This window comes from Echinicola arenosa, from assembly GCF_014841125.1.
GTDB classification, from domain to species: Bacteria; Bacteroidota; Bacteroidia; order Cytophagales; family Cyclobacteriaceae; genus Echinicola; species Echinicola arenosa.
In genome coordinates, this window is record NZ_JACYTQ010000003.1 from 461,372 (window position 1) to 519,042 (window position 57,671).

Annotated in this window: 48 protein-coding genes and 3 tRNA genes (2 of these 51 running past the window's edge); 11 read left to right on the top strand and 40 right to left on the bottom strand. The window is 38.3% G+C overall.

Features of this window, described 5'->3' with window-relative positions; all coding sequences use genetic code 11:
- From IFO69_RS11160 to IFO69_RS11185, 6 genes are all read right to left on the bottom strand, one after another.
- Nucleotides 1–463 carry the 5' portion of a sialate O-acetylesterase gene (locus IFO69_RS11160; RefSeq protein ID WP_192010184.1) on the bottom strand. The gene continues 365 nt to the left of window position 1, outside the view, so only the first 463 of its 828 coding nucleotides appear in the window; it begins with the start codon at nt 461–463; its stop codon lies beyond the left edge, outside the window.
- A 69-nt stretch (nt 464–532) separates the two neighbouring features.
- Nucleotides 533–2,287 carry a hypothetical protein gene (locus tag IFO69_RS11165; protein WP_192010185.1) on the bottom strand — a complete coding sequence of 585 codons (1,755 nt, stop codon included), beginning with the start codon at nt 2,285–2,287 and terminating at the stop codon, nt 533–535.
- 552 nt (nt 2,288–2,839) lie between these two features.
- The gene (locus IFO69_RS11170; RefSeq protein ID WP_192010186.1) at nt 2,840–4,252 is read right to left on the bottom strand and encodes a hypothetical protein; all 1,413 of its coding nucleotides are present in this window, start codon (nt 4,250–4,252) and stop codon (nt 2,840–2,842) included.
- A 410-nt stretch (nt 4,253–4,662) separates the two neighbouring features.
- Entirely contained in the window at nt 4,663–5,637 is a 975-nt protein-coding gene (locus IFO69_RS11175; protein ID WP_192010187.1) for a catalase family protein, read from the bottom strand.
- Nucleotides 5,634–7,094: a Dyp-type peroxidase gene (locus IFO69_RS11180; protein WP_225444100.1), complete on the bottom strand. Its 1,461-nt coding sequence runs from the start codon at nt 7,092–7,094 to the stop codon at nt 5,634–5,636. Before IFO69_RS11180 ends, IFO69_RS11175 begins: the two co-directional genes overlap by 4 nt.
- On the bottom strand, nt 7,076–8,407 hold the full coding sequence (locus tag IFO69_RS11185) for a peroxidase (protein ID WP_192010188.1): 1,332 nt from the start codon (nt 8,405–8,407) through the stop codon (nt 7,076–7,078). Before IFO69_RS11185 ends, IFO69_RS11180 begins: the two co-directional genes overlap by 19 nt.
- 363 nt (nt 8,408–8,770) lie before the next feature.
- On the opposite strand from IFO69_RS11185, the gene IFO69_RS11190 reads away from it, so the two are divergent.
- Nucleotides 8,771–9,034, top strand: coding sequence for a hypothetical protein (locus IFO69_RS11190; protein ID WP_192010189.1), 264 nt, complete (start codon nt 8,771–8,773; stop codon nt 9,032–9,034).
- 17 nt (nt 9,035–9,051) lie between these two features.
- Here IFO69_RS11190 and IFO69_RS11195 read toward each other — a convergent pair whose 3' ends face one another.
- On the bottom strand, nt 9,052–9,318 hold the full coding sequence (locus IFO69_RS11195; RefSeq protein ID WP_192010190.1) for a hypothetical protein: 267 nt from the start codon (nt 9,316–9,318) through the stop codon (nt 9,052–9,054).
- 228 nt (nt 9,319–9,546) lie between these two features.
- Between IFO69_RS11195 and IFO69_RS11200 the strand changes: the two genes are divergently transcribed.
- Entirely contained in the window at nt 9,547–9,885 is a 339-nt protein-coding gene (locus IFO69_RS11200; protein WP_192010191.1) for a zinc ribbon domain-containing protein YjdM, read from the top strand.
- A 178-nt stretch (nt 9,886–10,063) separates the two neighbouring features.
- On the opposite strand, the gene IFO69_RS21870 is transcribed toward IFO69_RS11200, so the two are convergent.
- The 6 genes from IFO69_RS21870 to IFO69_RS11230 form a co-directional block, all read right to left on the bottom strand.
- A complete protein-coding gene (locus tag IFO69_RS21870) occupies nt 10,064–10,270 on the bottom strand; it encodes a GIY-YIG nuclease family protein (RefSeq protein WP_192010192.1) in 207 nt (68 codons plus the stop codon).
- 138 nt (nt 10,271–10,408) lie between these two features.
- Nucleotides 10,409–10,702, bottom strand: a complete 294-nt coding sequence (locus tag IFO69_RS11210) for a GIY-YIG nuclease family protein (protein WP_192010193.1) — start codon at nt 10,700–10,702, stop codon at nt 10,409–10,411.
- A 37-nt stretch (nt 10,703–10,739) separates the two neighbouring features.
- A tRNA-Thr gene (locus tag IFO69_RS11215) sits at nt 10,740–10,812 on the bottom strand.
- Nucleotides 10,813–10,909: 97 nt separating this feature from the next.
- Nucleotides 10,910–10,982 (bottom strand) — tRNA-Thr (locus IFO69_RS11220).
- Between the two features lie 211 nt (nt 10,983–11,193).
- Nucleotides 11,194–13,053 carry a DUF349 domain-containing protein gene (locus IFO69_RS11225; protein WP_192010194.1) on the bottom strand — a complete coding sequence of 620 codons (1,860 nt, stop codon included), beginning with the start codon at nt 13,051–13,053 and terminating at the stop codon, nt 11,194–11,196.
- A gap of 54 nt (nt 13,054–13,107) precedes the next feature.
- Nucleotides 13,108–13,677, bottom strand: coding sequence for a YqgE/AlgH family protein (locus tag IFO69_RS11230; protein WP_192010195.1), 570 nt, complete (start codon nt 13,675–13,677; stop codon nt 13,108–13,110).
- A 96-nt stretch (nt 13,678–13,773) separates the two neighbouring features.
- Between IFO69_RS11230 and pdxH the strand changes: the two genes are divergently transcribed.
- Complete coding sequence (gene pdxH, locus IFO69_RS11235) at nt 13,774–14,409, top strand: pyridoxamine 5'-phosphate oxidase (protein WP_192010196.1); 636 nt, start codon at nt 13,774–13,776, stop codon at nt 14,407–14,409.
- Between the two features lie 33 nt (nt 14,410–14,442).
- Here the strand turns inward: pdxH and bshB1 are convergent, their stop codons facing one another.
- The 8 genes from bshB1 to IFO69_RS11275 all read right to left on the bottom strand — a co-directional run bounded on the left by bshB1 (nt 14,443) and on the right by IFO69_RS11275 (nt 23,261).
- On the bottom strand, nt 14,443–15,159 hold the full coding sequence (bshB1, locus tag IFO69_RS11240; RefSeq protein WP_192010197.1) for a bacillithiol biosynthesis deacetylase BshB1: 717 nt from the start codon (nt 15,157–15,159) through the stop codon (nt 14,443–14,445).
- Nucleotides 15,160–15,223: 64 nt separating this feature from the next.
- A complete protein-coding gene (locus IFO69_RS11245) occupies nt 15,224–16,258 on the bottom strand; it encodes a M23 family metallopeptidase (RefSeq protein WP_192010198.1) in 1,035 nt (344 codons plus the stop codon).
- Between the two features lie 9 nt (nt 16,259–16,267).
- On the bottom strand, nt 16,268–17,212 hold the full coding sequence (trxB, locus tag IFO69_RS11250) for a thioredoxin-disulfide reductase (RefSeq protein ID WP_192010199.1): 945 nt from the start codon (nt 17,210–17,212) through the stop codon (nt 16,268–16,270).
- A 195-nt stretch (nt 17,213–17,407) separates the two neighbouring features.
- On the bottom strand, nt 17,408–18,271 hold the full coding sequence (locus tag IFO69_RS11255) for a sigma-70 family RNA polymerase sigma factor (RefSeq protein WP_015267200.1): 864 nt from the start codon (nt 18,269–18,271) through the stop codon (nt 17,408–17,410).
- 85 nt (nt 18,272–18,356) lie between these two features.
- Nucleotides 18,357–20,498: a polyribonucleotide nucleotidyltransferase gene (gene pnp / locus IFO69_RS11260; protein ID WP_192010200.1), complete on the bottom strand. Its 2,142-nt coding sequence runs from the start codon at nt 20,496–20,498 to the stop codon at nt 18,357–18,359.
- 108 nt (nt 20,499–20,606) lie between these two features.
- Nucleotides 20,607–20,882: a 30S ribosomal protein S15 gene (gene rpsO / locus IFO69_RS11265; RefSeq protein WP_192010201.1), complete on the bottom strand. Its 276-nt coding sequence runs from the start codon at nt 20,880–20,882 to the stop codon at nt 20,607–20,609.
- An 81-nt stretch (nt 20,883–20,963) separates the two neighbouring features.
- Nucleotides 20,964–22,772 (bottom strand): LptF/LptG family permease, encoded by a 1,809-nt coding sequence (locus tag IFO69_RS11270; RefSeq protein ID WP_192010202.1) that lies wholly within the window; start codon nt 22,770–22,772, stop codon nt 20,964–20,966.
- A gap of 93 nt (nt 22,773–22,865) precedes the next feature.
- Nucleotides 22,866–23,261, bottom strand: a complete 396-nt coding sequence (locus tag IFO69_RS11275) for an START-like domain-containing protein (RefSeq protein ID WP_192010203.1) — start codon at nt 23,259–23,261, stop codon at nt 22,866–22,868.
- A gap of 165 nt (nt 23,262–23,426) precedes the next feature.
- On the opposite strand from IFO69_RS11275, the gene IFO69_RS11280 reads away from it, so the two are divergent.
- Together IFO69_RS11280 and IFO69_RS11285 are read left to right on the top strand one after the other, a co-directional pair.
- Nucleotides 23,427–23,500 (top strand) — tRNA-Met (locus IFO69_RS11280).
- A gap of 53 nt (nt 23,501–23,553) precedes the next feature.
- Entirely contained in the window at nt 23,554–23,823 is a 270-nt protein-coding gene (locus tag IFO69_RS11285) for a GIY-YIG nuclease family protein (RefSeq protein ID WP_192010204.1), read from the top strand.
- 533 nt (nt 23,824–24,356) lie between these two features.
- Here the strand turns inward: IFO69_RS11285 and rplT are convergent.
- From rplT to thrS, 4 genes are all read right to left on the bottom strand, one after another.
- On the bottom strand, nt 24,357–24,701 hold the full coding sequence (gene rplT, locus IFO69_RS11290; protein ID WP_186757920.1) for a 50S ribosomal protein L20: 345 nt from the start codon (nt 24,699–24,701) through the stop codon (nt 24,357–24,359).
- A 104-nt stretch (nt 24,702–24,805) separates the two neighbouring features.
- Entirely contained in the window at nt 24,806–25,000 is a 195-nt protein-coding gene (gene rpmI, locus IFO69_RS11295; RefSeq protein WP_192010205.1) for a 50S ribosomal protein L35, read from the bottom strand.
- 22 nt (nt 25,001–25,022) lie between these two features.
- Nucleotides 25,023–25,574: a translation initiation factor IF-3 gene (gene infC / locus IFO69_RS11300; RefSeq protein ID WP_192010206.1), complete on the bottom strand. Its 552-nt coding sequence runs from the start codon at nt 25,572–25,574 to the stop codon at nt 25,023–25,025.
- Between the two features lie 89 nt (nt 25,575–25,663).
- Nucleotides 25,664–27,613 (bottom strand): threonine--tRNA ligase, encoded by a 1,950-nt coding sequence (thrS, locus tag IFO69_RS11305; RefSeq protein WP_192010207.1) that lies wholly within the window; start codon nt 27,611–27,613, stop codon nt 25,664–25,666.
- Nucleotides 27,614–28,392: 779 nt separating this feature from the next.
- Here thrS and IFO69_RS11310 point away from each other — a divergent pair.
- Both IFO69_RS11310 and IFO69_RS11315 read left to right on the top strand, forming a co-directional pair.
- The gene (locus IFO69_RS11310) at nt 28,393–28,641 is read left to right on the top strand and encodes a DUF7218 family protein (RefSeq protein ID WP_192010208.1); all 249 of its coding nucleotides are present in this window, start codon (nt 28,393–28,395) and stop codon (nt 28,639–28,641) included.
- Nucleotides 28,642–28,738: 97 nt separating this feature from the next.
- The gene (locus tag IFO69_RS11315) at nt 28,739–28,945 is read left to right on the top strand and encodes a CsbD family protein (protein ID WP_192010209.1); all 207 of its coding nucleotides are present in this window, start codon (nt 28,739–28,741) and stop codon (nt 28,943–28,945) included.
- A gap of 59 nt (nt 28,946–29,004) precedes the next feature.
- Here the strand turns inward: IFO69_RS11315 and IFO69_RS11320 are convergent, their stop codons facing one another.
- The 3 genes from IFO69_RS11320 to IFO69_RS11330 all read right to left on the bottom strand — a co-directional run bounded on the left by IFO69_RS11320 (nt 29,005) and on the right by IFO69_RS11330 (nt 34,317).
- Complete coding sequence (locus IFO69_RS11320; protein WP_192010210.1) at nt 29,005–30,831, bottom strand: hypothetical protein; 1,827 nt, start codon at nt 30,829–30,831, stop codon at nt 29,005–29,007.
- Nucleotides 30,832–30,924: 93 nt separating this feature from the next.
- Nucleotides 30,925–32,805, bottom strand: a complete 1,881-nt coding sequence (locus IFO69_RS11325) for a tetratricopeptide repeat-containing sensor histidine kinase (RefSeq protein ID WP_192010211.1) — start codon at nt 32,803–32,805, stop codon at nt 30,925–30,927.
- A gap of 285 nt (nt 32,806–33,090) precedes the next feature.
- Nucleotides 33,091–34,317: a glycoside hydrolase family protein gene (locus IFO69_RS11330; protein WP_192010212.1), complete on the bottom strand. Its 1,227-nt coding sequence runs from the start codon at nt 34,315–34,317 to the stop codon at nt 33,091–33,093.
- Between the two features lie 131 nt (nt 34,318–34,448).
- On the opposite strand from IFO69_RS11330, the gene IFO69_RS11335 reads away from it, so the two are divergent.
- Entirely contained in the window at nt 34,449–37,241 is a 2,793-nt protein-coding gene (locus tag IFO69_RS11335) for a glycoside hydrolase family 2 TIM barrel-domain containing protein (RefSeq protein WP_192010213.1), read from the top strand.
- Between the two features lie 59 nt (nt 37,242–37,300).
- Nucleotides 37,301–39,688, top strand: coding sequence for a GAF domain-containing protein (locus tag IFO69_RS11340; protein ID WP_192010214.1), 2,388 nt, complete (start codon nt 37,301–37,303; stop codon nt 39,686–39,688).
- Here IFO69_RS11340 and IFO69_RS11345 read toward each other — a convergent pair.
- Together IFO69_RS11345 and IFO69_RS11350 are read right to left on the bottom strand one after the other, a co-directional pair.
- Entirely contained in the window at nt 39,666–43,313 is a 3,648-nt protein-coding gene (locus IFO69_RS11345; RefSeq protein WP_192010215.1) for a BamA/TamA family outer membrane protein, read from the bottom strand. The genes IFO69_RS11340 and IFO69_RS11345 overlap by 23 nt on opposite strands.
- On the bottom strand, nt 43,310–44,173 hold the full coding sequence (locus IFO69_RS11350; protein ID WP_192010216.1) for an SdiA-regulated domain-containing protein: 864 nt from the start codon (nt 44,171–44,173) through the stop codon (nt 43,310–43,312). The genes IFO69_RS11345 and IFO69_RS11350 overlap by 4 nt, the downstream gene beginning before the upstream one ends.
- Before the next feature lie 53 nt (nt 44,174–44,226).
- Between IFO69_RS11350 and IFO69_RS11355 the strand changes: the two genes are divergently transcribed.
- Entirely contained in the window at nt 44,227–45,417 is a 1,191-nt protein-coding gene (locus IFO69_RS11355; protein ID WP_192010217.1) for a Pycsar system effector family protein, read from the top strand.
- On the opposite strand, the gene IFO69_RS11360 is transcribed toward IFO69_RS11355, so the two are convergent.
- The 6 genes from IFO69_RS11360 to IFO69_RS11385 form a co-directional block, all read right to left on the bottom strand.
- Nucleotides 45,418–46,191 (bottom strand): 3-keto-disaccharide hydrolase, encoded by a 774-nt coding sequence (locus IFO69_RS11360; RefSeq protein ID WP_394354466.1) that lies wholly within the window; start codon nt 46,189–46,191, stop codon nt 45,418–45,420. It lies immediately after the preceding gene.
- Between the two features lie 121 nt (nt 46,192–46,312).
- The gene (locus tag IFO69_RS11365; protein ID WP_225444101.1) at nt 46,313–46,729 is read right to left on the bottom strand and encodes a Fur family transcriptional regulator; all 417 of its coding nucleotides are present in this window, start codon (nt 46,727–46,729) and stop codon (nt 46,313–46,315) included.
- A 1-nt stretch (nt 46,730) separates the two neighbouring features.
- Complete coding sequence (locus tag IFO69_RS11370) at nt 46,731–47,906, bottom strand: efflux RND transporter periplasmic adaptor subunit (RefSeq protein ID WP_192010219.1); 1,176 nt, start codon at nt 47,904–47,906, stop codon at nt 46,731–46,733.
- On the bottom strand, nt 47,899–52,254 hold the full coding sequence (locus IFO69_RS11375) for a CusA/CzcA family heavy metal efflux RND transporter (protein WP_192010220.1): 4,356 nt from the start codon (nt 52,252–52,254) through the stop codon (nt 47,899–47,901). Before IFO69_RS11375 ends, IFO69_RS11370 begins: the two co-directional genes overlap by 8 nt.
- A 162-nt stretch (nt 52,255–52,416) precedes the next feature.
- Complete coding sequence (locus IFO69_RS11380; protein ID WP_192010221.1) at nt 52,417–52,731, bottom strand: DUF6660 family protein; 315 nt, start codon at nt 52,729–52,731, stop codon at nt 52,417–52,419.
- A gap of 103 nt (nt 52,732–52,834) precedes the next feature.
- Entirely contained in the window at nt 52,835–53,200 is a 366-nt protein-coding gene (locus IFO69_RS11385) for a response regulator (protein ID WP_192010222.1), read from the bottom strand.
- Nucleotides 53,201–53,652: 452 nt separating this feature from the next.
- Here IFO69_RS11385 and IFO69_RS11390 point away from each other — a divergent pair, with 452 nt between their 5' ends.
- The gene (locus IFO69_RS11390; RefSeq protein WP_192010223.1) at nt 53,653–54,438 is read left to right on the top strand and encodes a glycerophosphodiester phosphodiesterase; all 786 of its coding nucleotides are present in this window, start codon (nt 53,653–53,655) and stop codon (nt 54,436–54,438) included.
- A gap of 11 nt (nt 54,439–54,449) precedes the next feature.
- On the opposite strand, the gene IFO69_RS11395 is transcribed toward IFO69_RS11390, so the two are convergent.
- The 4 genes in view from IFO69_RS11395 to IFO69_RS11410 are tightly spaced (at most 43 nt apart) and all read right to left on the bottom strand, a layout consistent with a single transcriptional unit that may run on beyond the window.
- The gene (locus tag IFO69_RS11395) at nt 54,450–55,061 is read right to left on the bottom strand and encodes a nucleotidyltransferase family protein (RefSeq protein ID WP_192010224.1); all 612 of its coding nucleotides are present in this window, start codon (nt 55,059–55,061) and stop codon (nt 54,450–54,452) included.
- 6 nt (nt 55,062–55,067) lie between these two features.
- Complete coding sequence (locus IFO69_RS11400; protein WP_192010225.1) at nt 55,068–56,207, bottom strand: XdhC family protein; 1,140 nt, start codon at nt 56,205–56,207, stop codon at nt 55,068–55,070.
- Between the two features lies 1 nt (nt 56,208).
- Complete coding sequence (locus tag IFO69_RS11405; protein WP_192010226.1) at nt 56,209–57,363, bottom strand: cysteine desulfurase family protein; 1,155 nt, start codon at nt 57,361–57,363, stop codon at nt 56,209–56,211.
- A 43-nt stretch (nt 57,364–57,406) separates the two neighbouring features.
- Nucleotides 57,407–57,671 carry the 3' portion of a xanthine dehydrogenase family protein molybdopterin-binding subunit gene (locus tag IFO69_RS11410; RefSeq protein ID WP_192010227.1) on the bottom strand. Its footprint extends 1,871 nt past the window's final position, so 265 of the gene's 2,136 nt are visible here — the last part of the coding sequence; the start codon falls outside the window, past its right edge; its stop codon occupies nt 57,407–57,409.

A 57,671-nucleotide genomic window follows, 5' to 3' on the forward strand; every position in this document is an offset into this window, starting at 1 on the left:
CTTTTTCTTTCGCGTAGTGGACCTTTTCCTTAAAGTTGCTCAAAAGTTTAACCATTCGATGTTCACGGTCATCTATCCATTGAAAAATCGAACTTCCCCCAACAGCGCAGGGTACCATGGCTATAGTGACGGAGTCTGGTACCACTTTGAGCATTTCCCGTGCAAAGCTCAAACCGCAATCCAGCCCACTGTTTTTAGGTTCATAAAAGTGCAATGGCTCTCTGGCTACCATCCAGTTGTTCAATGAGTCCATGGTTATGATCCGGCTATTTTTTATCGTGTCGGGCGCTTCAACAGTCCCCCTACCAGCCATATTTGACTGCCCTGCCATCAGAAAAACCCATGTATTTGCTTTGGATAAAGTAGGTGAATTGACTTTAGCGTGGTTAGTGGAAATGCTACTGGTCTTACATGCCACTGCTCCCAGTAAAAAAATAATAATTAAAAACAGTTGTCTTTTCATAGAGAAATCAGGTTGATGTAATTGGTGAAATATTATAGAAACCCATGTGCTAGTTAGTTATATGTTTCTTTAATAATGGGTATGATTTACCACTTTGTGTTTAAGGTAGGCCAAATCCTCTTTTTTATCCTTACCTGTCTGATGTTCCTTAGCACCAAAAACTCGGATTGTTCTCCCGTCCAGTGTGATAACCTCTTCTGCTCCGTCCCCCGTAAAGTCAAACATATGGAATACAGGATCAGGAAAATACAACTCCCCTGCCCCTTGATCATTAATTAAAAATTTGAACCAGAACAATTGATCTTTACCATCCCCCTTCCAGTCTCCTTTTACAAAATCGGGATTACCATTGATGGGCTTCCAGGGCCACTTGAAAAGCAATTCCCCTTGGTTGGAAAACCAATAGAGTTGGCTCCATAGGTATTGCTCCCCAGCTTGGCGGTTCCCATAGGTCCGAGCTCCAACCACTACTTGTGGTTCATTCCTATTTTTTAGAAAATTTCCCACTTCTATCTGCTGGGAATGTTCCGCGATATTTTGCCAGATAATTTCACCTGTCATGGCCTCATACATAAAGACACCAGTTTCACTGTTGGCAGTAACAATATCTCTTTTCCCATCTCCATTGATATCAGCGAATTTGTAGTTGTCAGCATGGTCGTGATTGTCATCCAGAAGGTCAAACCGGTTCCAAATTTCCTTTCCATCAGCATCCAGTAAAAGTGAGCCCACCAATACCTCATCGACTCCATCATCGTCAAGATCGACCGGGTATACGTAGTGGCCAAGGTTGTCCTTTTTCCTGTTTTCTGTATGGTTCCACAGATGTGTAAGGTCGCTGGCATAAGCATCCACGCTGATGGTGCCTCCCATATCAGTGAAAGCCACAATTTCATTGGGACTGCCTGAGGTAAGTTTTCCGATAGCCAGGCGAAAGTTATTGTAAACATGCGGCAAAGCTTTGGTCGGCCATGCTGTCTGCCTGATTACTTCCCCTGTTTGACCATCAGCTATGACCAACCATTCTTGCTCACCAGACATCCGCCAGTGGACAATCTCAGCCTTTCCATCCTGGTCAAAATCCCAAAGCACACCCGGAGCCTCAAATTCAGAGCGTTCACGTCGGTAAACCTCAGGTGACTCCCAAGACCATAGTTCCGTCCCGCTATTGTCAAATGCATGCGCCGAATAGTCTCTTGTAAATACCACAAAGTCTGTTAAATCATCGCCATTTAAATCTCCAAATTTCACGGCATTGGAGGCGGGAATCTGATATTCCTGAAGGAGTTCTACTTCCTCATTTAGTTCATGCTGTTTGATGTACTCTTCATCCAAATTGGAAGACTTGGTGAAGGCCAATACATCAAATGCCGCCCCTCTGTTAATCCGAGTGATTTTGACCACATTTTCCCCAGCCTTTAGCTCAATGCTACCTCCAGGCTTCCAAGTCATCAGCGAATCATTGCCGAAAATAGTTTCAGTGACCTGATCATTGACGGCCACTTTAAATGAGCTGTTCGGACTACCCTTACTTCTTACAAAAAGCTGGTATTCACCATCAGCCGAAACGGTAACATGGGTCATAAGATTGCTCAGTGATTTCAACACAATCGCCGTGTTATTGAATATCCATGCTTCTCTCAAAGACCAAGAACTGGCCAAGATATCCCCTTTGGGAAGTTCATAAACAAAATCAGAAGCCGGAACGATAATGGTCTCTGGAACTGAACCATGGTCGGATGACTGCATTTGATCCTGTGAACCGTCTTTACATTGAGTAAATAAAATAACCGTGATTAGGAATAAGTAGAATAGCTTGGTCATGAGGGTTCTTAAATGGCTCGAGAAAGAAAATATAAAATTAGCAGGATTCCATATCCATGTATCCTGTTAATCGCAAAGGTACCTGTAAGGATTAAAACACTACCTGAGCTGAATCTAAATTAAACTAAACCAAGCTATTTTGAAATTAAAATTGAATTAATTAAACCATTCGTGTAGCTGAAACCAAGTAGGATTCGTGCGACTGTGAGATATGTTGAAATAGTGAATTCGAAACACAGGAATTTAAAAAAAATCGTTTCAGACTGTAACTCAATTCACCTTACAAAAAAAGGAGACGTTTTCGCCTCCTTTACCACTTGTTAAATTATTTTCTAAATACTAAGACAAGGCTTCTTTTAGAGCTTTGGCGGCAGCGGCAGGATCTTCTGCGCCATAAATGGCAGCTCCGGCCACGGCAACTACGGCTCCTGAATGCTTGACTCCCTCAATGCTGTTTAGGTTGACACCCCCTACAATGGAGCTTAAAAATGAAAAACCTAAAAGTCCCCGTTGGAAACGGGGAATGGAATATCTTTGACATTATGATGTCTCCTATTGCTCAAGATAGGCCTTTATCCCGGTGGTATCCACGTTCCCCTGAATAGACCAGGCAAAGTCCAATAATAATTGTCCTTCAAAAAGTGAATCTGATCGGCTGATATAGGCATTGCCCACATAGGGTGTTTTGGAATTGGACGAGGTAGACAGTCCTTCTGGATTAATTGTGGCCATTCTATGACAACTCATACAGTTGGTCCTTACCCCTGCATAGGTGTCAATTTTCCCCTCTTCTGTATCGACAAAGCTGATGGCATCATCAAATACTTTTGGTCCAAAACCTGCCTCAAGGTATGGGTTAAAGGCATAATTGGGACTGCCTGTGATATTTTCTCCCTCATAGGGTTCATTAGGGTTCACCATATAATAAGCCACTGCCATGGCATAATGACGTGCTGCTCCTTTCAGTTCATCTGGTCTGCTGTCCGCTATGGCTTTTGAGCTGGGTGCAGCGGGATTGTCCGGATCAGCTGTCCACCAGAAAGTTTGCCAGGTCCAATTGGTGATCTCCCTTGAGGTCACATGCATCCCCACTAAAATAGCTACATCTCCCGGTTTGGCATTGAACTGGTTCCCAGTATTCTCCGAAAACTCTTGATTAAGAAAATAAGCATCTTCATCATTAAGCTTGAAATGGATAAAATCATCTAAGGAGAAGGTATTATTGGTGCCATCACCCTGACCACTCACATCTACTGTAACATAATTGTTCCATTCTTTTTCGGGAAAGGCAGCCAGTGAATCTATGGTACCTGGCCAAGTGGCGATATCAAACTGGGTTTGACCTCCAGAGGTGGGCAACAACTTAAATACAGGCTTGATCGTAATCGCATTTGTAGGAAAAAAAGGAATTTCCTCCCTGTTTTGATTTTTAGCCATGTCATATAAAGTGGTGGCCATAAAAATCTTATTTTGGATGGCATAATCAGAGGCTCCCGGACTGTAGGAAACTGACTCAAAGATGCTGTCATTCACTGTTTTTTGTTTGGAAGCAAAATGGGTGAACTGATTTGGAACTTTTAAGTTGGCCCGATTGGATCTTTGGATCGGCTGGTTCTTGATAGAATCAATCATTTCTTCCGGAGTCATCCAAGTCTCAAAAACACGCAAATTTCTGGGATCTCCAGGGATCTTTTGAGATGTCAAAGAAGTAAGGCCCGTCCAGATACCCCATCCATGCAAATAGATGTTACTGGTATCCATTTCGTGAATCCATTGATTTAGAATGGTAGAGTCCTCTGGGAAATTAAAGCCCGGGATATCCATTGCTGGAAAATCGGCTGGCTTGACTTTGTCATAGGTAAAATGCCTCAAACCATTGGCTGAAGTATCCTCTTTCGCCTCCTTGCAAGAGAAAAGGATTAACAACAGCACAGCAAATAATTGGTAATTGAATTTGTGGTTCATAATCGTTGTATTTGGTGAAAAAAAATTGTGTTAACTCGTTAGATTTATCTTTACATTCTATCCCTTAAGAATGCCGGAAAAGAATAGATATGATACGCGTACCTAAAAATGTACCCTCATTCAGACTAATAATTTGTACCTGAATCAAATCTATATTGATTGGCACAAATGGATTTTCAAACTATCCAAAAACTATAAGCTCTTAGATAAAAATATTTGAGCACACCAATCTGTCAATCAACAAGTTTAAGGTACAACGGTTCAACAATAATGATAAAGCTAGTTATTTTGCAGCATATTTTTATTAAGCCAATAGATTTTTATTACCTAAATCCGGAATTTTATTCACGAAAACAGTTAGTTTATCTTTATCTATAACAACTAAGCATTTCCGATCGAGACTTTCCAAATCAAGGTTCCACCCCATTTCTTTGCTTTCTAAAATCAGCCAAGATACCATAGACTGCCTTACGAGCCCTATTGATACCTCCAAGGGGCCGGTGGCTTTTGAGGGCATGCCAAGGGTTGAACTGGAGGTTTTCACCCAAGGTGATCCTTTCCTGTGAACTGAATTCCTGTTTGGGGATACAAATTGTGGCCACGGTATGAAATGTTGTCTTCCATTGTCGTGAAGTGTCTTCAATGGGTTCAGAAGCCGGGTCTTCTTGAAACTGCACCATAAAGTCAAAATAGGCATCTTCCATGGCCAAATCCTCCATCAAACGTTGCTGCAAAAAAAAGTCAGTGGCATTCTGAGGCTTACCGGAGGTCTTGGACTTGTGCGGTTTGACTGCACATTTTACAGCAGCCCCTTCTCCAAATAGCATAGGGGCACCAGAGAAATACATTTGTTCCAAGACATTGTAAAATCGCTTCCGATATTTCAGCGTCAATGTGATCCTTCGCCAGTTACTTGGATCCAATACATAAAAAATCGTATGTGGTAAGCCATAAATCAGCATTTTCATGGCCCTGCGGTAGTTGGCGACATGTCCAGGGGATAATACAGGACTGGTGGTCATCAAGAAATCCTGTACCATTTCAGCATTGGGTTCAATGAAGTCTCCATCCACGCCCATTACTTTGATGGCCATTCCCAATCCTGATGGTTTCTTGTCTGAAGCTTCCTTGGGAGGTGCACTGGAAAATCTCACCCAAGCATCATAGGTATTGGGCTTACTGAACAGTCCTTTCTTCAAGTGACTGGGCAAATCTTCCTTGACTTCAAAAGTGGCTTTGAGACAGCCATGCATTTTGGGATGAAAATGCCGCTTGGTTTTGCCTGGAGCATAAGTCCGCTCAAGAAAACCCTGCATGTCCTGAACAATCTCATCAATATGCACATCTTCATGGAGAGGTATTTCTTCTTTTCCTAACTCTTTCATGGCCTGGACAGGTAGGTTAAGGCCTTGATACCCGGAAAAAAGAAATAAGCTCCACCTTTAACAGCAGTAAACTGGGGCATATTTTTATAACGCTTTCTTACTGGTTCCTCAGGAACTGTAAATGTATCGGTTACATGGCCGTCCTTTTGATAATGGGTACCTATCAGCGGATCGGAATCTTCATATAGCCCTCCGAATTTATGGAACTTGACCCAGGCATTTTGGATAAATTCAAACTGTCTGATCAAATCTCCCACAAAACAGATAAAATGCAGGCCCCTCTCCTTTCCATCATCTTCTGCATTCATCAAATCATCGGTTTTCATACTTTCGGCAAGCGGAGTTCCGTAGGTTCTTCCCCTTCTCAATATCCGATGTTTGAGCACCATTTCCTTGGATTCTAAATCGGTCTTTTCTGTTAATAAGGAATCCCTAGGATTGGTCCGTCTTATATGTGCACCGATGGGGCATTTAAGTCCATTGAAATCCTCTTTCCAGTAATTGAAGTCATTGTGGTTGGCATATTGTACATCATCTGCATGAGGAGCCTTCACCAATGGCGCACCGCTGGGCCACCTGCCCACCATTTTACTGGCTAGTTTCACTGCTTCCTTTTGAGTGTGACTTGCCGCTGGGGCCTGCTCTTTCATGTATTTCCAAAAGCAATAAACATCTTGACTTAATTGCCTGAAAACCAAATAACTTCCATTCATTCCAAAATCCTTTACTTTAAGGTTATTGGGATAACTGGGAAGTAAGTCATCAGCATCACTTTCAGTTTCCATAATCGGACTATCAGGGTACTGGCCATACCAGTTTTTATAGCCCAAAACGAACTCACCCGGTGGCAGAATATCTTCATTTTCACCAGGCTGCTTATTGCTGAATCCCCCCACATAGGGTTGGGAAACACCATCCCTAAAACCAAAATGTTCTTTAAGGTCGGGCAAAGTATCTGTGGCCAGCATCCTTACTTCTTCAATATGATGATGGCCAAATAAAGTATGGTGTTGTGATTGAACTGCTTCCAAGGTGCTTTTGTCCTTGGTATAGAGCATAAGAAGTGCATGCACAGGTGGATTGTTGGGCCCACCCCATTCCCAAAGTTCAGGTGCATTGGCATGCTCATCTCCGAGTACAAAACTACGGTGCTTTTCCGTCATGCCTTCCTTAAACTGTCGCAAAAAGGATTGCAATGTTATTTCTGGCAGCGAAAGATATTTTAATCCATCATAAGTAAAGGCGAGATGTACTGCCATGTCATCGGGAGAAGTGGACGCCTTTGTTACCTGTGTTATACTCTCATGGAGATAGGACTTTGCATCCTTTAGATCATTAAAGCGAAGGAGGTGATATGAGGCATAGGGAAGCTTGGAGTAGCCTCTAACCAAAAGTCCTTGAATATCTTCCTTTTCCAATGTAGTATTTGAATCCCATTTCATAGTCTGAGCAGCCATTGTTTAATTTCTTTTTCGTCCAAATTGCCAAACAATCCTTTATGAATGGCTTTATTGTTTTCTAGATTCAAAACGCTAAGTTCGGGAAAGGTGCTGTACCAAAAGCCAGTGATTTTCTGATGGGTCCTTACTCCGGTGATATAGCCTTTACGGTCCTTTCCTCCGCCTCCAACAGCCCACTTGGTGGCTGGAAAACCCGATGCATGACCAAAAATCAGGTTAAGGTTTCTGGTTCTTTTGGTAGAATCCACAAAGTCATGGGCATAGCCTTCCGAGGTATTGTCATAATAGGCAATAAAGACCAAGCGCCTCCCTCCGTCAGTCTGAAGCCATCTGGCAGTGTGAACGGTAGGAATATAAGAAAAGGCCCTGACTATCGGGACAATGCGCAAAGTGAAAGCCAGAAAAAACCTGCGGATAAAGCCCCTTTTTAATGGTGAAATCACACTCATTTCATTCTTGACAGGGTGGATTTCTCTTGATGTAATGTCATAGATCCTTTCGTCCGAAACTTCCTCCAAAGGTTCATAGGGTATATTTTCATCCATTCTCAACAGTACCAATAAAATTCCTATTAGTCCAATGAAAGCGCAGAAGATGATCAATCCAACCAGCATCAAGGGATGGTGAAAAAACGGATAAAGAATACCCAAAACCAATGAGCCACCCAAAATAAACAACCAAAAGATCAAAGCTCCATATAGGTTTAAAAAATCCCCAAATGATCTTTTATAAGGTTTTAGTGCCCATGAAAGGTCCGGAATGGTCCGAACATGATCTTGGATTCTTTTTCTTACCTGACCAGGAGTCAACCCTTCCAACCCCGCTCTAAAAACATCAGAATCCAAGTATTCCTGAATAGCATAGCGAAGTTGGTTTTGCTTATAGACTAGGTCTTTGGTCACATACTGAAAGCCCGTATAAAAGGTGTTTTTAATGGACGATTTCCTTAAGAAGTTTAGCATATTTTCCACACTTGGCTTTTCGGAATAGTGGTACTCCTCACAATGCTTATAAACCTCATGCAGACCAGATAGCCCCACCTCTGCCAACTCCCTAAGGTGTTCTCTTTTGGAACCCGTATAGCTGGTCATAAGCAATAAACGGGCAGGTAAGGTTCTGCCATTGGGTGCAACTTCTTTAGGAATGATTACCCAAGTGATAAAATGGGTAGTTTCCAGTTTTTTAGGGGAAAAGGATGGGTGGGCATACTTAAAGTCATCTTGAAGTGCCTCTAGAACATCCTTCAGCGCATCCATCCCTTCTTGCCGAATTCGGTTGGAAGCTGTAAATCCATCATGAATAGTGCCCATATTTCCAATTGTTTTGCTGGCCTTACTAAAAGAAAATCAGAATTCATTTTCTTATTGATGCCCTTGGTAATTGGTCAGCTTGTTAAAAATAGAAAAGTTAATTCGATTGATGATATACTCGGGTTGGCTTAAAATATTAACAAATCGGTGGCAGTACGTTATAGAATAAAGATAATAAAAACTGGATGTATTTCTATACCATAACAGGAGTATTTACAATGGTGTCAGACCTTGAAAACCCAAAGTTCAAAACTATCTTTCTATTCCCCGCATTCTGAACGAAGAATCCATAAGGTTACATCTTTACTCCCAAACTTAAGCTGAACGATGTTGAATCAGGGTTTAAACCAAAAGACTTATTAATTGTATATATTAAAACAAATCTATACTACCACTTATGATATTGAGTTACTTACTTTTCTTCAATTCAATATTAGAAGTTTTGGCTTTTTCCAAAAAAAATTCCCTTACAATTCCAAGGCATATTCAATCATGGTGGATGATTTAGAGCGGACTTATTTACTTAAACCAACTCAAGACCAACCTGAATCAGCCTCCCTATCAATTGTATTGCTTGGTGGCTTTGGAAGTGGAAACCAGGCCCAAGATAGTTATCAGTTAGTCTAAGGTCTGATGTCTAAAATCTAATGTCTATTTTCCAATATTATCCTGGACTCTGAATACAAATCATAAATAGCGACCAAGCCCTCTTGACCTGTATTGTTCGGGTACCATTCTAGTCCTTTTAGCTCTTCCCTACTTTCTGCATAAACAGGCTTATAAGCTCCATCTATCACATTCCAGATGATCATGAGGAAATTGTAGGGAATCTTCTTTTCGCGGCCTTTCTCTAACCAAGTTTCAAAAAGTGCTTCATCAAGAGGTTTAGGGTAATCAGAGCTGTCAAACATAGCTAGTATAAAATATTCTGTAATTTTCCGAAAGGTAGTAATCAGATTTTCTTCTAACAAGTAAAAGGAATAATGTGTCCATTCCTCTTGGGTTATGAAGAGTTTGTGTTGATTAGGAAATTTTATGAGCGGGATTGGGTAGAACTGCTCCCAAATACCCACTCCCAGCTTTCCACAATAAAAATCTGAGTTTTCCGTATCTTTGTATCTTATTAAATCGACTAAAAAATGTCTGAAATTATACCATGCCCAAAATGTGGCTCCGAATACACTTATCCCATGGGTGCATTGATGGTTTGTCCTGAATGTGCGCATGAATGGAACCCTGAAGAAGTAATTGAAGAGGAAATTGCCTTGGTAGTCAAAGACTCTAATGGAAATGTGCTGCAAGATGGAGACGCTGTGGTGGTCATCAAAAACCTACCTGTAAAAGGAGCTCCATCCCCTATCAAAGCGGGAACAAAAGTAAAAAATATCCGATTGGTTGAAGGTGATCACAATATCGACTGTAAGATCGATGGATTTGGGAACATGGCCCTCAAGTCGGAATTTGTAAAAAAGGCATGATTTAGCAGTGAGTAGCCAACATTGGATATTAAGAAAGTGAAATTTAAAATTTAAAATTGAGCTCTAAGATCAAATACTTTGAACCCCATACTTGATTCACCTTACTTTAGCTTCTTTTATTGTAGAAAATCAACAGTCATCGCATAACTTATTAGATCCAAAATATACAATAGAAAATCTATTGCAACTCTATTGGATAAGCCTGTCCTTTTGATTTACAACCGAGACTAAAATAAACTTCCCAATCAGAAGCCCTATGTGTAAAACTACCTGAAAATACATGTTCATTATGTTGGGAAAGGCGATGAATCAAGTCCTCTGTATAGCCAATATAAAAAGTATCAATCGAATGAGAGTACAATATGTAAACGTAAAAATTTGGCATAATCAAAAAAGGGTAACTAATGAGGTTACCCTTAATGAGCCTCCTGTCGGGATCGTCCCGATAGCTATCGAGGACAACGACCTACGGATTACAAGTCAGTTGCTCTATCTTCACGATGGCTATCGGGGTAAGAAGACCCTAATCGGCATATTTAGACAGTAGTTTTTCTCTTATGGCTGGAAAATGTTTTAGGTTCTCAAGATACTTTCGCGATTTATTCCTCTTAATATGGCGTTCTATTTGATGAGCCTGTCCTTTTGATTTACAACCGAGACTAAAATAAACTTCCCAATCAGAAGCCCTATGTGTAAAACTACCTGAAAATACATGTTCATTATGTTGGGAAAGGCGATGAATCAAGTCCTCTGTATAGCCAATATAAAAAGTATCAATCGAATGAGAGTACAATATGTAAACGTAAAAATTTGGCATAATCAAAAAAGGGTAACCTCATTAGTTACCCTTAATGAGCCTCCTGTCGGGATCGAACCAACGACCTACTGATTACAAGTCAGTTGCTCTACCAGCTGAGCTAAGGAGGCTTTTCACTTTCAAAATATTTCTGAAATTGAAAGTTTTTTAAAATACCAAAAGCAACGCTTTCAATACTTCAAATTATTAAAATAAAACTTAAACTTGAGCCTCCTGTCGGGATCGAACCAACGACCTACTGATTACAAGTCAGTTGCTCTACCAGCTGAGCTAAGGAGGCATTTTGCTCTATCATTCCGATGGTTATCGGAATAAGGAGGCTTTTTAAGTGATTTACTATAACATTAAATAAATCTACTTGTCATGATAAGTTTAAATGCTATGGGCTTTTCCCTTATTGCGAGTGCAAATATATATGGATCCTTATATCATCCCAAACGATTTCATAAAAAAAATAGGGAGATATTGATATCTCCCTAGGTATTAGAAACTTAAAATTCCCTCAATATCGATAACTTTTTCTTAAGCTTTTCTATTTCCTCCTCCGCTTTTTCTATTTTCTGATCAAATTGATCTTTTAACTTATCAGCAGTCTTGGATGAAGCAAAAAATTCAAGGTTATTTTTCCACAAGGTAATGTTGTTCTCCAAATCAGCAATTTGCTTACGGATACCATGTTCTTTCTTGTTGAAGACCCTATCACTGTTTGGATCACTTTGAATCTTGTTCAAATTAAGACGGAAAAGGAATTCTTCACGGTTTTCACCATCTGTATCCATCACGTCAACACAAGCTTCCACAGCTTCATTGAACTTTGCTGCGATATCTTTTATATTTTTCCTCGGAACAAACCCAATGGCATTGAACTCACCTATCAATTTTTCAAGATGTTCTACAGTCAAATCCTCTGAACCTGAAAGTGCCTTGATTTTGGCACAGACTTCCTCTTTGGACTCAAGGTTCTTTTCAAACTCTTTATTGATATCCTTATTGGCCTGTCTCCTATTGTCAAAGAAAGTATCACAGGCTGCTTTAAACCTCTTATATAAATCGTCTCTTACCTTCTCTGGTGTTGGCCCTAACTTTTTCCACTCTTGCTGTAACTTAATTAAGGCATTGGAAGTGTTTTGCCAATCTGTGCTCTCCTTTAGTGACTCTGCTTGTTTAATCAGCTCCTCGGCCTTTTCCTTGTTCACTCTCCGAATTTCGTCAAGCTCTTTGAAGAAAAGGTTTTTATTATGGAAGAACTGCTTAAAGAATCCCCAAAAGGATCTATTGATCTCACGACCACACTCTCTTGGAACTGGACCAATCGCTTCCCACTCTTTTTGGATTTCAAGAATTTCCTTGGTCTTTGCATTCCATTCTTTGATACGGTTAGCTTTGAAATCCTTAAACTCTCCGAGCTTGGCAATAAGTGCTTCTTTCTTGGTTTGATTTTCTTTGAAAACCTCTTTTTGACTCTCGTAATAAGCTTTCCTTTTGGCATAAACTGCGTCAGAAGCAGTTTTAAACCTCTGCCAAATCTTTTCCTGTTCATCCCTTGGTACTGGACCTATATGCTTGAACTCTTCATGCAACTCATTCAAGGTTTTAATAGCATTTCTTAGATCTTCTTCTTGATCTAACGCCTCTGCTTTTTCAATCAATTCAATCTTGCCTTCTAGGTTCTTTTTACGATCAAGTTCCTTTAACTCAAAATAGATACTTCTGTTGTCATAGAAGCGGTCCATTAATGCATTATAAGAAGCCCAAAGGCTTTTATTCTGAGCTCCTGGTACAGGACCAATTTCTTTCCACTCAGTTTGAATGTCCTTGATCGTACTAATACTATGTGTGGTCTCTTCACCATCTACCAACTCTCTTAACCTCTCGAGAATCTGGTTTTTGGCATAAAGATTCTTTTCCTTTGCTTTTTCAAGGTCTTTGATTTGATCGCTTCTGCGGTTTTTAAAGTCGCCATAGAGCGCAAAAAATATTTTATCGTCCTCACTTTGCTTGTAATAGAAGTCATCTTCTTCTCCACCATCCTTGATGAAGCTTTTTAATGCAGCTTCCTTTTCTTTATTGAAATGATCCTCTTCAAAGTGAGTTTTAATGTCATTTGCAACGTGATCGGCCTTAACATAGTTTCCCTTCTCAATCAGCTCTTTCAATGCAGCTATCAGCTGCTTTTTGCCGAAATTCCCATAATCAACATGATGATCGTCCTCGTGATGATCTTCTTCATGATGATCTTCTTCTTCATTTTCCATGTCCTTTTCCGGTTCATGCTGATTACTCTCCACAGTGTTATCTACCTGCTCTTGAGTCACCTTGTTTTCTTCTGATATTTCCTTATCGTTCTCCATAAATCTTATGAGTACTTCTTACCAAATATGCTTTAAACAAAAGTAATAAATAATTTAATTTAATCTTGGGTCAATGGGATAATTTGCCAAAACCTGAAAATCACCTCCCATATTCCTCAAAGCCACCCTCCAAAGATCATCGGGAGACGCTTCAAATATGGCCTGAGAATCCACCCTTTCACACACTATCCAAGTATTTTCTGTCAATTCACTTTCCAACTGCCCTTCAGACCAACCGGAATAGCCAATAAAAAAACGAAAGTTGTTCAGGTCAATTTGACCCGTTTTATATTTCATGACCAGCTCATCAAAATCCCCTCCCCAATACAAATCTTTTGCCAATTCAATACTTCCTTCTATCATAGGACTACCTTTATATATAAAATGAAGCGTGTTTTGTTCCACCGGTCCCCCGACAAAAACTTCAATATCCAAAAAATCAAGTTCATCCAACAAATCCCTAATCTTCAGAATGGAAAGTTTGTTCAAAACAAGACCAAACGCTCCCTTTTCATTGCTTTCACAAAGGAGTACAACAGACCTAACAAAATTTTCATCTTGTAGAAATGGCTCTGAAATCAATAAATGACCGGATTTGGGAGTGATTTTATTGTTTTTATCCATCAAATTCTGTTTGATTTTTATTCTTTAATATAGGTCAAAATTTCATAAATGCAATTAACAATGGTACTTTTATGGTTATAAAAATCTTATTTGATTATGGATATTGCAGCACTTCGAACAGAATATTCTCTTAAGTCTCTAAATGTCAAAATGCTGGACAAATCGCCTATAAAGCAGTTTGAATCTTGGTTAGATGAAGCTATCAAGACAAATGTCAACGAGCCAAACGCCATGAATTTGGCTACTGTAAGTAAAGATCACAGGCCTAGCTCTAGAATTGTTCTGTTGAAAGGTATTGACCACGGCTTTGTTTTTTACACCAATTACGATAGTAAAAAAGGTCAGGAACTTAATCATTTCCCTTTTGCTGCAATTACCTTTTTCTGGCCTGAATTACAGCGACAGGTAAGAATAGAAGGAAAAATAGAAAAAGTAGCCCCTTCCCTTTCAGACCAATATTTCCTTTCCCGCCCAAAGGGTAGCCAAATTGGAGCATGGGCATCTCCGCAAAGCCAGATCATTCCAGATAGAACTTTTTTGGAAAAAAGAGAAGCAGAAATAATTGAGAAATTTAAGCTTGAAGAAATCCAAAGACCAGCTCATTGGGGTGGCTTTCGACTTGTTCCTGATTTGGTGGAATTTTGGCAAGGAAGAACTTCAAGACTGCACGACAGGATCCAGTACCGACTTAAAGATAAAAATACCTGGACTACTAATAGGCTAGCTCCTTAAATATAGAAAAGGAAGGTTTTGAACCTTCCTTTTCTATATTAACTGGAATAAGTCATCTACACCAACCATTCGTTCCACCGTAAAACCTTCTCCGTATTTTACATTTATCCTGTGGCCAAACTCTTTGGCCCTTGCTTCGGTAAAATCAAAAAACTCCTTACTACTGATAAAACTTTCAGGCTCTTGATTAGAAGGGTCATAAAACTGAGATTTAAAGGCTTTGATGCTTTCAAGCTTCACATCCCAATACTCACTGATGTCAAATACAAAATCTGGTTCTATATAATTGTTTTGGATATAATGGTAAACAAATTTTGGTCTCCATGCCTCTTGCTTTACTCCGACAAGCTCAGTCTCCACTTTAATCAAACCACTTACAAAACACGCATTGGTAACTAAAGAAGCTCCCTTGCCATGATCTGGGTGCCTATCGGTTACCGCATTGGCTAAGATGATTTCCGGTCGGTATTTTCTGATAATTTTAACTAATTCCAGATGATGTTCTTCATCATCTTTAAAAAACACATCCTTAAAACCTAAATTTTCCCTTGCAGAAAGTTTAAGGATTTTGGAAGATGCTGCTGCTTCTTCCAAACGTAATTTAGGAGTTCCTCTGGTGCCCATTTCTCCTTGGGTAAGATCAACTACTCCTACTTTATACCCTTTGTCTGCATGAGCTGCAAGTGTTCCAGAACAAGATAGCTCAGCATCATCTGGATGGGCTGCAATAGCCAGAATATCTAATTTCATTATTGAAGTATCGTTTACTTTAATTTTTCAAACAAAATTGAAACATTAAAATACACCTAAAAGTTTATCTGATTCTTAATCTTTGCCCTACTCTTAAGACAGAACTAGAAGAGATATTGTTCTTTCTGGTGATATTTCTCACTGTAGTTCCATATTTTCGAGCTATTACACTTAAGTTTTCACCACTTCTTACCCGGTGATACACTGCCTGCTGCATCTTGATAACATGGTCAAAACTATTTGCAGTAACCGCGTAAACACTGCTTCTCAGCCTTCCAACAGAAAAATCGAACAATTCTGTTGGGTTAATTGACAGTCCTTGATAACGCACTTCAAAATGCAAATGAGGACCAGTACTCCTTCCAGTGCTTCCTCCATAACCAATTACTTCCCCAGCTTTTACTTCTTGCCCGACCACGGCATTGAATTTCGACAAATGTCCATATAAAGTCTCTAGACCATTTTTATGTCTTACCACCAAATAATAGCCGTAGCCATAGCGGTCATATGATCTCATTCTCACAATTCCATCAAAAGCACTGTACACTGGATCTCCTCTATTTAGGTCAAGATCTGTCCCATGATGCCATCGATACCTTCTAAAACCAAACTCTGAGTTTATTTTGGTTTGATCCAATGGATTGCTCCAATTGGTCCCATAAAATGGATCATACAGTTTTACGTAAACTGTATCCTTAAAGTCTTTAGGGTTGAAATCATAACTGTCAATACGCTGGCTGTCCCATGAGGAATAGTATTCAAAGGCAGTAACCCAAACGCTATCAATTTGGATTTTATCAGTTACTTGAACCAACTGATGAGTGGGGAGCCATACAAGCGAAAGGGTGTCTTCACTTACAGCAGTTAATCTTCTTCTTAAATCTACGCGGTCTTTGAACAGTAAGGAATCTGTTCCACGCTGTAGGTTTTGTAAATATTCCTGAACATCAAAAGTCTCTATTTTTCGGACATCAGGTACTTTGACTGGCTGAGTCTTGTCCTTCTTTACTATTTTAGGAAATACCTGTGCATAAGCTTCTGAAAAGCTTACACACAGGAAAGTAATGACAATAAAGCTAATGAATGATTTGATGCTCATTGGGTTTTATTATGACAACTCTTGTTCAGCGAGAAAACGCTCCGCATCCAGAGCTGACATACATCCGGTACCTGCAGCTGTTACAGCTTGCCTGTAAACATGGTCTTGTGCGTCACCACAAGCAAAAACACCTTCAATATTGGTTTTAGTACTTCCTGGCCTGGTAATAATATACCCAGATTCATTCATATCCAACATCCCTTCAAAGATCTGGGTGTTAGGTTGGTGACCTATGGCCACGAAAAATCCTGTTACCGCTAGTTCTTGAGTTTCTCCAGACAATGTATTTTTGATTCTTACTCCACTTACTTCTTCTTCACCAAGAATCTCTTCAGTTTCTGTATTCCAAAGAATCTCAATCTTTGGATTATTTTTTACTCGTTGTTGCATAATTTGAGATGCTCTCATTTCATCTCTACGCACCAACATATATACTTTTTCACAAATATTAGCCAAATAAGATGCTTCTTCACAAGCGGTATCCCCAGCACCAACAATGGCTACATGCTGATTTCTAAAGAAGAAACCATCACAAACGGCACATGCAGATACTCCTTTACCGTTCAATTTATTTTCACTTTCAAGTCCAAGCCACTTAGCTGAAGCTCCAGTGGAAATAATAACTGTTTCTGCCAAAATTTCACTTTGATCGTCCACAGTGACTTTATGAGGTCTTGAACTGAAGTCAACAGCAGTTACCATTCCGTACCTTACATCCGTACCAAATCTCTCTGCTTGCTTTTTAAAATCCTCCATCATTTGTGGCCCCATGACACCATCAGGATATCCCGGGTAGTTTTCCACATCATTGGTGATAGTAAGTTGTCCACCTGGCTGTCCGCCAGTATAAAGTAATGGATTGAGGCCTGCTCTAGAGGCATAAATTGCCGCAGTATATCCTGCTGGACCCGAACCGATGATTAATACTTTAACCTTTTCTGCTTCTTTGTTCATTGACCAAGATTTTTTTGGTTGGCAAATTTTAAAATTTTAATGTTTTTAACAAAATAACATCTTGTTAAAATTCCCTAAATAATAGATTTAAATTTTTATTGACCCTACAGTGGATAGGTTGAAACTGATACCTAAACAAATACATGTACAAAAAAAGGGGCATGAGCCCCTTTTACTATTTGTTGACTTTTATATCTACCCCAAATAAGGTTTCAATGTCTTACTTCTAGAAGTATGTCTCAATCTTCTGATTGCTTTTTCTTTGATCTGTCTTACACGCTCTCTGGTCAAATTAAATTTCTCACCAATTTCTTCAAGCGTCATGGCATGTTCGCCATTCAAACCAAAATACAAGGTAATCACATCAGCTTCCCTCTGGGTAAGTGTTGACAAAGCTCTCTGAACCTCTTTTCTCAAAGAATCATTCATCAAACCATCATCAGGTTTTTCCTCACCATCATTTTCCAAAACATCCAAAAGGCTGTTTTCCTCTCCTTGTACGAAAGGAGCATCCATGGACACATGACGGCCAGAAATCTTCATGGTATCAACCACTTCACCAGCGGTTACCTCCAATACTTCTGCAAGTTCTTCTGGAGACGGTTCTCTCTCAAAACGTTGCTCAAGTTCACTGAAAGTCTTGCTGATTTTGTTCAAAGACCCTACACGGTTAAGCGGAAGTCTTACAATCCTGGACTGCTCAGCCAAAGCCTGCAGAATAGATTGTCTGATCCACCAAACAGCGTATGAAATAAATTTAAAGCCCCTGGTCTCATCAAATCGCTGTGCGGCTTTGATAAGTCCCAAGTTTCCCTCATTGATAAGATCACCCAAAGAAAGGCCTTGGTTTTGGTACTGCTTTGCAACAGAAACCACGAACCTAAGGTTTGCTTTGGTTAATTTTTCAAGAGCTAGCTGATCACCTTCCCGGATTCTTTTGGCAAGTACCACTTCTTCATCTGCAGTAAGAAGATCTACTTTACCAATTTCTTGTAAATACTTATCGAGAGACTGACTCTCCCGGTTAGTGATCTGTTTGCTAATTTTAAGCTGCCTCATTCAGGAATATCTTTATTTTAGTTAGGACTTACTTATAACAGATTTAAATCTTAAATAAGTTCAATATACTAATTGACTAGATAATTTAATCTTTTTTTCCAGACTTTTCAGGCTTCGGCAAAAGAACCTTTCTTGAAAGCTTGAATTTTCCAGTCTTTTTATCAACATCAATTAATTTAACCACAATTTCTTCGCCTGGCTCCAATACACCATCCATGTTTTCAAGTCTTTCCCACTTGATTTCAGAGATATGCAATAGGCCATCTTTGCCTGGCATGAACTCAATAAACGCACCAAATGGCATAATGTTTTTCACAATACCCGTATAAGTCTCTCCTATTTCAGGTTGTGCAACAATATTTTTGATACGTTGTATCGCTGAATCCATGGACTCTTGGTTGTTGGAGAAGATATTGATTTTACCTTGGTTATCTACTTCTTCAATAACGATTGTCGCTCCGGTATCTTTTTGGATTTCTTGGATTACTTTACCGCCTGGTCCAATAACTGCACCAATCAACTCTTTAGGAATGGTCATATTGTAAGACCTTGGAGTATGAGGTTTAAGTTCTGCTTTAGGTGCAGCCAAAGTCTTGGAAATCTCATCCAAAATATGAAGTCTACCTTCTTTGGCTTGATAAAGTGCTTCTTTCAACACACTATAATCCAAACCCTCTACTTTAAGATCCATCTGACAAGCAGTGATACCTTGAGCAGTTCCTGTAACTTTGAAATCCATATCTCCCAAGTGATCTTCATCACCTAAAATATCTGATAAGATAGAATAATTACCAGTTTCAGCATCGGAGATCATACCCATTGCTATACCCGTTACAGGTGCCTTGATTTGAATACCTGCATCCATCATTGCCAAAGAACCCGCACATACTGTTGCCATAGAAGAAGAGCCATTAGACTCCAATATATCTGAAACGACACGTATTGTGTAAGGGTTTTGATCTACACTAGGAAGAACTTTTTTCAAAGCTCTCATCGCTAAATTGCCATGCCCCACTTCTCTACGTCCTGGTCCTCTGTTTGGTCTAACTTCTCCTGTTGAAAATCCAGGGAAGTTGTAATGTAGGAAGAACTTATTGTATCCGGAGATCACTGCTCCATCAATCATTTGCTCATCCAGTTTGGTACCCAAAGTACAAGTTGTTACTGATTGGGTTTCACCTCTAGTAAATACTGCAGAACCATGAGCTGAAGGAAGGTAATCTACCACAGACCAAATAGGTCTTACTTCATTGAGCTTACGTCCATCCAAACGTTTCTTTTCGTTTAGTGTTAGATTTCTAGCTGCTTCTTTATGAATTTTCTTGAAATATGGTCCGATCAAATCAGCTTCATATTCATGCTCCTCACCTAGGCTTTCTACAAACTCATCTTTAATAGCACTGATCAAGTCGCTTCTTTCAGATTTATTAGCGATTTGTTTGCTCACTACTTCATAACATTTGTCATAAAGCTCTCCCTTCATTTTTTCATAAAGAGCCAAATCTTCTTTTTCGTGAGAGTATTCTCTTTTCTCTTCTTTACCTACCAATTTGGTAAGTTCGATTTGGGCCTGACAATGTTTTTTAATTTCCTCGTGGGCAAATTGAATAGCTTCCACCATTTCATCTTCTGAGATTTCATTAGCTTCACCTTCTACCATCAAGATGAAATCCAACGATCCAGCCACGATAAATTCCAAAGTAGCCTCTTCAAGCTTAGTTGGGGTTGGGTTTATCACCAACTCACCATCAATCTTGGCTACTCTTACTTCTGAAATAGGTCCATTGAATGGAATATCTGAAACTGCCAATGCCGCAGAAGCTGCCAATCCCGCCAAGCAGTCAGGCAATACTTCATCATCAGAAGACATTAGGGTGATCATGATCTGGGTATCTGCATGATAGTCTTCTGGAAAAATAGGACGGATAGCCCTATCTACAATTCGGCTGATCAAAATTTCATAATCTGATAGCCTTCCTTCTCTTTTTAAGAAGCCCCCTGGAATTTTACCTGATGCGGCAAATTTTTCCTGATAATCTACTGACATCGGAAGGAAGTCTACCCCTTCTCCTGCCTCTTTTTTTGAAACAACGGTTGCCAGGAGCATAGCATTGCCCATTTTAACCACAACAGCACCATCTGCTTGCTTGGCCAATGCACCGGTTTCAATGATGATTTCTCTACCATCCTCGAGGGTGATAGTTTTTGAAATTACATTTGGTAACATACGATTTCTTTAAGAATAAATCTTCTGACTAGTTTTAAAAGTAAGGTTTAAATATATGGGGGAAAGAAAAAAAGTAAGGTTCCCGCTACGGGGAACCTTACAAACAAATTATTTACGTAGTCCTAAGTCTGCTAATACTGCTCTATATCTTTCAATGTCGTTTTTGTAAAGATAGTTCAAAAGAGCTCTGCGCTTACCTACTAATTTCAAAAGACCCAATCTTGAAGAGTGATCTTTTTTGTTGGTTTTCAAGTGATCGGTTAGGTGCTTGATTCTGAATGTGAAAAGCGCAATCTGAGATTCAGGAGATCCTGTGTCTTTATCAGATTTTAACCTACCATGATTCTTGAACAACTCTGACTTTTTCTCTGAAGTTAAATACATGCTTAGTTAAAATTAATTATTATGTTTATTTAAAGCAGCTACAAAGGTATGACTATTATTTTTAATAGTAAAATCCCCATATCATTTTTTACCTTTTTTTATATTCAGCCGTTGTTTTATCTTTTGAAAAGCAGCAGCATATACATCCGCTTCAAAAACCCTGGCATCCCTCCTAGCTTGTCTTAAAAAGACCAAACCAATAGGAATCAAAGCCAAATTAGAAAACCAAGTACCAAATAACGGATCAGCCATTCCCTCCTTGGCCCATTTTTCACCTGTTATGGTCAACATATAAAAAATGATGAAGAAGATGATTGAAAACAACACGGGCATTCCCAACCCACCTTTTTTAATGATAGCACCCAAAGGAGCTCCTATCATAAACATCACAATACAGGCAAATGCTTGGGTATACTTCTGGTACCAACTGATTTCGAAACGCCTTTTCTCACGAGCTAAATTTTCCACATTTCCCATATTACTGCTGAAATTGTTTTTCAAAGTCCTCGCACTTTGCAAACCAATGGTAGCAGCTCTTGATCTATAATTCCCATTTTCAAGGATAGAGTCAATTTTAGCAATTTGAATATCCGAGAATTTAAGGTAGGCTTTTTTCACATCCTCCTCTTTTTGCCGCTTTTCAGCTACCAACTTTTTAGCTTTGTTGACAGCTGCTGTGTCTACCTCTTTTGGGGATTGGGTTATTTGCTCCCTCTCATCATCTACTATCTCCAGGTCCTGTTCTACTTCCTCAGGACTTTCTTCATTGATTACAATTTCTCTTTCAATTAGTGGACTTCTCTTTCCAGAGGCACTATTTTCTTCTATGTCTCTAACCTCTTGGTCATCGTTTATGTTTCTTCTTTCCAAGGAATCGCCCCTATGCAAAGCTTCCTCTTCCCTCCTCTTTTTTTCCCATTCAAGGTTTTTAAGAGAGTCTACCATAGCTTTTTTTGCCTGAAGATCCTTGGGTATTTCTATTTCTCTTTGTTTTGTGAAAAAGGAATAGGCTGACTTTAATTGTGCATAATTATAATACTGATAATTCACCAGTTGATTGGACATGGAGTCCACATCGGCTTGAATCTCACTTATATTCTTGATAGACCTATTGGAAGACCATAGGTTCTCTGGAGTACGATCCATCTCAAATGCATCGAGGCTGAATACAATCTCATTTTTATCGAATTTTGTTCTCGTAAATGGAACAGGCTTTCCTCTGATCCCCCGCTTGGCATCCTCTTCATTATAACTATAACCACTATAAAGCGTCAACTTCATAAAGCGGTCATTAAAAAAAGGCTCCATCCTACCAGAATCCGCCAAAATAACGCCCAAATTACCTTTTCCCCCAGAGTGGTCATAAATGATAACATCCTTTAGCCTGATATCATCAAGTTTTTGGTTTACTTTTATACTATAATTTGGTATGCCATTGTAAAATATTCCTTCTTTAATGTCCAATGCTGGTGACTTCATTCGAATATCATAAAGCAAGCTGAAAGTCTTGAGATTGACTTTTGGCACCAGGTAATTGTTGGAAAAGAAAGCCGCTATGGAAAGAAACAATACAAATACACCAATGGGCAAAAGAGCCCGCAACAAGGATATTCCAGAACTCTTGATAGCCGTCAATTCAAAATGCTCTCCTAGATTCCCAAAAGTCATCAAAGCAGAAAGCAACACGGCCAAAGGCAAAGCCATGGGGGAAATGGAGATTACAAAATAACCTATGAGTTCCATATAAACTCCAAACCCCAAACCTTTACCAAAGATCTCGTCAAAGTATTTAAGCATATTTACCGTCAGCAGAATAAAATCTACCACGATAAAAGTCAATAAAAATGGTCCAATGAAGGACCCTAGAATCAATTTGTCTAATTTTTTCATGAGGCGTACACACACCAATTATTCACGTAATATGATGTCGCTAAGTTCATCATATTAAATGAAAAATTATAACGATAGTTTTATTAATACGCCTTACCCTCCAATTATTTCCTTCAAAGTAGTGATCAAGCCGTCCCAAATTTCTTCTTGTTCTTCATCATCATAAGAATCACTGTAGTCGATCACTTTTAAAAACAAAGTTTGGGTCAATTCATTTTCCTCCAATCTAAACTCCACATAAGAGTGGTCTTCTTCATCGGGTAATGAGGGGTCAAAAAACTCAAATTTCACTCCATGATTAGACCGAATAGCAGTCACTCTAGCATAATGGTCTATCCCATCGTAAACAAAATTGAAATTCTTATCAGAATCTATGGTTACATCATCTGCAAACCATTCAGAAAGTCCACTAGCAGTACTTAAATAGGGGAAAATAATCTTTTTGGAAGTATTCACCTGATAGTCAGCAACAAACTTATTCTTTACCATAACTTTATAATTTTATTCCATAAAAAGTTAACATTTTTCCCTGCTTAGGCTTGCATTTAACCTGATAACCCTACATATTTGCATTCCCATTCAGCAAGGAGTTGGCAGTTAACCAAAGCCGACATTTATCCTGATGACTTGGAGACTCTCAAGAGTCAATTACTTGGCGAGGTAGCTCAGTTGGTTAGAGCGCAGGATTCATAACCCTGAGGTCACGGGTTCAACTCCCGTCCTCGCTACTTTCAGGCTTCCAATTTTGGGAGCCTTTTTTTGTTTGTTCTTTTTTTCAATCATGGAAGATATTTTTACTGTTTATGTTTTGTTCTCTAAATCTTCTGGTAAAACTTATACCGGAATGACCTCCGACCTAATCAATAGGTTCCATTCACACAACACTTTTGCCAAAAAAGGCTTTACTGTTAAGTATAGACCGTGGATAGTTATACATACTGAAATTTTCAACTCCAAATCTAAAGCACTTCAAAGAGAAAAAGAGCTCAAAACCGGTAAAGGAAGAGAATGGATCAAATCTAATATCTTACCTTACCATAATAACCACTAGTTCCTCTTTCGCCCAAGGATTCATATCCGCCACGGCGGACAGTGGTTCAACTCATCCCGATAACTATCGGGACTACTTTCAGGCTTCCAATTTTGGGAGCCTTTTTTTGTTTGTTCTTTTTTCAATCATGGAAGATATTTTTACTGTTTATGTTTTGTTCTCTAAATCTTCTGGTAAAACTTATGCCGGAATGACCTCGGACGTGACTGGCATATACCATTCTGGCAGTTTAGTTAGTATTATAAAGATCTAACACGCATTATTCATAATAAATTAGTCGCTCATCAAACATATATACCTGAGCCCAAACTACATATCATCTTTGAATTACATTAGCGGAAGTAACTGAATAGTGGCCTTGTACCTTTCTTTTAACAAAAACATTCAATAAGCTAGTTAAGGCTAAATATTTTGTACAGCTCTAATTGTAATATAGTGAAAATTGGGAAATTGACATGCTATAAATAAAAAATATTACCAAACAAAAAGCCCCTCATTTGAGGGGCTTTTAATATAGAGTAAGTTAGTGCTCCTTACTTTACTTTTTCAACAACAGCTTTAAATGCCTCTGGATGATTCATAGCAAGGTCAGCCAAAACTTTTCTGTTTAGCTCAACTTCTGCTTTCTTGAGCAGACCCATGAATTGTGAATAAGAAATACCATGCTCTCTGGCACCGGCATTGATACGCTGAATCCAAAGCTTTCTGAATTCTCTCTTCTTGGCTTTTCTATCTCTGTAAGCGTATTGTAAACCTTTTTCGTATTTGTTTTTAGCTACTGTCCATACGTTGCTACCTCTTCCGAAATAACCTCTAGTAGCTTTTAATACTTTTTTTCTTCTTGCTCTTGACGCTACCGCGTTTACTGATCTTGGCATAATTAAATGATTTTTTGACTCTTGGTGTCTTCAGGCATTAGCCTTAGGAACTTTACTGACCAAGTATCTGGTGAATAAATAACCTTAAATTGTTTTGTCGAAAATTAGATTCTCAACATGTCTTTTACTCTGTTCACATCTGACTCATGAACCTCTCCCATTTTAGTAAGATTTCTCTTTCTTTTGGTCTCTTTCTTGGTCAGGATGTGGCTTTTGTAAGCATGTTTCCTTCTGATTTTTCCAGATCCAGTTAATTTGAATCTCTTCTTTGCACTTGATTTAGTTTTTACTTTAGGCATAACACTGTATTATTTGTTGAAATTATTTCTTACTGGTTTTGGGAGCAACGAACATATTCATTCTTTTACCTTCCATTTTGGGAAGTTGCTCCACATGACCGTATTCTTCCAACGCCTGTGCGAATTTCAATAATAACATCTCTCCTCTTTCCTTAAAGACAATGGACCTACCGACGAAATGTACATAAGCTTTCACCTTTGCCCCATCCTTAAGGAAGTTGATGGCATGCTTTAATTTAAATGCAAAATCATGATCATCCGTGTTAGGGCCGAACCTGATTTCTTTTAGAACAGTTTTAGCTGCATTGGCTTTTATTTCCTTCTGCTTCTTCTTCTGTTCATATTTGAACTTCGCATAATCAATCACCTTACAAACTGGTGGATTAGCGTTAGGAGAAATTTCTACGAGATCAAGATCCTGTTCTTGTGCGATTTTGATAGCGGCCTCTGTAGAAAGAACGGCATTGCCCCCTTCCACAAAATCTCCAACTACCCTCACTTCACGGGCTCGGATCTTTGAGTTTACTTTATAAGGTTCTTCTTGTCTCGGTCTAAACGGTTTTCTTCCTCTCAAAATAGTTATAGTTGATTAAATGAATTTGACTGCAAATATCGGATAATTTTTTAATTATTAAAATACCGAATCTTTTTTAGCTTTTATTTTTATTTACTCAGTGATTCCAAAATAATATTTTTGAAGTACTCCACGAAGGCTTCAGGTGTGAAACTTCCCAAGTCGCCTTCCCCGTGCTTACGCACAGAGACTTTGCCTTCGGCCTGTTCTTTTTCCCCTACAATCAGCATGAAGGGCACTTTTTTCACTTCAGAGTCCCTGATCTTACGTCCAATTTTCTCATCTCTGTTGTCAATAGAACCAACGATATCGTTCTCTTCCAGTAGTTGATGAACAGTATTAGCGTATTCAATAAATTTTTCTGAAATAGGCAAAATATTAATTTGCTCAGGCGATAACCACAAAGGAAAATTCCCCGCGCAATGCTCAATGAGTACGGCAACAAACCTTTCCAATGAACCAAACGGTGCTCTGTGAATCATCACCGGACGGTGCTTTTGGTTATCAGAACCCACATATTCCAATTGGAATCTATCCGGTAACTGATAATCTACTTGGATGGTTCCCAGCTGCCAGCTTCTTCCCAAGGCATCCTTCACCATAAAGTCCAACTTAGGACCATAGAAGGCTGCTTCTCCAAGTTCTGTTATTGTCTCCAAGCCTTTTTCCTGAGCGGCTTCAACAATAGCTGACTCCGCTTTGTTCCATGCATAATCTCCGCCAATGTACTTTTCTTTGTTTTCAGGATCTCTCAAAGAGATTTGCGCAGTATAGTCATCAAAGCCTAGGGCTTTGAATACATACAATACCAAATCAATAACTTTGATGAATTCCTCTTTCACCTGATCTGGACGGCAGAAAATGTGTGCATCATCTTGAGTAAAACCTCTTACTCTGGTCAAACCATGCAATTCACCACTTTGCTCATATCGATACACTGTACCAAATTCAGCATATCGTATCGGCAAATCCTTGTAAGATCTTGGCTTATGTTTATAAATCTCACAGTGGTGAGGACAGTTCATTGGTTTTAACAAGAATTCCTCTCCTTCATGAGGTGTAGCTATCGGCTGGAAAGAATCCTTACCATACTTCTCATAGTGACCTGACGTTTCATAGAGCGCCTTATGGCCAATGTGAGGCGTTACCACTTGTTGGTACCCTGATTTATCTTGCGCCTTTTTCAAAAAGTTTACTAAACGCTCTCTTAGTAAAGTCCCCTTAGGCAACCAAAGCGGTAAACCCATACCAACCTTTTCAGAGAAGGTGAACAATTCCAGTTCTCTTCCTAATTTTCTATGGTCACGCTTTTTGGCTTCCTCAAGCATTTGCAAATACTCAGTAAGCTCCTTTGCTTTAGGGAAGGAAACTCCATAAATCCTGGTGAGCATTTTATTGTTCTCATCCCCTCTCCAGTAAGCTCCAGCTACATTTAGCAATTTAACTGCTTTGATGAAGCCAGTATTGGGGACGTGAGGTCCACGACAAAGGTCTACAAAATTACCTTGCTCATAAAAAGTAATTTTACCATCTTCAAGGCCATCTATGAGGTCCAATTTATATTCATCGCCTTTATCTTTGAAATAGGCAATTGCATCGCTTTTAGAAATATCCTTTCGAATGTATTCATTCTTTTGACGAGCAAGTTCCAGCATTTTCTTCTCAATGGCCTCCAATTCCGTTCCATCAACTTGCCTATCACCAAAATCCACGTCATAGTAAAAGCCCGTCTCAATGGAAGGACCAATCCCAAATTTTACTCCTGGATAAAGTACCTCCAGTGCTTCCGCTAAAAGGTGGGCTGAAGAATGCCAAAAAGTTGACTTTCCATCTTTGTCATTCCAGGTCAATAACTGGACTTCTGAATCTTTCAAAATGGGCCTTGTTGCATCCCAAACTTCACCATTTACTTTGGCTGCAAGAACGTTCCGAGCTAATCCCTCACTGATACTAAGCGCAATTTGTAAGCTGGTAGTTCCTTTTTCGTACTGTCTCACCGACCCATCGGGCAGTGTAATGTTAATTAATTCGTTAGACATCTAAACTTTAGAAAATTGTATTGAACAAAACACCTTTACAAACAGGTGCATTAAGTATGCAAATATGCAAATTCACACACGTATTGAAAAGTTTTAAGCTTAAAGAATTACAGGGAAGCGATAACTGAAATTTGAAGACTCAGTTCTGATGTCTAAAATGGCTGGGCACATTTCCAAGGTGATTATTAAATGCCAATGTAAAATATTGCGGATTTTTGTAGTCATTTTCATTGGCTATTTCGGAAATGAACTGTTGGCTATCCAAAATCAGGCTTCTTACATTGAGGTTTCTCTTGGATGTAGATAATCGTTTTCATTCTAAAACTTAGCCCCATAGGTTTTTAAGTATAGGGTTGACAATTCGCTTTCCTTAAATTGTGGTGGAAGAAGTCAATATTATGGACGGAAATTTTATTGTGGATCAATACAAAGCTGCGGTAATGATGGTATCAAAACATTCAAAAATCAGTTTAATTGATTTTAAAAAACGCTCAAAAAAAGAGACAATAAAATATATCTGGAGAATCTTTAGTGCATTAGTTGGGACAATATTCTGAAAAAATGCACAATTTCGAAGACTCTTCAATATTCTTTGAGACAAATAAAGAATATTATCCCATTAGTAAGCATGTGCAGCATTGCTTTTCTAGATTAATTTTAAAACACAATCAACAGCATTAAACTAAATTGCTTTCTGCTTTTTCATTAGTAGTATCATCAATAAATAGGTGATTTCTGGAATGCTATTTGTTATTAAAATATATCAAAAATAATTTATTATGGCGAAAAATCATGGATCAAATATAAAAAATGATGAGCAGTATGAAGCCTTGCGTGATAAAGGAATGAGCAAGACAAAAGCAGCCAGAATAGCCAACTCTCCTGATTCTGGCAAAAAAGGAGGTCAGGCTAAACCTTATGAGGAATGGACAAAAGATAATTTATATGACAAAGCCAAAGAAGTTGGCATTGAGGGTAGAAGTAAAATGAGCAAAGATGAGTTGATCAAAGCCTTGAGAAATTCATAATTTGAAATTATTTAATAATCCTTCCACCTTGGAACGGCCTTTGCAGTGTTTACATTAATAACTACAAATAAGTTTTTCAACCAAAACCAAAGAACCAATGTCTAACAACTTGCAATTAAAAGGAAATTGGAATGAGCTTAAAGGTAAGCTTAAATCTAAATATGGTGAATTAACAGATGATGATTTGATGTATGCTGAAGGTCAAGAAGACCAACTCTTAGGTAGGATTCAGAAAAAAACGGGAGAATCAATTGATGACCTCAAACAGTTTCTGTTTACCGAATCTGAGGATGAAAAAGCTTAATTTAATCACATCATAAGGATGGCCAGTGGATAAATCCACTGGCCATTTTCTATTTATGCTCAATCCAAATCTATGTTAATCCGTTTCAAAAATAAAAGTGCGTTATCCAATTCATTTTGAGTAGCTTGAACAAGGTCCTTTGGTTTTTCAATAACTTCACTAAAAAGTCCTTTATAATAAATTATACTAGTTTCTAGATTCGACTTAAAACTTTGGAGATTCTTTTGCCACTTACGGTCTGGGGCTAACTTGAATTGTTGGATTTCTTTTTTTAAATGATCCATATACAATTGCAACTCCTTGATCAAAAAATAAGGCCTATTGACTTCCTGATGCAAGGAGGTTTTACCATAAATATGATCTATCATTTCCCGCAAACTATAAACACCTTTGAAATAAGCCAAATTTGGTCCAGGGCAAATAGTAACTGCTTCTAAATTTCTATCTGGCCTTACACCATTTGCCAATAGAACCGGAGCACTTAATCCTTCACACAAACAATCTTTCTCTAATATGATAGAAGCTTCATGCTCAAAATTATCACTACCCGTTTTTTTTAACTGCTTTAACTTTAAGTGTTGATATTGTCGGGAGGAGGTACAAATGGGTATTTTAGTAAATTCAGTATCGAATGAAAGTGTTTTTTTGTAACAAGGGCTTCCTGGTCTGTTTTTTTTAATCCTTTCCTTCCTTTGGTCTTCTCCCGAGCTAATTCTAAGGTTGTTGAATGGAACTCCCAATGGTGATGCATGGCTTAGGAAAAAATCAGATTCTTTAGCTTCCAAAATCCTATTCAAAGTGTCCTTGTCAACACTTGTAGCCTCTGGAACCAATAGAAATGGACTGCCCCATCCTGTCCCATCCAGTTGATAATGATTTAGTAATAGTTGATCTTCTTCAAAGTTTCCAATTCCGCCTTGAGCCGTTATTCTTACTTTACTGTTTTTATCTAGTAAATTCCTGTTTTTGTCAGATAAGGCTGTTTGACATATTTTAAAAAGTTCAGCCTCTAATTCAGTTCTTTTACTCTTAAATTCTTCCAAAATTGGCCCCATCAAATTTCCCTCGGTGGCAAAAGCATGACCACCACAATTAAGTCCAGACTCGATTCTAAATTCCCTGATCCACAATCCTTTATTCGCCAAAAATTTTCCTTGGATAAGTGCTGATCTAAAATCACTTACTTTTAGAATTACACCTTTTTTTATTTTCCCGTTTTCATCTGGAAAGAAATCATCAAATTGTTCCAGATAAGTAAAAAGAGCAGGATTCATCCCCGCTGAAAACACAACTGAAGAACAGAGGTCAGACATTGCATAACCTCTTAATGCAGACAAAGCGTCTGAAAACTCCCTAGGAAGAGCTTGTCCCTTTTCATTATAATTTAACTTATCGACCTTGGTCATGATGTTAACATCTATTCTTCCAGGTCTGATTCCTTGTCTTAGCACCTCTTGCAATTCGATCCTGGCTTGATGTTTGGCATTTCTCATGACCTCATACAATCGTGCGAAAGGTTGGCTGATAGGAAGCATTTCAAAGTACTTGGTTATATTAGAACCTGCATCTTCAAAAGATTCAGCCTTGAGTTGAGTGATTTGATCGTTTACTATTTTGTGAAGCAAATTAAGGTAAGCAGTTATTCTCTTGGCTCGGGCATCTTCAGATTTAGTATCTATTGTCAAATAAGGTTCCATAAATTTCCTGCAGAGTACCTTCCTCATTGACTCTATTAACCCATCTTCCATGATGGAAACACAACTGTCTATTCCAAATCTTGCCACCTTAATTGGGCTGTCTATGGTATAACCTAAACCCATAACAGGAAGGTGAAAACTATGAATATTTGGCGTTGATTTAGAGTGGTTAATATCTATTATACTCATGATGTTGACTTTTTCTTGGTCAACAAAGCTAATAGGAAGGCCAGCTTAAAAAGTTTTTATTGGTCAGGCCTCAAACTGATAAAAGTCATCTCTTCATTTCAAAAATGACAAACTAACCTCTGTTCCTTCACCAGGATGGCTTTTTATATCCAAGAGGCCTTTATTGTAAGCTACCAATTGCTTTACTAAAAGAAGGCCTAAGCCTGATCCGGTTTCCTGGTCAGTACCTTTTTTTGATATAATAGCTGTATTGCCACTTTGTAGAGCGTTCAAGTCAACATCATCAATACCTACCCCCGAATCAATAATCCTTAATTTTACATACTGGTCATTTTCACTATACCGAATCTCAATTGTTCCACCCCTAGGAGTAAATTTGATGGCATTATTCAAAAGATTTTGGAATATTATACCCAAGTGATTTTTATCCACTAAAGCAGATGGCACAGAAGTTTTCTTGTGATAAAGTGATATTTCCTTCAACAATAATTGAGTGTCAAAATTTGTAAGCTTACTTTCCACAAATTGGGGAAGGTTGATACTTACAATTTGGGCCTCTGCTCCTTCTAATTGGCTTTTTGCCCACTTCAAAAGGCTATCAAGCATGGCATCTGTTTTGGTAACTTGTAACCTCAATAGATTGATGACTTCACTTTTATCATTTTCCTCAAAATATCCTGTCTGCTCCATTTCCAATATTTGCTTGATCGAATTTATAGGAGATTTTAAATCATGGGAAAGAATGGAAAACAACTCATTTTTAGAGTTGTTGATGTTATTTAATAACTTGTTTTGATGTGCTAACTGAATTTTCTGTTGTTTAATTTTCGCGTGATTGACCTCTAGTTTTTTTAAAAACCTATTTTTAATTATAAGGTGACGAATAAACATCCACAATAACAAAATAAGAAAGACTACCAAAATCAACAAAGAGATATTCCATACCTTATTAGAGCGAGATTTCTCCAGTATCAAAGCCTTTTCGTGAGCCAATTGTTGATTTTTGACTTCTGCCAATTTTAAATTGGACTGATTGATTTCTCTGGTCTTTTCTAAATTATAAAGGCTATCATTGTTGGCCTTGTTGATCAATGCATAATGCAAGGCCTTTTTAAAATCATTCAATGAATCGTAAGCAGTCATCAATAGCTTAGAAGAGCGTTCCAAGTCCCAAAAGGCATGACTCATATTGGCATACAAAAAACCCTTTTCCGCAAGTTTTACAGCTGATTGGAAATCCTTCCTTTTAAATGCGATTTTGCCTAATCCAGTATAAGTAAACGACTTCTCCCAATTATTAAGGTGACTTGAATCTGCCAGAACGCTTTGAAAATAATTAGTAGCAGAATCCAAATCTCCAATGGCAAAAAACAAATCTGCAATCCTGTTGGGAACCATTTTATCCAAAAATGGATCTGGTTTTTTTTCCAATAGTTTTTTTGCCATAAACAGACTTTCCAAGGCTTCATCTATTTTGCCTAAACCTTTTTGAGCCACACCGATATTAAAATAATTGCGGGCAAGTGAAACAGTATCCCCAATTTTCAAATTTAGGCTTTTACTTCTCTCCCACATGTGGATAGCCATCTCATAATCAAGTAAGCCCAAAAGCACCAATCCTCGACCATTCCAAGCTGCAGCTAACTCTTCTGGATTATCTACTTCATCATTGAAAATGCCAAATGCCTCCTTGTAAGCATCCATACTTTTGTCATACCTTCCCGATGAGTAATAGATTGCACCTAGTTGATTGGCAGCTTTGCCTATCAAAAGTCTGTTATTATATTTTTCTGCTACATTTTTGGCTTGATTTGCAAACTTTAATGAGGAATCCAATTCATTGTATTTATAAAAATTAGATAACTCAATCAATGAATCAAATTGCTCAAACTCTCCCTGCGAAAAAGCATCCATTTGCTGCAAAAACAACAAAGGAAATATCACATATAAAATAGGTGAAAAATAGCTTGTCATCGGGTTGTTAGGTGATAGGATTAGTATAAGATCTAAACAATTTATACTAAAAATCAATTGTTTAGAACAACAAAAATAAAATTTAGTTGCATAAAAACTATACCTATTAGGATAAAAAGTAATGACCTACTAATTTTTTAAAAGTCCTTCCTGTTAAGTTTTAATTAAAAAAAACATACTTATTCCACTGGATCAATAACCTCAAACTTTTGTCAAAATCGGAAAAAAATACAAGCAGTTACCCTTGCCCCAGAAAATTCCTGAAATCAAAATAACCTAAATAAATCAATAACTACTTATTAATGGTATTTGAATATTAAAGGAACTACCATCTTTTTTATCATTCAATGGGTCAATCGAACAAGCAGCATAGAGAACCTTAGGAAGCCCATCATCACCTATTAAAAATTGTGGTCTTTCCAATCTATTCACAAGGACTTCCTCTCCGTTTTCCAATTGGATTTTTAAAGGCATAAACATGGCATTGTCCATTTTTTCCCAATCCATACCATCCTCAGAACACATGATAGCCAAGCCAGGATCCTCTCCTGTAATTTTTCCAGTAAAATCCTTAAATACAGTATAGAACCGTTTTGAACCATCATGGTACCAAACATACGGGTCTTCTGCTGAAGCCAGCTTCCCCTCTTCATCCCTTACATCAAAAACAAATTTATCTTGAGGAATAAATGGACCACCTGGAGTATCACTAATGGCTACACCGTGAACACCTCGCCAAGAAGGAGCATATAAATTTCCTTTAAAAAACAATAAATATTTGCCATCACTTGGTCGCTGAACTACCGCAGGATTGACCACTATAAGGTTATCGGGCAAGGCATCTGTTCCTTTTGGTGAAGGATTGAGAACATCTTTATCTTTCACACGGGTCCTGGGACTAAGCAAAGGCTTGTCTGATCTAACAATATTTCCAGCCACAAGATCTTCAATGCTATCAAACGTAACTACTCCTAATTGTTGGCTTTGCTGAATCAAATTCCTCTTACTTAAAGAAGCTCCTGGTGTACCTGGTTCTTGAGCTCCTGGATATTTTGACCCTGTATGGTATAAGTAATACTTTCCTTCGAACTTTTGGATATGGGGATTATGAACAGACTGACCATTCCAAGCATCAGGCATACCTTCATGGTGGCGTCCCTGCAAAACAACTTTTACAAATTTAAAATCATGGTCAGGATAATCTGATACGGCATAGGCAATTTCAGAATTAATTAGCCAGCCATCACCAAACCTATCATGGTTCTCACCTGATGGCCATCTCGAATAAAACATATGATATCGCCCATCTTCACCTTTCACCACACTTCCACCCCAAACAAAATAACCTTCATTATTCAAAATAGCAGCCCCTTTTAAAATTGGACTCTCTCCAACCTTGTCCAAATGCGCATTGACTTTTTGTGGCTCTAACTTAATTTGAGCTTTCACACAACCTTCAGAAAGCACTACAAAACAAAGTATAGTCGCAAGCCTTAACATTATCTTTTTCATAATTAACCTTCCTAATTTATCTCTCTAAATTAACATAATTAGTCCATTTACCCTAAAACCGATCTTCTTTTTTAACTTCCAGTTTTCTATTATCTTGAGAATCAAAACCTATTGCAAATTTACTTTGACCAATGAAAATAACCCTACTTTTCCTCTTATTCACATTATTATCCCTCTCATTTTCCTATTCCCAAAATGATTCTGATTATTCAAGAATTTATCTATCAGGTATAGATGCTGGCAGTCCTGTTGATTGGGAGTTTATGGTATCTGAAGGAAGAAAATCAGGCCAATGGCTGACCATTCCCGTCCCTTCAAACTGGGAGCAGCATGGGTTTGGAAATTATAACTATGGCCACGATCATAGGGAAAAAGACAGAAAATTGGGCCAAGAAACGGGCTTTTACAAGCATACTTTTAATGTCCCTCCTAACTGGAAAGGAAAAAGTATCCAAATTGTATTTGCAGGATCAATGACTGATACCAAGGTCAAAATCAATGGAAAAAGTGCAGGTCCGATGCATCAAGGAGCCTTTTATGAATTTAAATATGATATTACTCACTTACTTCAGTATGGGAATGAAAATTTACTTGAGGTAGAAGTAGCTAAGCACTCCGATAACGAATCCATAAACAGAGCCGAAAGACAGGCGGACTTCTGGATTTTTGGAGGGATTTTTAGACCAGTATATCTTGAAGTATTTCCTGCCACTAACTTTAAGCGTATCGCTATTGATGCTAAAGCTTCTGGAGAATTCAATGTGCTCATTAAGACGAACAAACCCATCAAAAAAGGGGAAGTACATATTGAAATTACTGATTTGAATACCGGTCAAACTATAGGCAATTTTAAACACGTCTTAGAGCAATCAGAACCCAATTTCAAAGATCAGGTTAAAAATATTATTCCTTGGAACCCGGAACGACCCAACTTATATAATGCCAAATTCACCCTTATCCAAAACGGGAAACCATTGTATACCCAAACAGAGCGGATAGGTTTCAGAACAGTTGATTTGAGAGAAAATGATGGTCTGTACGTTAACGGAACCAAGGTAATGCTAAAAGGAGTGAACCGACATTCTTTTCACCCCAAAACAGGCCGTGCATTAAGCGAAGCCAATCATAAAGAAGACATCAGCTTAATGAAAGAGATGAACATGAATGCTGTTCGGATGAGCCATTACCCTCCTGATGAGCGTTTTCTGGCTCTTTGCGACTCTTTAGGCCTCTTTGTTCTGAACGAAGTGACAGGTTGGCAAGATGGTTATGATACCATAGTTGGTCCAAAATTAATCAAAGAAACGGTGCTAAGAGATGAGAACCATCCATCAGTGATCATATGGGATCATGGTAATGAAGGTGGTTGGGACTTTGCCAATGAAAAATGGTTTCATGTCTATGATATCCAAAAACGACCTGTAATTTATCCTTGGCTAAATAAGAATGGTATGGACGCTTTTCATTATCCAAAATTCAAAGCCGGGGTCAACAGACTTTCCAATGGAAATGAAGTGTTTATGCCTACCGAAATGCTTCATGGCCTATATGATGGTGGACACGGTGCAGGATTAGAGGATTATTGGACTGACTACCTTAAAAACCCTAGAGCCGCTGGAGGTTTTCTTTGGGTATTTTCTGATGAGGCCATTGAGAGAACCGACCGAGCAGATAGCTTAGATGCGGATAGAAATCATGCACCTGACGGAATCGTTGGCCCATACCGAGAAAAAGAAGGAAGTTTCTATACAATCAAAGACATTTGGTCTCCCGTCCAAATCAGTAAAAAATTGATTTCTGAGAATTTTGATGGCAAGATAATTATTGAAAATCATCATCATTATACAAGCCTAAAAGGCTTTAAAGTTGAATGGCAACTTTATGCTATTCAGCAGTGGCAAGAACATCCACTACAATCAGGTAACTTGACTCTAGGAGATATTTTACCAGGAGAAGCTAAACAAATCCAATTACCATTAACAACCGATCTATCGATGGCTGATTGGTTAGAAGTCAAAATAAAAGATGAAACTGGGAATATGGTCAATAATTGGTCCTGGCCTATCCAGCAGCCCAAAGAATTCATCCAAGACCAACTCACGAACAAAGATGAAAACTCATCTTCTAATCCAAGCATGGTCACAAGTAATGAAGATTTTTGGCTTATAACAGCAGCAGGGCTAGAGTATGGTATCAACAAAAAAAATGGACAGTTGGAAAGCTTGAAAAAAAACGGTGTTTCAATTGCTTTCACTGGCCCAATACAAACTGCAGAATTCAAAGTTATTGATGTAACTCAAAGCAATGATGCAGATGGTAATATTGTAATCACAGGCAAATACGAAAGTTATCCTAAGGAAATTCAATGGACATTCTATGGTAACGGTTTGGTAAAATTCGAAGCTGCAGCAGCTTTTTCCAGAATGAACGAAGTCGAATATTTGGGTATCCATTTTTCTTTTCCTGAGGAAGCAGTCAAAAGCATTAAATGGATCGGAAATGGGCCTTACAGAGTCTGGCAAAACAGAATGAGAGGCCCTAAATTTGGCTTTTGGGAAAAGGGATACAACAATACCATTACTGGTTTCAGTCAAAAAGGAAAGCTGAGATACCCTGAGTTCAAAGGATATCACTCTAACCTTTATGCTTATGAGCTATCCTACTCCAATGGTTCGTTTAAGGTTTATAATGAAACACCTGGCTTGTTCTTCAGGTTATTTACTCCTGAAGACTCTCCCTTTACCAATCAAAATTTAACTGTTCCTTTTCCTGAGGGAGATCTATCATTTCTATATAAAATCCCTGCTATTGGAACCAAGTTTCATGATGCCAAAGACCTCGGACCACAATCACAAAAAGGAAGCAGTGTCGGCCATGGCGGAGATGTCAATGATCCTATCATACTTTGGTTTGACTTTAGATAGATTCCTAAATTGAACCTTTTTTCACAAAAAACAGTATATTCTGAATAACGCCTAGCAATATGGATTTAAAATCTCTTTGGAAAAATACAGAATATACTTTTGGTCTAAGTAATGATCTTTCCTTTCAGCCATTGATTAATTGGTGGGAGCAAAAAGTAAAAGAAGGAGATCTATATACTCCGCAGGTTCAAAGGTTTTTGGAGGACATCAAAAAGTATCCCATCCTAAATCAGGATAAAATTGATGTAAAAGCGCTTCAAGAAGATAAAGAAGCTTATGCTTTCATCGTACAATGTATATTTCCAGTATCACTTAATTTGTCCAGACAACTGTTTTTGATGTCGAAGCCTTTTGAGTTTGATATTATTTATAGTTCCCGACTATTTCAGGAAATGTTTTCAAGCCTTAGGGACAGCCCTGCCTGCTTTATTGAAGCGAAGCAAACAGAAATGTACTACTCAAAGCTTTTCCATGCTTATCAAGTTATTCTAAAGAAGTTTTACAGTATTGAAATAGAAGAGTCTAATTCATTGATCTATAAAATGATCAATATCAACGGAATAGATAAGTACTATTATTTGGAAATCAATGTCGACTTTGTTGATGCTGAGGCCTTAATGGAACTTCCATCCAAGGAAACCATCATGAATTCTTGTTCAGGGACTACTCCATGTATGAATGATTTCAATAGACTACAGCAAGTTTTACCTCTTGATAAGTTTAAGTTTAATGGCTTTTCAATTGGTTTTTTGAAAGATTTCACCGAAACTGAAAGCATTGCTGAACTGAACACGGCTTTGTTAAATGATCATGATTTTGCCTCTCCAAAGTTTTTGGAAACCATTGAAAGAAGTGTGAAGAGCTTATTGGGAAATGCTAAAATCAAAGTGGGAATTGCCGCATTCCAAAAATTTCAGGACAAATTCCTAATATCGGAAAAACGCTTGGCCAACAGTTACTTAATTAGGCAGATTTGCCAGATGGATTGTGACAAAAATTATGAAAGTGCCATAAATTTTCTATCCACTATCAGCGCACCAATTTTCCTCAATGAATTTGACGAATGTCCTGAGGCTAATAGTTCCTACAAAACCATTAAACAGTTGGGCATTGAGGAAATAATTATTTTACCCTTGCAGTATGGGGATAGCCCTGTTGGGGTTTTGGAGATCTGTTCTGAGGAAAAGGGAATTTTAAACAACATGATGCTGTCCAAACTGAAAAACATCAATCAGCCCTTGGCAATGGCACTTCAAAAAAACAGCAAACAGTTTGAGTATGAAGTGCAGAAAGTCATCAGAAAAAACTATACCGCTATCCAACCATCCATCGAGTGGAAATTTCTTGATGTGGCTGTCCAAAATATTTTGGATCAGGAAAATGGAAAAAACTCCAAACTCCAACCTGTTATATTTGACGATGTTTACCCGCTTTATGCTGCTGTGGATATTCGAAATTCATCCGCCACACGTGTAGAGTCCATCCAAAAAGACTTGCAACAACAGCTGAAATTAGGTTCAGATATTATATCCCAAGCACTTGAAAGCCACTATTTGCCCGTATTGGAAAAAATGAAATTCAAAATTGGGCAGATGCTTCAAGATATCCAGTTGATCTTGATTTCTGAAGATGAATCAAAAATCAACCAATTTCTATTGGATGAATTGGAGCCTCTTTTCAAACACCTGAAAAAAGTTCAGCCTGAGCTAGAGCCTTTGGTCAATGATTACTTCTCCACCATGGATGCTGAGTTGGGAATACTTTATGAGAATAGAAAGGCATTTGAAGATAGCCTTTCCATAATCAATCAAGCCATTGGGCAGCATATAGAGCAAGCTCAGGTTCAGGCCCAGAAAATGTTTCCGCATTATTTCGAGAAATACAAAACGGATGGTATTGATTATAATATCTACATTGGCCAGTCCTTGGTAAAAGATCGGATGTTCGATCCTATTTATCTTAAAAACCTCAAACTTTGGCAACTCACCACACTATGTGAAAGTGCGTTTTTAAGCCAATCTCTGAAGTCAAAACTCCCTATTCCACTTGAAACCACCCAGTTACTCCTAGTACACAGTGCACCACTGTCTATTAGTTTTAGGATGGATGAAAGGAAATTTGATGTAGAAGGAGCTTATAATATTCGCTACGAGATCATGAAAAAGCGAATAGACAAGGCCTTGATTTTAAACAGCAAAGAAAGGCTGACCCAACCAGGTACTATTGCCATCATCTATACCCAACCTAAAGAAGCAGAAGAATACTTGGATTACATCTATTATCTTCAAAACAAAGGACTTCTAGGAGATAAAGTAGAACAACTAGACCTGGAAGATTTGCAGGGTGTAAATGGTTTGAAAGCCTTGAGGATCAATTTGGCTGATATTCCATATTCTGATTATCCAAATAAGCAAAAAGACAAAATCAAAACTGATAACCAAAAGTAAAGGTAGGCAATACCCCTTCTTTGCTAATGGCCACTGTGCCGGAAAGCACCATCAAATTCAAAGGTGCCAACCAAACTCCAGCTCCAAAGCTATTGTGCCATTTGGAGCTGTTTTCATCTTTGTACCACACTCTTCCTATGTCATGGAAAATAGTAACTCCAACTGTGGCTGGAAAGAGATAGGTTGTAAAATCACTTAACCTGATGCGGGCTTCTGTATTGTTATAAATCATCGCATCTCCAGCAAACCTACTTCTTCGATATCCTCTCAAATTGTCCATTCCTCCCAGTGTTTGGGCTTGGAAAAATTCATATTGACCCCAATTGACACCTCCTCCAAATTGGGTGGCCCAAGTGATAATTGATGGAATCTGTCTGCTCCAATAAAGTGTCAAAGCTGTATTCATCTGTGTTAAGTCACCACTGTATTCATTGATTCCTTGCAGATGGCTAAACTGTTGTACAAATTTCACCCCACGATTGGGCATCTTGGGGTGATCTGTATCATCAACTACCAACTGAGCATTCAACCCTGCATATAGTTTGGCATTTTCCAAATCCTGTACATCCACATCTGTCTGATCTGGTGAATAGATATACTTGCCAAAATTATCATCTTCATCCATCCGGGTCCGCTGTAACAGTGGCCCAACCCTGAAAAGAACATTTTTAGTAAGATCCTTTCTCAACCAAGTGTTGAGATTGATTTGGTTGTAGCGTACACGATAATATTTGTAGCCATATTTGTCCTTGTCAAACTCTGCCCTCTCGTTTCCGTATCCAAAAAAGTTATTGACATAATTGGGTGCCTTGATTGTAGCATCCCATTCCACGTCCCAATCCTTAAGTACATCCACTGCCCTGCCCTGATAGTATAAATTAACAGCCAAAGTCTTGATGGCTATATTAGCTTTAATACTTTGTTGCATCGCAAAAGGCTCTTTCCTAAACCCTTGAGTAGTCCATTGTACCCCACCTCCAAGAAATATACCATCGTCTACATTGTACTCTAAAGATACGAGCGGAAATAACATGTCATACTTAAAAGCTTTACGGTCATATTCATAAACAGAAGGTTTTTTGGAAGATATCAACTTAGATGATTCTCCTAACAACAATGTATCCTGCTGCTTATTCCAATGGTAAACTAGATTTGCTTTATGGTCCAAATCACTTTTATCCTGAATTAAATTGGTATCAAATCCACCCAAAACCCGTACTTTAATTTCACCAGGGCCTGATCCAGTAATTTCAAAAATATCCTCCCCCCCCAATCCATAAATTCTGATTTCATTGGTTTCATTAGGGTCGAATTTCCTGTTATAGATTTTTTGCTTTACATTCCCTTTTTTGGAAATCTTGCTGACTTCCACGTCCACTTTGCCATCATCTTCATGTCTGATTTCAAACAGCTCACTTTTTTGGGTTCCATACACATCAACAGCTTTGGAAATAAACTCATAGTACTTTAAAGCTTCCTTCTTTAACCAACTTCTCCGATATTTAAGTTTATCCGTTATTTCAATACCTCTGTGTACGTAAATTTCATCCGGCAAACTGTGTACCGCCCCCTCAATGACTTCATCATCCATACGCTCAAGAAACTTATCAGCTTCCTCCTCCCAGTCCTCTTTGTCAAGATCGTTTAAAAAAGATCGATCAAAATAGCGTCCATTGAACATAAAACCATTCACATCCCGCATCTCATATCCAAAGCCTTGGAATTTGGGCATGATCCATTTTCGGCTAAATATCTTGGGCAACACGCCCTCATTTACAAAAAATGCTTGATCTCTGTCTCTGGGCACAGGCACGAATGCTCTTCCCTTTTTGTCCTCAACCCCAATCCATCTCCATTGGTCATCATGTCTGTCCCAATCCCCTATATACAAATCCAAAAGTCTAGCCCTCAAAATCTTCTTTTGGTCCAATTCATAGTCCTGATCTCCATAGCGTTTTCTCAACATTTTATCTGTACTATAAAACTTGTATTCTTCATCCTCCAGTTTTTCAGGAGTGATTTCACGCTCTTCATAAAGGTAGACTGCATTTCCAAAATTTTTCTGATAAATACCCAATTCAGGATCGTCTGGTAACCACACCAACTCTGGATTAGTATGGAATACTTTTGCTGCATCAGCCAATTTGGGGATAATCAAAGCGCCATAGGGATGGGAAGCTGAAATTTGATCTTGGACAATATCTTTAGCAACCGTATTTCTAAGTACCGCCGGAATAGCCGCTTCAGGAAATTTATCCACCGACCTCAACACAAATTCATTTCCAGTTGAATCAGCCAACCTTAAAGACCTCGTCTGCATTCCTCCTCCTCGCTTGACAATCTCCATTCCTCCTCTTTCCTTTTTTAAATCAAACGTGCGGAACCAAATGGGTTGTCCCCATTCATTCCGATAGTTTTTTCCATAAAACTTCTCTTCTTCGGGCCCTGCAAAATACTGTTGGCTTACTGCCGCCTTGACAGAATCTCGAAATGGCAACTTGGCTTGGATAACTTCCTGCTGCTGCCCACTTGATTTTGTATAGACTATATCAGAGTAAATCGGGTCAAAACCTTCTTCTAAACTGTAAAAATCCAACTTGACCTCACCATTTGAATAAAAGTCAAGAACCGCCAAGCCTTGTTGCTCGTAAGTAAATTCCGCCGGATTTTTCTTCTTGATCAATGTACTTTTAGATCCTGCACCGCTCACAATATGGCGTGCTTCCGGAGTAATGGTATACTCCAAAGCATGCTCATGCCCAGAAAGCACCACCACATTAGGATGACCTTCCATGATAGCTTCCATGCTTTTGATTAATTGCTGATATTTTGGGTGAGGAACATCCTGAATATTGCCCAAATAAGTTCTATACAAAGGATAAATCGAACCAATTACCGGCAATGGAATGTATAGATCTGGGTTAATGGCAGTAAAGGGAAAGAGATGGTCCTTCCAGCTAAAAGCTCCGTTATGCTCTCCAAAGGTCTCCATGGGATGGTGCATGGCGAGTAACACTAATTTATCCTGATTGGCTTCAAAGACATCCCCAATAGCTGCTATCAATTCATCTTCAGACTTATATTCACAATCTGAATCAAGTCCAGGCCTGTTGACCGGCTGAAGCCACCATTGACTATCAATAGCTATCAACACAGTATGTTCATTCAGTTCCCGCACATAAGGACCAGGACAGCCATCTTGCGGAACCCAAAAAACATTGTTCAGGTGTAATGAATCCACATAGGCTTGTGCTCTAAGAATTGCATTCCAGCCTCCATCATGTCCTTTCTCCCAATCATGATTACCAGGAATCATCCAGATTTCTCCTTCTACCTGATTGGAAAATGCAAACTGAGCGTCTAAGATAGCCTTACTTAAGGTCTCCCTTTTATCCCCCAATTCGGGCATGCCTTTAGGATAAATATTATCCCCTAAAAAAATAACATCCGATTTAATTCCACTAAGCTCTCTCTTGAGCATCTTTTCCACCATCAGACTTACAGGATGAGAGTTGCCATCTAGCTGTCCACCATCCCCGATAAGGTAAAGCCTTTGAGTGATTTCTTGTGAAAATGAGCTTCCAACTAATCCAAACCATAAAATTATCAATAAGCTCCTTTTCATTTCATTTCAGGTTTATAGGAGAACTTTAAAATATTGGCATTCCCTCCGTCCGCTTCATTGGAGATAAACATATTGCCTGTATCATCAAAAGTGATTCCTTCAGCTTGCTTAAATAATTTAGGATCAAGTCTGTGCAAAGACTCCATATCCCCAAATTTATCCATTATCAAAAGCCATTTCCCCACTGATGAAAGGACATATAACTTGCCAGAAATGGGATGCAATGCCGTAGCTGAAGGCTTTATTGTCAATTTATACTCGTCTTGTTCATGTAGAAGCCTACGCATTTTCTTTTCCGTCAATTTAAAATCCTTGGCTTCTGAATACTTACCTTCTTTTATATTAAACCAAAATGCGCTGGAAACATTCTTATCATCATCTAATTTGCACTCCTTACAAAATAATATAAGCTTTTCTTCATCAAAATGACCAACAGATTCAAGATCACGCTTACCTTCATATGGAAAATTGTATTTAATTGAACTTACATCTTGGTCGAAAACATTTCTAACTTCATATAAATCACCATTACTCTTCAATGCAAACAACCTATCACCAGTCCATAAAACATCCTCAACATCCATGTTTTTGGCAAACTTGCTCATGCGAATTACCCTATTATTTGGCCAAGCAATTTCATAGATTACTGAAGACTCATCTTCTATGAGCCAAAAGTTACCATTAGGAGCTAAAGTCAGTCCTGACACTTCATCCAATCTTTCCGGAAGAATAAGTTTTTCTGGCTCAGCTAAATTATATCCAGGAGGAGAAATATACTCACCATCAAAACGTTTTTCTCTCAATCCACAAGATGAAATTATAACAAAAAAGAAAAAGACTATAAATTTAAAGTGATGCATGCTTTAGTGATATATTACTGTTAAATTTAGTTTTTTCAAGGGACATAAAAAGTATGGAACCAACCAAAATTCAAATTATAGAGAAAGTTTCTGGATATGTGAAAGGTCACTTTCAAAGTAATGATACCAAACTTTTCATTTATCATAATTTAGAACATACGGAAGATGTAGTAAAAGCTGCAGCTAAAATCGCTGAGAACTATTCCCTTACTGAGGAAGATTATGATGCTCTATTGGTGGCTGCTTGGTTTCATGATTCCGGTTGCTGGGGAAGAACTGAACTTAAAGACCATGAAAATAGAAGTGCCAAACTTGCAGAGGACTTTCTGACTCAAGAAGGTGCCAGCATCAACTTTATCTCAAAAGTCAAGTCAGCGATTAAATCCACCAAAATGCCCCAAAATCCAAATGGCCTTGTTGAAGAAATCCTTTGTGATGCGGATCTTTTTCACCTCGGGAGCGAAGATTATTATGACCGTTCATTAAAACTCTGGGAAGAGTTTATTCAAATGAAAGTGTTTGATATTGATATTTTATCATGGCTTAAATCGAATTTGATTTTCCTAGGAAAACACAAGTACCATACAGAATATTGTAGGCAAAATTTAATAGCAGGCAAGCAAAAAAACATGGCTGATTTGGTTCAAAAAATAGAGGAAATGGAAGCTGATAAACCTAAGAAAAAGAAGAATAAAAAAAATAAAGGCCCCGAGAGAGGAATAGAAACGCTATTCCGTACTACATCCAGAAATCACCTTGAACTTAGTTCAATAGCAGACAACAAGGCAAATATCATGATTTCTGTTAATTCAATTATCCTAACTATTATTGTTTCGGTACTTTTAAGAAAATTAGAAGAATTTCCCAACTATATCATTCCGACAGTCATGTTGCTCAGCACAAGTTTGATTACCATGGTCTTTGCCATACTGGCCACCAGACCAAACATTAGCTCAGGAAAAGTCACTAGAGAAGCCATTGATAAAAAAGAGTCGAACCTGCTCTACTTTGGAAATTTTCATGAAATGAAATTGGAAGAATATCAATATGGCATGAAGAAAATGATGGAAGATGCTGATTTTCTATATGGCAGCATGACTAAAGATATCTATTACCTTGGGCAAGTTTTAGGGAAGAAATACAAACTTCTAAGAAAAAGTTATACGGTATTTATGTTTGGGTTTATTGTATCCATACTGGCTTTTGTGGTGGCTTCAGTCTTTTTCCCAGTGGATACCTATTGATCAAAAATCAATTTGGGAACCCTCAATGTCCAGCTTTTCTATCCAAATGTTTCTGTAAAGCACATCATGACCTTCCGCTTGTAGCTTAATTCCTCCAGGTTGGTCAGTGATTCCTTTACCTCCATCATTTCCACCGTCAATACCTGAATTTGGCCCACCCCAAACCTGTTGGATATGGACGTTGTCATGAATCTTTTGGCCATTGAAATAAATGCTTACCAAAGCCTTTTCCTTAAGCTTACCGTCTTTGTCAAAGCGCGCCGCCCTAAAAGTAATGTCATAAGCATTCCATTTTCCTAATCCATTATAAGCTGAATATGGAGCTGCTTTCTCATTGATTATAGCGGCCATTCCATGAGCTGTAGAATCTCCATCCAAGACCTGGATCTCATATCGATTTTGTAAATATACACCGCTATTTCCTCCAGGATGCTGGATCAGAAACTCTATATGCAACCTGAAATCCTTAAATTTTTCTTTGGTGACAATATCCGCAGCTCCATATAGGCCGTTAGCTGCGGCAGGGTCATTGGTATTGACTGCTGTTCCAGCATCTACAGGGTCATCTACTATCTTCCATTTTATGGGAGGCTCTGCTGCCAATCTTGGTCCCTCCCAATATTCCCAATTTTTATCCAGCATTTTTTTGCTTCCATCAAAAAGCCAATGAGCACTCCTTGGCTTTTTAGCTCCCACTCCTATTTGAGCCATTGAGACTAAAGGTAAAAAAATTAACAAACAGGAAAATACACTCTTAAAAATACTACGGTTCATAGGTTTATTATTTTTAGGCTTAATTAGGTAAAGGACAAATTGTAAAACCAATTTAGATAAAATAATACAGAAACTTCCAACCGATTATCCAAATATTCAGGAGCTGTATCGATTTAATCAATCAACTACATTGATCACAAATTCCTTTGACCACTAGATTCGCCTCTTCTTGCACAAACTTCTTTGGCAATCCAATGCTTGGGATCTTAAAATCAGGCAAACAAAAAGTACCGTTGCATATCCGACAGTAAAAGTGAACATGAAGGTCTTTTTCAATAGCGCAATTGCAGCTTTCCTCGCAAAGTGCATATTTCATCACACCCGTACCATCATCGATACTGTGAATGATTTTCTTCTCTTGAAAAGTCTTCAAGGTCCTATACAGTGTCACACGATCCGAATGCTCAAAAGAGTTCTCTAAATCAGTAAGGCTTATGGCCACTTTTTGGGCCAATAAGGTCTCCAACACCAACAGCCTCACGGCTGTTGGGCGGATACTGTTACTGCTCAAATATTTCTCCAAACTTTTGATTTTCATTTTAGTGATGGTGTCCTCCTTCACCTTTTTTCATTTCTGCCATAATGTAATAAGCATTATCAATCACAAATTCCTTCTTGGCATCTTCAGGATTAACGAAGTTGATAGAAGACCAATTTCCATCTTTCACACCTACTTTAACAGGAACTGGTTCGAAGGACCATTCATCTGCTAGCTTTTGTGCTGAAAAGATAAAATATTCATTACCTTCTTTCACCAAAGCTCCCTCCCTAACCGCTAATAAGGACTGTTCTCCAACCAAGACTTGGCCGCGCACATACATTCCAGGGATTAATAAACCCTTCTTATTTTCTATTTCAGCGTGAATATGAACTGCTTTGGGCTCTTGTTCGAATGATTTGCCTACTGCATAAACTTCAGCTTGTAATTCTTCATTTTGGACTGTTTGGACACTAAAACGTACTTTCTGCCCTTTTTCTACTAAATGGACATCTTTTTCAAAAACCATCAAATCAGCATGAATATGCTCAATATTCACTACCTCAAACATTTCAAACTGCGGCGCAACATATTGGCCCGTTTTGATATTGACTTTTTTGATATATCCTGAAATTGAGCTTTTGACCGGTACTTGTTCTGTTACCTCACCATTTTCCAAGACACTTGCCTCAATACCCAATAACTTTAACTGATTTCTCAGGCCATTTACTTGTCCTTTTAGGGCGGCCAAATCAGATTGTATTTTTTGCAAGTCCCTACCAGAACCTACCTCTTTTTCATACAAGGTTTCCTGCCTACTGTTTTCTTTCTCTAAATACTTCAATCTGTTCCAGTCTTGCTGGTAAGCAGTTTGAAGTTTGATCAATTCAGGGTGACTCAATCTGGCCAAAACTTGGCCTTTATTAACATAATCACCCTCGATCACATTAATAACAGCCACATTGGCTCCAATATAAGCCGTAATGGAGGCTTCATTTTGTGGAGGAACTTCCAATTCTCCATTTGCTTCTACATAAGTGGCCACACCTTGCTCACGAACTTTATCTATGGTAAGCTTCAAGCTATTCACTTGATCATCGCTGAGGAGAACTATCTCTCCATGCTCTTCTTCTATAATTTCTTTTGATTTCAGCCCTGCTTCCTGAGGACTATTACACCCTGATCCAAAAGCCATAACGATCAGAGAAAATATGCTGATGTAAGTATTTCTATTCATTGTTTGATTCATTTAGGGGATTTTGAAAATATTCAAGTGCAATCTTACTTTCCAAATATTTGTCCAGCGTTTCTAATGCATCCATCTCGATGGTCAATGCATCACTTAGGTTTTGTAGGAAGGCCACATAGTCTATTGCACCTTCTCTATAAGCCAACAAGGCCCCTTTTTCCTGCTCCATTACTAATCGCAAGGCCTCTTCTTTGTAAAACTGATAAGATGATCGCCACTTATTGTAATTTTGTAAAGCCGTTCGATAAGCAGTTTGGAATTCCATTTGGGTTTGCCTTAGAGATTGGTTCGCTTGCTCTAGACTAATCTTAGCGGATTGCACCTTGGCCTGTGTTTGATTAAATGCCAATGGGACACTAATCCCTAATTGATAAGAATAATATCCAGAATTGCCTGAAACTTCTTGGATGCCATATTGTGCACTTAGCTTTGGTAGATACCCAGATTTAGCCGCTTTCAAAGCAAACTCAGCTAACTCTCTTTTTTCATTAGCCATGTTTATTTGGGGGTGTTCCGAGATAGGAATTGATGGATTCATTAGTTCTAAATAAACCGACTCATCTTCTGAAGAAGTAGTAAACAAAGTGTCACTTACTAACCACAAATTAAACTTTTGAAGAGCTACCTTATAATCATAATATCCTTGGTTTTTCTGTATTTCGATTTGTCCCGATCGGTTTTGAGCTGCCAACCACTCAAGTTTACTGGTTGCTTCAATATCATACCTGATCTTTGCCGCCTTTTCAAAATTTCCGTACAAAGAATCCATCCTTAAGAGAAGTTGGTATTTTAATTTGCTCAGATAAACATCTTTGAAGGCCAAGCTTACTTGTCTTGATAATTCTACTTCTGAGAGATTCAAAGCTGCTTCTGCCAAAGCAACTTGCTGTTTTTGGTAGTTACTTTTTGCTGGAACACCAAAAATATCTAACTCCTGTACCTGAAAACCCACCTGGGTATAAACTCCAACACCATCTGTAATTTCTTCTCCTCCAGTGAATATTTGTGTATTTCCTAAATCCCAAGCCGTTTTCCTCAAAGCCTCCTGTTTATCAATTTCCAATTGTACACTTTTAATCATTGGATAATTATCCTTTGCCTTTTGAATAGCCTCCTGAAGCGTTAGTTCTGGAAGATTCTCCTCTTCTTGGGCGTTGGAAGTAAAAGAGAACAAACCGAACATTAATGTAAAACCCAACATGATTGCAGGCTTGGAAACAGCCATTTTAAAGCGTTTGGCTTCCATCCACTGATAAAGTATAGGCAAAACAAACAAGGTGAGCATAGTAGATGTAATCAATCCCCCAATAACCACAGTAGCCAATGGTCGCTGCACTTCTGCCCCTGAGGATGAAGAAATGGCCATAGGAAGAAAACCCAGAATATCTGTAAGCGCTGTCAACAGAATAGGCCTGATCCTTCTCCTTGTTCCCTTATTGATTCGCTCCAACAAACTTAAATTTCCATCTTCTTTCAACTCATTGAGACCATTGATCAAAACCAGTCCATTCAAAACTGCTACTCCGAAAAGCACGATAAACCCCACGCCCGCAGAAATACTAAATGGCATTCCACGAATCCAAAGAGAAAAAACTCCTCCAATAGCAGCCAACGGAATAGCCATGTAAATCATGAAGGTTTGCCGTAAAGATCCTAATGCGAAAAAGATCAAAATGAATATTGAAGCCAATGCCAAGGGAACGACCAATTTCAGCCGAGAAGTCGCTCTCTCTAGGTTTTCAAAGGCCCCACCATATCTGATATAATAACCAGCTGGCAAATCCAACCTTGAATCCAATTTCTGTTTGATTTCTTGTACCAATGATTTTACATCTCTTCCCCGAACATTTATCCCCACATAAGTCCTTCGGTTTGTATTATCCCTACTGATTTGCATAGGACCTGGCTGGTAGCTTATATCAGCCACTTCTTTTAAAGGAATTTGAGTTCTTTTGACCGTATTGACATATAAATTTTGGACATCATTAATTTGTGTTCTATACAGGGAATCCAGTCTAACAACCAAGTCGAACCTCTTTTCTCCCTCAAAAATCACCCCCGCTTTTTTACCTGCAAATGCTGTTTGAACAACAGTATTTAAATCTTCTACATCTAAATCATATTGAGAAAGTTTCTCCCGGTCATAATTGATCGTCATCTGTGGTAAACCTGTGGTAGCTTCCACTTTCATGTCTGCAACACCTTCAACGCTTGAAACAATTTGGCCGATTTCGTTGGCTTTTTGGGCAAGTACCTCTAAATCCTCTCCAAATAGTTTAATGGCAATGTCCTCTCTCACCCCCGTTAACAGCTCATTGAAGCGCATTTCTATTGGTTGGGTAAATTCATAAGAAACACCTGGTATGACACTAATTTTATCCTTGATTTTTTCAATTAATTCTTCCTTAGTAGAAGCTGATACCCATTCTGACCTTGGGTTAAGAATTATAAAACAATCTCCAATATCCATAGGCATGGGATCAGTAGGAACATCCGCCACCCCAAATCTACTCAGAACCTGATCCACTTCCGGAAAATTGTCCAATATGATGTTTTCAATCTTAGTGGATGTCGCAATTGACTCAGAAAGGGAACTTCCAGGATTTAAAATGATGTGAAATGCTATGTCTCCTTCATCCAGTTGAGGAATAAACTCTCCTCCCATCCTACTAAAAGTAAATACCGTCAATCCAAAAAGCACAATGGAAATGCCCAAAACCCATTTTCCATGTCGAAGAGCACTTTGCAAAAGTGGCGTATACCTATCTTCCAACCAGATCACCACTTTGTCACCCCATGAAGTTTTGTTTTCTTTATCTACACGAATAAAAAATGAGGAAACCATAGGTACATAGGTTAGACAAAGGATCATGGCTCCCAGCATAGCAAAAATGAATGTAAGGGCCATTGGCTTGAACATTTTCCCTTCCACTCCTTCTAAAGCCAATATGGGTAGAAACACGATTAGAATGATCAATTGGCCAAAAAAAGCAGCATTCATCATGCTTTTGGAAGCTTGGCTAGCAGCTTTTTGCCTTGACTTTTTATTCAAATTTTCACCTTTCATGACTTTTTGATGCAACAAGAAAACAGTGCTCTCAACAATGATAACCGCCCCATCCACAATAATCCCAAAATCTATGGCTCCAAGACTCATCAGATTCGCCCAAACATCAAAGACGTTCATTAAAATAAAGGCAAAAAGAAGACTCAACGGAATGGTGGAAGCGACAATTAATCCTCCTCGCCAATTGCCTAATAATATGACTAGCACAAAAATGACAATCAGACCACCTTCCAATAAATTTGAAGTAACCGTTGAGGTGGTTTCTTCCACCAACTTACTTCTGTCTAAAAAAGGCTTGATGGAAATTCCATCAGGTAAAGATTGCTGTATTTGTAATATTCTTGATTTTACAGCTTGAATCACTTGGTCAGAATTGGCACCTTTTAGCATCAAAATCATTCCTCCTACGGCCTCTCCTTGGCCATTCTTGGTCAGTGCTCCATACCTTACAGCTTCCCCATAGCGTACATCAGCCACATCCTTTATTTTAATGGGAAGACCTTCGCGATTGATAACAGAGATGTTTTTTATTTCATCCAAACTGGACACCAATCCTTCCCCTCTTATAAAATTGGCTTGATGGTTTCTTTCTATATAAGCCCCTCCAGTATTCTGGTTGTTCTTTTCGAGTGCTTCAAAAATATCACCCATGGTAATTCCAATCGCTCTAAGCTCATCTGGAGATACAGCCACTTCATACTGTTTGATTTTCCCACCAAAAGCATTTACTTCCACCACCCCTGGCACCATGGCCATTTGCCGCTTAATGATCCAGTCTTGGATCGTTCTCAGATCAGTGTTTGAATATTTATCATGGTAGGAACTATCCACCTCCAGTGTGTATTGGTAAATCTCTCCTAGGCCAGTAGAAATAGGTCCCATCATAGGATTTCCAAATTCTTCTGGGATTTCATCCTTTACATCATTCAGTTTTTCCGCCACCAGTTGCCGTGGAAGATAGGTTCCTTGGTTATCTTCAAAAACGATGGTTACTACTGAAAGTCCAAACCTAGAAACTGACCGGACTTCTTTTACTCCAGGCAAGTTTGCCATGGCCAACTCCACCGGATAGGTCACAAATTGTTCTATATCTTCTGTTCCTAGATTAGGAGCTTGTGTAATTACTTGAACCTGATTGTTTGTAATATCTGGAACTGCATCAATAGGAACCTGCTTAATACTCCAGATTCCCGCCACTATCAAAGCCAATGTTAACAGCCCAATAATAAGCTTATGGTTGATAGAAAAAGATATCAGCTGATTTATCATAAAGTGTTTGCTTACAGATCGATACACATCTTGCATAACCATTTTAGAGCTAAAATGGCCGTGTGCTAAAAGGCATCTGATCTAGTTGTATAATTGAATTGGTACTACCTTAAAATTAAGTAGCGTTTAAAATTGGACGCATTTGTCCTCTGAAATAAAAATTTAGCTTCTAGGTGGTTTTAAAAAATCAAAAAGTTGGATACCAATAAAATCATGATAATGAGCATTTTTTATTGCAATGAAATCTGAAACAAAATTTACGGAAGGTTTCTGAGTGATCATAAAATGAATATGACAACAATGGCAAACGCATAGTGGAGAACAATCATCCCCCATATCTCCATGATGATGACCTGCATCATGATTGGCTATCATCGGCTCTTCTGAAAATGTACCGGATACAGCATCCCCATCAGCACATGGCAAAAGCATCAGTACCAACAAATAATAACGCAATATGATCTGCGTGATCTTCATTAAGGACAAATATACCTAATAAAACCATGCAATGGGATTGCAAAAAATTGAACTGCAAAATTTCCTATTATTTCCCCATAAAAAGACTAACGGAGTTTATTGATTACTTTTTATTTAATAGTCTATCAATAGCCGCAAGAAAATCTCTTGTTTTGAATGGTTTATTGATTGCCTCACTATTTGAAATTTTAGAAAGATCAATAGAGTCATCCACTTGAGTGTAAAAATCATTGATTAACAATACTGGAATATTGTATCCTTTCCGAAATTTTTTAACGAGATCTATGCCAGAACTCTTAAAATCCCAGTTAACAGAAACAATAAGTAAATCAGGCATGAATTCAACTATCTCTGCTTCTACAGCATCTATCCGATTTACTTCCCGAATATCAAATTTGTGTAGATTTAAAATCTCATGAATGTTGTTTGAAAAATTGGTGTCTTTTTCAACAATAATAACTTTCAACATACTTAATTAGGGTGATAAGCTTTTACTTAATTTTTAATAAAAACTGACAACAAAGGAGTTTAATAGTGATTAGGGTAATGCAGTATATTTTCAAATCATCAATTAATCACTAAAATATTACTCATTAAAACCTTTTTTATTACCAGTCTTTAGTAGCACTTTATAAAGTATATTTGGGTTTAAATAACAAAAATATCAATATGAATTACATTTCAAAACAAATATTCTTCAGTATAATGTTATCGTGTTAGTCAAAAAATCAGTTTATTAAGTTTTCACAAGTGATTGAATGGGTAACATAAATTTTAACGATAAAACATCTCTATTTCCTCTTATATTAATTAACTTCATTTGGTTATGTTATTTTTTCATGAAATCAATTCAATTTTATGTTTACAGGTTTTTAATAAATTAACTTACCATTTCAATTAAAACTTACGAATAGAATTATTATGAAAACCTTAACTTTATGCTTGGTACTTATTTCCTGTTTTATGGTGATATCTTGCAGCTCACCTTCTTTCCATACCAACAAAGTAATCGCACATCGAGGCGCTTGGAAAGTAGATCAATTACCTCAAAATTCCATCGCTTCTCTCAATAAAGCCATCCAAATTGGATGTGAAGGCTCAGAGTTTGATGTTTGGATGACCTCAGATGAAGTCCTGGTAGTAAATCATGATGCTGACTTTCAAGGATTACCAATTGAAACCAGCACTTATGCGCAATTATTGGAACTCAGCCACGAAAATGGAGAGAAAATATCTACCGTAAAACAATACCTGCAAAAGGGAATGGAGCAAAACACAACTAAATTAATTTTTGAAATCAAACCATCAAAAATAAGTGTTGAAAGAAGTAAACTCATTGCTGAAAAATCGGTAAAAACAGTAAAAGAACTTAAGGCCGAAAAATGGGTAGACTACATTACCTTTAGTTATGAGGGAGGGTTGAAAGCCATAGAAACAGACCCCAATGCAAATGTGGCCTATCTGAGTGGAGATAAGACCCCAGAAGAATTATCAAAAGCTGGCTTTTTTGGCTTTGATTATAATATTAATGTATTGAAAAATAATCCTGAATGGATCCAACAAGCTCAGGATTTAGGATTGACGGTCAATTCTTGGACAGTCAATAAAGAAGAAGATATGAAGTGGTTATTGGAGCAAAAAGCTGATTTTATCACCACGGATGAACCTGAATTTCTTTTAAAGCTAATTGAAGAAAATCAAGAATAGTCAATGGATTATCAAGGAGACTTCTTATACGTCTCCTTGATCTTTTGATATTCCTCCAAAGTATCAATATCTGTTTTCCCATCTTCAAAAGAAACAGATACAGTATTAGTGATATGATTCAATATCACTTTTTTACCTCCTTTATCTCCTTTAAGTTCCAATAACTCTGGAAAAAGCTTTTGATCAAAAATGGCAGGAACGCCCAATCCCGCATTGTATTGACTCGCCACTATTGAGGTGTCGCTGTTTTGCCACTTTGATAAAAGATCAAAAAGGTGCTTGGAGGAAAGAAATGGTTGATCGCAAACCATTATCAGGACACCATCCAAATTATTGCACAAACCTAAGGCTGATTGAAGCCCATATTTAATGGAAGAGCCCATTCCTTGTTTATAGTGTATATTAATAGCTGTGGAGACATTTAGACCCTCTAGTTCCTTCTCAACTTGATCAGCATAATGTCCCAAAACAATTACAACATCCTTTGGACTAACTGAAATAGCTATATTAGCAGCTTTCTGGATCAAGCTTTGGCCATTAAGCTGGAGCAGTTGTTTGGCTTCGCCTAAACGCTTTGATAAACCTGCTGCCAGAATAATGATGGAAAATGTCTTTTGCCCCACTTCTGCTTAGTTATTTTTTATTAGTTCCTCCAATGAGATATTATTTCTTTCAGGGTGGATACTATCTTTGAATTTATGGAGAAAAGTGCCAGTTCTATTTGAAAAAACAGCTTTTATCTCTGAAATAATAGCAAGGGCAATTTCTTCCGCTGTTTCTGCCCCGACATCCAAACCTACAGGACTGTACATAGGGAAAGTCAATAATGAACCTTTTTCAGACTTCATTTCCTTCTTAATACTCTCCCATTTTTTTCTTGGTCCTAACATTCCCACATACTTGGGTTTTAATTGAACCAACCTTTTAACCAAAGCTCTATCATAGTTATAATTATGTGTCATTAAAAGAACAGCAGTTCTTGGATCCAACTGCACTTGATCAAGAACTTTTTCAGGTTGCCCTATGATCACCTGACAATTAGGAAAGCGATGATGGTCCGCATAACTTGGTCTTCCATCCAGTAAGATCATCTCCCATCCCAAAATTTCGGCCATCTCTACCAATGGAATAATGTCATTGCCAGCACCAGCTATAACCAATCTAATTGGAGCAGGTAAATATTGCATAAAAGCCGTTAGCTCTTTGCCCTGATATTCTAAATTCCTGAAGCTTGATCTTTGATTGGAAAGTACATCACTTATGCTTTTAGATAGATCAATATTAAATCTTTCTCTATTTTCAATTTGTCCTTCAACAGCATAAATAATTGTACCTTGATGAACAGATCTTGGCTGGTTTAAGTCAAAAATTGTAACCAATACTGCAGCTTCTCTTTGAAGGGTTGCCTGTTCTAAAATGCGAATGGGATTCATTGGATCGTTTTGATCTATGGGTTCTATCAGTACCCTAATGATTCCTTCACATCCCAGCCCAACACCAATTATAGCATCATACTCATCTGATGTATCATAAGTTTGCGTCAAAGGCTTTCCTTGCATCATTACCATCAAGGCTTTTCTCAAGGCATCACCCTCCAAACATCCACCACTGATCGCCCCAGTCAGCTTTCCATCATCCGCGACCAACATTCTGGCTCCGGGTCCGCGATAGGAAGAACCTTCCACGTGAACGACAGTGGCCAAAGCAGCAGATTTACCATCCTTTTTAGCACTATTATAAGCCGATATAATGGATTTTATCTCCTTCATTTCACACGATATTCATTTTCAGATCCAATACCGTATCCCGAATTACCTTCAAAGCGGTCTCCACTTCTTCTTTGGTTGTAAATCTTCCTAAACTGAACCGAATAGCGTTTAAGGCATCCTCATCAGACATACCAATTGCCTTAAGCACATGGGAAGGTCGATGAATGATGGATGAGCAAGCACTTCCCCTACTCACTGCCATGTATTTGCTAAGGTTAAGTATTAGCCTTTCTCCCTCAACTCCGCTAAAACTAACATTACTGACGTTGGGAAGTCTATTTCCATTAAAAGCTTGAATAATCACCCCTGACAACTCCCCAAGTTTTAATTCAAAATAATCACGCAGAGAGCTTAACTGTTCAAATTCTACCTCCATATAGTGATAGCATAAGGCCGCAGCTTTTCCGAATCCCACTATGCCAGGGACATTCATCGTCCCACTTCTGAAGCTTCCCTCCTGTTTTCCTCCATGAAGGAATGGACCAAGCTTAGATTTCAAATCTGAATTGGCAATATATAATCCTCCAATACCTTTTGGGCCGTACATCTTATGGGCAGAAAAAGCCATATATGCTATCGGTGAAGAGGAAAGATCCATGGGAATTTTACCCACTGCCTGTGTACCATCACAAATCAGGTCAATATTATATTTGACAGTTATTTCTCCTATTTTATCTATAGGAAGAATCGTACCAATTTCATTATTGGCATACATGCAAACGAAACCAAGTGTATTGTCTTGGATGCTACTTTCCAAATCATCCAACAAAATCTGGCCATTTTGGTCCACTTCCAAAAAGGTAAGCTCAGCACCCTGCTCTTGTAAATAGGCCATTGTATCCAAAACTGCACTATGCTCTATTTTGGTTGTAATAAAATGACCTTTACGTCCATTATTATGAAACAATCCTTTCAATACCCAGTTGATCGATTCGGTCGCCCCACTTGTAAAGATCAAATCCTTTGGTTTACAATTGATCAGAGTGGCTAACTGTTGTCTGGCAACTTCCACGGCCTCTTTGCTCTCCCACCCCAATAAATGATCATTACTCGATGGATTACCAAAATGATGGGAAAAGTAAGGCATCATCACTTTGACCACCTCAGGATCACAAGGGGTAGTTGCACAATAATCCAAATAAATTGGTCTCTTCATTGAGATATTAGTCAATATTCAACAAAATTGAACTTAGTTTGAATCAAACGAAAATGTCACTCTTTATAAATGGCTGAGCGGTCAACCTAACATTAATAGCCGCAAAAACAGCATTTGCCAATGCGGCTCCTGCAGGTGGTAAACCAGGTTCCCCAAGCCCCATAGGACTCTCATCACTTTGAATAAAATGAACTTCGATTTCTGGGACTTCTTTCATTTTAATCAACCTATATTGATCAAAATTTAATTGGTCAGCTTTGCCATTGGTAAGTGTAATTTCGCCATATAAGGCATGTCCCAATCCATCA

What these genes read in the sequence shown, in the direction of transcription:
- IFO69_RS21870 (WP_192010192.1), bottom strand. Translation starts at nt 10,270, where the DNA reads ATGCCAAATTTTTACGTTTACATATTGTACTCTCATTCGATTGATACT.
- pdxH (WP_192010196.1), top strand. Translation starts at nt 13,774, where the DNA reads ATGGATATTGCAGCACTTCGAACAGAATATTCTCTTAAGTCTCTAAAT.
- pnp (WP_192010200.1), bottom strand. Translation starts at nt 20,498, where the DNA reads ATGTTACCAAATGTAATTTCAAAAACTATCACCCTCGAGGATGGTAGA.
- IFO69_RS11350 (WP_192010216.1), bottom strand. Translation starts at nt 44,173, where the DNA reads ATGCATCACTTTAAATTTATAGTCTTTTTCTTTTTTGTTATAATTTCA.
- IFO69_RS11380 (WP_192010221.1), bottom strand. Translation starts at nt 52,731, where the DNA reads ATGAAGATCACGCAGATCATATTGCGTTATTATTTGTTGGTACTGATG.
- IFO69_RS11330 (WP_192010212.1), bottom strand. Translation starts at nt 34,317, where the DNA reads ATGAAAAAGATAATGTTAAGGCTTGCGACTATACTTTGTTTTGTAGTG.
- IFO69_RS11360 (WP_394354466.1), bottom strand. Translation starts at nt 46,191, where the DNA reads ATGAACCGTAGTATTTTTAAGAGTGTATTTTCCTGTTTGTTAATTTTT.
- IFO69_RS11405 (WP_192010226.1), bottom strand. Translation starts at nt 57,363, where the DNA reads ATGAAGAGACCAATTTATTTGGATTATTGTGCAACTACCCCTTGTGAT.
- IFO69_RS11210 (WP_192010193.1), bottom strand. Translation starts at nt 10,702, where the DNA reads ATGCCAAATTTTTACGTTTACATATTGTACTCTCATTCGATTGATACT.
- IFO69_RS11370 (WP_192010219.1), bottom strand. Translation starts at nt 47,906, where the DNA reads ATGAATAGAAATACTTACATCAGCATATTTTCTCTGATCGTTATGGCT.
- IFO69_RS11310 (WP_192010208.1), top strand. Translation starts at nt 28,393, where the DNA reads ATGGCGAAAAATCATGGATCAAATATAAAAAATGATGAGCAGTATGAA.
- IFO69_RS11230 (WP_192010195.1), bottom strand. Translation starts at nt 13,677, where the DNA reads ATGGATAAAAACAATAAAATCACTCCCAAATCCGGTCATTTATTGATT.
- IFO69_RS11345 (WP_192010215.1), bottom strand. Translation starts at nt 43,313, where the DNA reads ATGAAAAGGAGCTTATTGATAATTTTATGGTTTGGATTAGTTGGAAGC.
- IFO69_RS11315 (WP_192010209.1), top strand. Translation starts at nt 28,739, where the DNA reads ATGTCTAACAACTTGCAATTAAAAGGAAATTGGAATGAGCTTAAAGGT.
- IFO69_RS11375 (WP_192010220.1), bottom strand. Translation starts at nt 52,254, where the DNA reads ATGATAAATCAGCTGATATCTTTTTCTATCAACCATAAGCTTATTATT.
- IFO69_RS11200 (WP_192010191.1), top strand. Translation starts at nt 9,547, where the DNA reads ATGTCTGAAATTATACCATGCCCAAAATGTGGCTCCGAATACACTTAT.
- IFO69_RS11270 (WP_192010202.1), bottom strand. Translation starts at nt 22,772, where the DNA reads ATGAAAAAATTAGACAAATTGATTCTAGGGTCCTTCATTGGACCATTT.
- IFO69_RS11255 (WP_015267200.1), bottom strand. Translation starts at nt 18,271, where the DNA reads ATGAGGCAGCTTAAAATTAGCAAACAGATCACTAACCGGGAGAGTCAG.
- IFO69_RS11365 (WP_225444101.1), bottom strand. Translation starts at nt 46,729, where the DNA reads ATGAAAATCAAAAGTTTGGAGAAATATTTGAGCAGTAACAGTATCCGC.
- IFO69_RS11165 (WP_192010185.1), bottom strand. Translation starts at nt 2,287, where the DNA reads ATGACCAAGCTATTCTACTTATTCCTAATCACGGTTATTTTATTTACT.
- IFO69_RS11285 (WP_192010204.1), top strand. Translation starts at nt 23,554, where the DNA reads ATGGAAGATATTTTTACTGTTTATGTTTTGTTCTCTAAATCTTCTGGT.
- trxB (WP_192010199.1), bottom strand. Translation starts at nt 17,212, where the DNA reads ATGAACAAAGAAGCAGAAAAGGTTAAAGTATTAATCATCGGTTCGGGT.
- IFO69_RS11320 (WP_192010210.1), bottom strand. Translation starts at nt 30,831, where the DNA reads ATGAGTATAATAGATATTAACCACTCTAAATCAACGCCAAATATTCAT.
- IFO69_RS11180 (WP_225444100.1), bottom strand. Translation starts at nt 7,094, where the DNA reads ATGGCTGCTCAGACTATGAAATGGGATTCAAATACTACATTGGAAAAG.
- IFO69_RS11225 (WP_192010194.1), bottom strand. Translation starts at nt 13,053, where the DNA reads ATGGAGAACGATAAGGAAATATCAGAAGAAAACAAGGTGACTCAAGAG.
- IFO69_RS11185 (WP_192010188.1), bottom strand. Translation starts at nt 8,407, where the DNA reads ATGGGCACTATTCATGATGGATTTACAGCTTCCAACCGAATTCGGCAA.
- rpsO (WP_192010201.1), bottom strand. Translation starts at nt 20,882, where the DNA reads ATGTATTTAACTTCAGAGAAAAAGTCAGAGTTGTTCAAGAATCATGGT.
- bshB1 (WP_192010197.1), bottom strand. Translation starts at nt 15,159, where the DNA reads ATGAAATTAGATATTCTGGCTATTGCAGCCCATCCAGATGATGCTGAG.
- rpmI (WP_192010205.1), bottom strand. Translation starts at nt 25,000, where the DNA reads ATGCCTAAAGTAAAAACTAAATCAAGTGCAAAGAAGAGATTCAAATTA.
- IFO69_RS11275 (WP_192010203.1), bottom strand. Translation starts at nt 23,261, where the DNA reads ATGGTAAAGAATAAGTTTGTTGCTGACTATCAGGTGAATACTTCCAAA.
- IFO69_RS11195 (WP_192010190.1), bottom strand. Translation starts at nt 9,318, where the DNA reads ATGTTTGACAGCTCTGATTACCCTAAACCTCTTGATGAAGCACTTTTT.
- IFO69_RS11245 (WP_192010198.1), bottom strand. Translation starts at nt 16,258, where the DNA reads ATGAGCATCAAATCATTCATTAGCTTTATTGTCATTACTTTCCTGTGT.
- thrS (WP_192010207.1), bottom strand. Translation starts at nt 27,613, where the DNA reads ATGTCTAACGAATTAATTAACATTACACTGCCCGATGGGTCGGTGAGA.
- IFO69_RS11385 (WP_192010222.1), bottom strand. Translation starts at nt 53,200, where the DNA reads ATGTTGAAAGTTATTATTGTTGAAAAAGACACCAATTTTTCAAACAAC.
- IFO69_RS11340 (WP_192010214.1), top strand. Translation starts at nt 37,301, where the DNA reads ATGGATTTAAAATCTCTTTGGAAAAATACAGAATATACTTTTGGTCTA.
- IFO69_RS11175 (WP_192010187.1), bottom strand. Translation starts at nt 5,637, where the DNA reads ATGAAAGAGTTAGGAAAAGAAGAAATACCTCTCCATGAAGATGTGCAT.
- IFO69_RS11355 (WP_192010217.1), top strand. Translation starts at nt 44,227, where the DNA reads ATGGAACCAACCAAAATTCAAATTATAGAGAAAGTTTCTGGATATGTG.
- IFO69_RS11400 (WP_192010225.1), bottom strand. Translation starts at nt 56,207, where the DNA reads ATGAAGGAGATAAAATCCATTATATCGGCTTATAATAGTGCTAAAAAG.
- IFO69_RS11170 (WP_192010186.1), bottom strand. Translation starts at nt 4,252, where the DNA reads ATGAACCACAAATTCAATTACCAATTATTTGCTGTGCTGTTGTTAATC.
- IFO69_RS11325 (WP_192010211.1), bottom strand. Translation starts at nt 32,805, where the DNA reads ATGACAAGCTATTTTTCACCTATTTTATATGTGATATTTCCTTTGTTG.
- IFO69_RS11335 (WP_192010213.1), top strand. Translation starts at nt 34,449, where the DNA reads ATGAAAATAACCCTACTTTTCCTCTTATTCACATTATTATCCCTCTCA.
- IFO69_RS11390 (WP_192010223.1), top strand. Translation starts at nt 53,653, where the DNA reads ATGAAAACCTTAACTTTATGCTTGGTACTTATTTCCTGTTTTATGGTG.
- rplT (WP_186757920.1), bottom strand. Translation starts at nt 24,701, where the DNA reads ATGCCAAGATCAGTAAACGCGGTAGCGTCAAGAGCAAGAAGAAAAAAA.